The sequence below is a fragment of the Pseudomonas sp. YuFO8 genome, assembly GCF_035065025.1.
GTDB classification, from domain to species: Bacteria; Pseudomonadota; Gammaproteobacteria; order Pseudomonadales; family Pseudomonadaceae; genus Aquipseudomonas; species Aquipseudomonas putida_AE.
In genome coordinates this window covers 1-57,671 of the sequence record NZ_JAXDEQ010000001.1, presented here as the reverse complement: position 1 = coordinate 57,671, position 57,671 = coordinate 1, and the positions used below count along the sequence as shown (strand labels likewise).

The following is a 57,671-nucleotide window of genomic DNA, read 5'->3' as shown; positions in this document are numbered from 1 at the left end:
AGGTCCAGGCTGATCTTGCAGGCTTTCTCGCCCAACGGCTTGAACACCCACACACCATGCAACTGAGTGAACGGCCCCTCTTCGAGATTCATCTCGATCGATTGGCCGGGCACCAGGGTGTTGCGCGTCACGAAATGCTGGCTGAGCCCGCCCTTGGCCACGCCAACGCTGGCTCGCATATGCTCGGCGGAGCTTTCCAGGACTTCGGCCGTTGAACACCAGGGCAGGAATTCCGGATACCGCGCCACGTCGTTGACCAGGTCATACAGCGCTTGCGCGGGGTACGGCAGCAAGGCCGAACGTGAAATGTGTGTCGTCATGTCAGCGTCACTTCCAGAGCTGGGCGGCAAACACTACGAGAATGCCGATGGGCGCCACATAGCGCATCAAGAACAAGGACAGGGCAAACAACATCGGGTTACGCATCGACAGTTCATCACGCACTGCGTCACGCCCCATTACCCAGCCTGCAAATACCACGAAACACAATCCACCCAGCGGCAGCATGATTCGCGAGGTGAAGAAATCGATCACGCCGAAGAAATCCAGTCCGCCCGCCGCACCCCATTGATAGAGGTGAAACAGCCCGCCTTCGTTCACGAAAAACTTGGCCTCCTTCCAGATATTGAAGGAAAACACGGTGCCCAGACCGACAAACCAGCAGGTAAACGCCAGCCAGAAGGTGACCCAGGCGCGACTGATCTTCGAGCGCTCGACCAAATAAGCCACCATGGGCTCGAGCAAGGATATGGCCGAACTCCAGGCTGCAATCGCGACCAGCACGAAGAACACTACGCCCATCAACTGGCCAAACGCTACGTTACCAAAGGCAAATGGCAGGCTGACAAACATCAGGCCAGGGCCTTCGCTCGGGTTCAGGCCGCCAGCAAACACAATCGGAAACAATGCCAGGCCGGCCACCAGGGACACGAAGGTATCCAGCAGCGCCACACCCACGACCGTCCCGGAAATCGACGAATGCTTGGGCATGTAGGCGCCGTAGATCATGATCGAACCGACCCCGACACTCAGGGAAAAGAACGCGTGCCCCATGGCCGGCAGCAAGCCGTCGAGGACTTTTTCCGGGTGGAAGTCGAACATGAAATGTACGCCCTCCATGAAATGCCCGGTGGTCATGCTGTAGCCCAGCAACACGAGGATCATCACGAACAGCAGCGGCATCATGATCCGCAGGCTGCGCTCAAGCCCCGCCACCACGCCCTTGGCGATGACTATCGCCGATAGCAGCATGAAAATCGTGTGCCAAAGTGTCAGGCGCCATGGATCGGCGATCACGTTGCCAAAGTACGCCCCCACCTGATCGGCCGTCGCGCCCTGGAAGTCGCCACGCCCCATGTCGATGATGTAGTCCAGCGACCAGCCGCCGACCACACTATAGAAAGACAGGATCAGCAACGCCGTGATCATTCCGGCAAACGCGCCCCAGGACCACTTGCCCGAATGCCCCGCTTCCAGCGCCAGCACCTTCAAGGCGTTGGCCGGGCTCTGCCGGGCGCGCCGGCCGATCAGGGTTTCGGCGAGCATGACCGGCACACCGATCAATGCGATACAGGCCAGGAACATCAGCACGAAGGCCCCGCCGCCATAGACCCCGACCATGTAGGGGAATTTCCAGATACTACCCAGGCCCACGGCCGAACCGGTCGCGGCGAGTATGAAGACCCAGCGGCTAGCCCAACTGCCGTGGACAGAAACCTTGTCTGTCGACATCGTTATTACGACCAAGCGTTCAAAAAAGAGGCCGCATTGTCCGGGATTCAATCAACCTGCTCAAGCACGCAGCAATCCCGTAGCCGACTCGCGCGCAACTCCCTATAATGCCGCCCCTATGGCTAAACAGAAGAAACACCCAACAGGGACCATCGCGCAAAATAAAAAGGCGCGACACGATTACTTCATCGAACATCGGTTCGAGGCTGGTCTGGTCCTGGCCGGCTGGGAAGTAAAAAGTCTGCGGGCAAGCAAGTTGCAACTGGTTGACAGTTACGTACTGCTCAAGGATGGCGAAGCCTGGCTGCTCGGCAGTCATATCACGCCTCTGACGACCGCCAGCACCCACGTCATCGCCGATCCGGTGCGCACGCGAAAATTGCTGCTCAACCGGCGGGAGCTGGAAAAGCTTGCCGCCGCCGTGCAGCAAAAAGGCTACGCCTGCGTGTGCCTGTCCTGGTACTGGAGCAAGCACATGGTCAAGTGCGAGATCGCTCTGGGCAAGGGCAAGAAGGAATACGACAAGCGCGATACCGAGCGCGAACGCGACGCCGGGCGCGAATTGCAGCGTGCGGTGCGCAACAAGGGCAAGGAAGATTAGTCTTTGCCCTAAGACCGCTTTCGCGAGCAAGCCCGCTCCCACAATGGATTTGTGAACGACACAAAACAAATGTGGGAGCGGGCTTGCTCGCGAATGCAATCGCAAAAACGACACAAAACCGTCTGACTACATCCCCTTGCGCCGCTCCGCCCGAGCCACGCGCTGTACTTCCTGACGCACCTCCTCCAGCACCTCCTGCACATACAGGATGTGTCGACTGGAGACTTCCCGCGCCTGTTCCGCCCTGCCTTCGATAATCGCCTGATACAACTCCCGGTGCTGGGTAATCAGCATGTCGCGGGTTTCGGTGCGCTGCTTGTACATGCCGCCGATGTTCGTCACTACGTTACGCTTGAGCAGATCGAACAGGCCACGAATGGTGTGCAGCAACACCGCGTTATGACTGGCTTCGGCAATCGCCAGATGAAAACTGGCATCGGCCGCGCCCTCTTCCGCCCGACTAACTTCATCGTGGCGCGAATAGCAGTCCTGCAATTGATTGAACGCCGCGGTCAGTCGCTCGCGATCAACGTCGGTGGCGCGCAACGCCGCGTAATAGGCGCAGGACGCTTCCAGCGTGTGGCGAAACTCCAGCAGGTCGCGCTGGGCTTCGGGGTTGCTTTCCAGCAGATGCAACAGCGGATCACTGAAGGTCGTGCCCAGGGATTCGACCACGTAATTGCCGCCGCCCTGACGACTGACCAACAGGCCCTTGGCGGTCAGCTTCTGAATGGCTTCGCGTAACGATGGACGAGAAACGCCAAATTGCTCGGCCAACGCGCGTTCGGCCGGCAAGCGCTCACCCGCCTTCAGCGTGCCCTCGAGGATCATCCCCTCGAGCTGCTCGACAATATCGTCAGACAAACGGCGCTGCCGAATCTGATCAAACGCCATAACTCATTTTCTCCAACAACCCGACGGTGCGCCGGGGCTCTATTCTGGCCTATCCATACGGCGCAGGCACCTGCCACGCGAGCATTTCCCGAACAGGCCAGATCCTGCGCAAAACCCTGCCTACGACAAAAGTTTTAGGGCGGCAAATTGACACACCGCCTACAAGGCTTTTACCCTAGCCAACAGCGATTGTAAATTGGTATTACCAATTAACCAAGAACGCTGATCAGTGCCTGACCAACAACAATTAGGGGCCACCCCATATGCAAACCTGGCAACAGCTCTACAGCCCGCTCGGCAGCCTCGGCCTGTCCGCACTCGCAGCCGTCATTCCCATCGTGTTTTTCTTCCTGGCCCTGGCCGTGTTCCGTCTCAAAGGACACGTGGCCGGCAGCATCACCCTGGCCTTGTCAATCCTGGTGGCGATCCTTGCCTTCAAGATGCCCGTGGACATGGCGCTCGCCGCCGCCGGGTATGGCTTTGCCTATGGCCTGTGGCCGATCGCCTGGATCATCGTGGCGGCGGTATTCCTCTACAAACTGACGGTCAAGAGTGGCCAGTTCGAAGTGATCCGCAGCTCTGTGCTGTCGATCACCGACGACCAGCGCCTGCAAGTGCTGCTGATCGGCTTCTGCTTCGGTGCGTTCCTCGAAGGCGCGGCCGGTTTCGGCGCACCGGTGGCGATCACCGCGGCGCTGCTGGTAGGGCTGGGCTTCAACCCGCTGTACGCCGCGGGCCTGTGCCTGATCGCAAACACCGCGCCAGTGGCCTTCGGTGCCCTCGGTATTCCGATCATCGTCGCCGGGCAAGTGACCGGCATCGACGCCTTCAAGATCGGCGCCATGACCGGTCGCCAGCTGCCGCTGCTGTCGCTGTTCGTGCCGTTCTGGCTGGTGTTCATGATGGATGGCCTGCGTGGCGTCCGTGAAACCTGGCCGGCAGCGCTAGTCGCAGGTTTGAGCTTCGCCGTGACCCAATACTTCACCTCCAACTTCATCGGCCCGGAACTGCCGGACATCACGTCGGCCCTGGCCAGCCTGATTTCCCTGACCCTGTTCCTCAAGGTCTGGCAGCCCAAACGCGCCGCCGGCCAGCACATCGTCGGTGCCGTGTCGGCTTCCGTGGTCAGCGCCAGCGCCGGTGGCTTCGGCCAGAAACGCACTACCGTAGCTTCGCCTTACAGCCTGGGGGAAATTTTCAAAGCCTGGTCGCCGTTCCTGATCCTGACCGTGCTGGTGACCATCTGGACCCTCAAGCCGTTCAAGGCGATGTTTGCCGCTGGTGGCTCGATGTACAGCTTCGTGTTCAACTTCGCCATTCCGCACCTGGATCAGCTGGTGATCAAGGTCGCGCCGATCGTGGCCGCGCCGACCGCCCTCCCGGCCGTGTTCAAGCTTGACCCGATTTCCGCCACCGGCACCGCGATCTTCTTCTCGGCGCTGATCTCGATGCTGGTCCTGAAGATCAACCTCAAAACTGGTCTGACCACTTTGAAAGAGACCTTCTACGAACTGCGCTGGCCGATCCTGTCCATCGGCATGGTGCTGGCCTTTGCGTTCGTCACCAACTACTCGGGCATGTCGTCGACCATGGCCCTGGTCCTCGCCGGCACGGGCGCCGCCTTCCCGTTCTTCTCGCCGTTCCTCGGCTGGCTGGGCGTGTTCCTGACCGGCTCCGATACCTCGTCCAACGCGCTGTTCAGTTCGTTGCAGGCAACCACCGCCCACCAGATCGGCGTCAACGACACCTTGCTGGTGGCAGCGAACACCAGCGGCGGCGTGACCGGCAAGATGATCTCGCCACAATCGATCGCCGTGGCCTGCGCCGCGACTGGCCTGGTAGGCAAGGAATCGGACCTGTTCCGCTTCACCCTCAAGCACAGCCTGTTCTTTGCAACGATTGTCGGCCTGATCACCCTGGCCCAGGCCTACTGGTTCACCGGCATGCTGGTGCACTGAGTCCTACAGGCGACAAGGAAAAAACCGACGCCGGGCCGAAACCCCGGCGTCAGCTATTCACCACCCGGTCTGCAAGGCTGCTGAAAGAATCTCTGTCTATATTCAGCGGCCTCAGCGGACGGATAACCGGGCCCACCCGGAGACACGCCTGATGAGCGAGCTTTTTTACAACGCTGTGCCGAATGCGACCCGCGTCGCCCCGCCACTGCCCGAGCCTCGGCAATACCCCAGCGAAAAACCGCAACGGGTGTACCTGTTCGGCACCTGCGTAGTGGATCTGTTCTACCCGCAAGCCGGAATGGACGCGATCCACTTGCTGGAACGCGAGGGCATCCGTGTCGAGTACCCGCAAGGGCAAAGCTGCTGCGGGCAACCGGCCTACACCTCGGGTTACACCGAGCAGGCCAGGACCGTCGCACGCTCGCAACTGGCGCTGTTCGCCGGGGATTATCCGGTGGTGGTGCCTTCGGGTTCCTGCGCGGGCATGTTGCGCGAACACTATGCCGACTTGTTCAAGGATGAGCCGGAGACGTTGAAACAGGTCCAGGGCCTGGCTGCCAGGACTTATGAGCTGGCGGAGTTCCTGTTATTTGTCTGCAAAGTGCAGTTCAAGGACAGTGGCACGCCGGTGAAAGTAGCGCTGCACACCTCGTGTTCGGCCCGCCGGGAAATGAACACCCACCTGCACGGCCGCGAACTGTTGGCGCAACTGGGCAACGTGGAACGAGTCGAGCACAGTCACGAAAGCGAATGCTGTGGCTTCGGTGGGACTTTCAGCGTCCGAATGCCAGACATTTCCGGGGCGATGGTGGCCGACAAGACCCGCTCGCTGAAGGAATCCGGCGCGCACCAGGTACTCAGTGCCGATTGCGGTTGCCTGATGAATATCAACGGCTCGCTGGAGAAACAGAAAGAAGCGTTGCGCGGCCAACACCTGGCCAGTTTCCTCTGGCAGCGTACCGGGGGTGCCCAATGAGCGCCGCCGAGATTATTCCTACGGTCGCCGTAGAAGAAGACTTCCGCAGCCGGGCTCACGAGGCCTTGGGTGATGCGCAGTTGCGCGGCAACTTCCGCAAGGCGATGGATTCACTGATGATCAAACGGGCCGCGGCGTTTAGCGATGCCCATGAAAGAGAACATTTGCGCGCGCTGGGCAATGCTGTCCGCGCCCGAGCTTTATCGAAGTTGCCCGACCTGCTCGAGCAACTTGAACGAAACCTGACCCGCAACGGTGTGACAGTGCACTGGGCGGAAACGGTGGACGAAGCCAATGGCATCGTCCTCTCGATCATCCGCGCTCACGAGGGGCGGCAAGTGATCAAGGGCAAATCGATGGTCAGCGAAGAAATGGAGATGAACCACGTCCTCGCTGAACAGGGCATTGAATGCCTGGAATCGGACATGGGCGAGTACATCGTCCAGCTCGACCACGAGAAGCCTTCACACATAATCATGCCGGCGATCCACAAGAATGCCGGTCAGGTCGCGTCCTTGTTCCACGACAAACTTGGCGTGGAATACACCAAGGACGTTGACCAACTCATTCAGATCGGCCGCAGGGTCCTGCGGCAGAAATTCTTCGAAGCGGACATCGGCGTCTCCGGCGTCAACTTCGCCGTGGCCGAGACCGGCACCCTGCTGCTGGTGGAAAACGAAGGCAACGGTCGCATGACCACCACGGTGCCACCGGTACATATCGCCGTCACCGGCATCGAAAAAGTCGTGGAGAACCTGCGCGACGTAGTGCCGCTGCTGTCGTTGCTGACCCGCTCGGCCCTGGGCATCCCGATCACCACCTACGTCAACATGATCTCCGGCCCACGCAAGGCGCATGAACTCGACGGCCCTCAGGAAGTGCACCTGGTACTGCTCGACAATGGTCGCAGCCAGGCCTTTGCCGACAGCGAACTGCGCCAGACCCTGAACTGCATCCGTTGCGGCGCCTGCATGAATCATTGCCCGGTCTACACTCGAATCGGCGGCCATGCCTACGGCGAGGTCTACCCCGGCCCTATCGGAAAAATCATCACCCCGCACATGGTTGGCCTGGCGAAAGTCCCGGACCACCCCAGTGCCTCTTCGTTGTGCGGTGCCTGCGGTGAGGTGTGCCCGGTAAAGATTCCGATTCCTTCACTGCTGCGTCGCCTGCGGGAAGAAAACGTCAAGGCGCCCGACAGCCCTCATCAAGTGATGCGCGGCCAGGGCAGCAAGTACTCGCGCAAGGAGCGGTTCATCTGGAACGCCTGGGCCAGGCTCAACAGCTCGCCGACGCTGTATCGCCTGTTCGTCCTGGCGGCGACTCGCCTGCGCGCCCTGACGCCAAGGAATGTCGGCCCGTGGACGCAAAACCACAGCGCGCCAAAACCCGCTGCCCGCTCACTGCATGACATGGCCCGCGAGCATCTGGCCAAACAGGGAGACCGTTGATGAGCGCCAAGCAAAACATCCTCGCCAAATTGCGTAAAAGTCTGACAGGCACCACGCCAGTGGCGGACGACTTCGATGTCGATCTGGTGACACAGCCCTACACTTACACCCCGGAACAACGCATCCCACAGCTGCGCAAATTGATGGAAGCGGTACACACGGAAATCCATCTGACGTCCGGCGAAGACTGGCCGGCGTTGTTGGCGAAACTGCTGCAGGAGCGCCAACTGCCCAGCCTGTTGATCGCCCCGACTACGCCGCATGGGCAACGCGTCACTCAACACTGGGCGACAAATCCCGGGCTGCCGGCGCTCAAGGCCTACAACCGTCCGGTTGAAGAATGGAAAGCCGAACTGTTCAACGATACCCCGGCGAGCCTGACCACCACCCTTGGCGCAATCGCCGCCACGGGCAGCCTGATTATCTGGCCGACGCGGGAGGAACCGCGCCTGATGAGCCTGGCGCCCCCGGTGCATTTCGCCCTGCTCAAGGCCAGTGAAATCCGCGACAATTTCTATCAGGTACAACAGGAATTCGAATGGGCCCAGGGCATGCCGACCAATGCCTTGCTCGTGTCCGGCCCGTCGAAAACCGCTGACATCGAGCAAGTCCTGGCCTACGGCGCCCACGGTCCGAAAGACCTGGTGGTGCTGATCCTGGAGGACCAATGAGTCTACCGGCCGCTTTCCTGCGCGATGCGCAGCAACTGATTCCCCAGGAACGACGTTTCGACGATCCGCTGTCGACGCTGGCCTTCGGCACCGATGCCAGCTTCTATCGCCTGATTCCACAACTGGTGATTCGCGTCGAGTCCGAAGAGGAAGTGGTGGCGCTGCTCAAACTGGCGCAACGCGATCGGGTGCCGGTGACCTTCCGCGCCGCCGGCACCAGCCTGTCCGGACAAGCCATCAGCGATTCGGTGTTGATCGTGCTGGGGGATAACTGGAACGGTCGCGAGATCCGTGGCCAAGGCACACAAATCCGCCTGCAACCGGGGGTGATCGGCGCGCAGGCCAATGCCTGGCTGGCACCGTTCGGGCGCAAGATCGGCCCGGACCCGGCCTCGATCAACGCCTGTAAAATCGGCGGCATCGTTGCCAACAATGCCAGCGGCATGTGCTGCGGCACGGCACAAAACACCTATCACACCCTGGCCGGCATTCGCCTGGTACTGGCCGACGGCAGCCGTCTCGATACCGAAGATGCTGCGAGTGTCGCGGCGTTTCGCGCCAGTCATGGCGACCTGCTGGAGCGTCTCGCGACCTTGGGCCGCGAGACCCGCGCCAATGCCGATCTGGCTGCGAAAATTCGCCACAAATACCGTCTGAAAAATACCACCGGCCTGTCACTCAACGCCCTGGTGGATTACGACGAGCCTGTGGATATCTTGAGCCACTTGCTGGTGGGCTCCGAAGGCACCCTCGGCTTTATCAGCGCAGTGACCTACGACACGGTGATCGATCATCCGAACAAGGCCTCGGCGCTGATCGTATTCCCCGATGTGGAAACCTGCTGCAACGCCGTCACCGTGCTTAAAAGCCAACCGGTGTCAGCGGTAGAGCTGCTGGACCGGCGCAGCCTGCGTTCGGTGCAGAACAAGCCGGGCATGCCCGCTTTCGTACAACAGCTGTCGAACAATGCCTGCGCCCTGCTGATCGAATCCCGCGCCGCATCGTCCTCGTTGCTGCAGGAACAACTGGCGCAGATCATGGCGTCGCTGTCCTCGTTCCCGGTAGAGAAACAAGTCGACTTCACCGAAGACCCGCTGGAAAACGCCCGGCTCTGGGCGATCCGCAAGGACACCTTCCCCGCCGTCGGCGCGGTGCGCAAAACCGGAACCACGGTGATTATCGAGGACGTGACCTTCCCGGTGGAACAACTGGCCATCGGCGTGAACCGACTGATCGAGTTGTTCGACAAACATCACTACGACGAAGCGATCCTTTTCGGACATGCACTGGAAGGCAATCTGCACTTCGTCTTCACCCAAGGCTTCAACAACCCGGAAGAAGTCGCACGCTATCAGGCGTTCATGGACGACGTGGCGCAACTGGTGGCGGTCGAGTTCGGCGGTTCACTGAAGGCCGAGCACGGCACCGGGCGCAACATGGCACCCTTCGTCGAACTGGAATGGGGCAGCGACGCCTATCAGTTGATGTGGCAGCTCAAGCGCCTGCTCGATCCCAACGGCATTCTCAATCCGGACGTGGTTCTCAGCGAAGACCCGCAGATCCACCTCAAGCACTTGAAACCCTTACCCGCCGCCGACGAGATTGTGGATAAGTGCATCGAATGCGGCTTCTGCGAACCGGTCTGCCCGTCCAAAGGCCTGACCTTGAGCCCGCGCCAGCGCATCGTCATCTGGCGGGACATCCAGGCGAAGAAACGCGCCGGCGTCGATACCCGCGAACTTGAAGCGGCCTTCGAATACCAGGGCATCGATACCTGCGCGGCCACCGGTCTTTGTGCGCAACGCTGTCCTGTAGGAATCAATACCGGCGAGCTGGTGAAAAAACTTCGCGGCCTACACGCATCTCATACGAAAACCGCCAACTGGCTTGAAGGCAATTTCGCCACGGCGCTGCAAGGTGCGCGTTTCACCCTGCACGTGGCCAATGGCGCACGGATGTTGCTGGGGGCGCCCCGCCTGGCAAAGTTGTCGGCGACCTTGACGCGCTTGTCCAAAGGTCAGGTCCCGCAATGGACCAACGCCATGCCGCAGCCGGAAAAAGCCATTCGCTTCAGCCCGACGGTGACCGACGAACGCCCGCGCGTGGTGTACCTGGCCGCATGCGTCTCACGCGCGATGGGGCCGGCGGCGGGCGACAAGGAACAGATGTCGCTGTACGACAAGACCCGCGGCCTGCTGGAAAAAGCCGGTTACCAGGTGGTCTTCCCGGACAACCTGGACAACCTCTGCTGCGGCCAGCCGTTCGCCTCCAAGGGTTATGCCGAACAGGCCGAACACAAACGCCAGGAACTGATCGGCGCTTTGCTCCACGCCAGCCGTGGCGGACTCGACCCGATCTACTGCGACACCAGCCCCTGCACGCTGCGCCTGACCCAGGACCTGGGCGATGTGCGCCTGGACCTCTACGACCCGGTGCGCTTCATTCGTACGCACCTGATGGATCGACTGGACTTCACGCCGCAGGAAGCGCCCATCGCGGTGCATGTCACCTGCAGCACCCAGCACCTTGGCGAAAGCCAGGCGCTGATCGATCTGGCGCGCAAATGCAGCAACCACGTGGTCATCCCCGAAGGCATTCACTGCTGCGGATTCGCCGGCGACAAGGGCTTCACCACCCCCGAGCTGAACGCCCATTCGCTGCGCACGTTGAAGGATGCCGTGCAGTATTGCAGCGAAGGCATCTCCACCAGCCGCACCTGCGAAATCGGCTTGAGCCAGCATGGCGGAATCGATTATCACAGCCTGGTGTATCTGGTAGACCGCGTAACCCAAGCGCGCCCCACCCTGTAGGAGCAAGCTTGCTCGCGATGGACGTCAACGATAACGCGTGCTGTCTGGATAAACTCGTTACCCCAAGATCCATCGCGAGCTCGCTCCTACAAATTCTTACCCCCACGCAATCGCAAAAAAAAACCGAATTCCTGCGCGCGGCTATAGTCATTTAGCTAGGCCCTCTAATCGGGCTTATAACCACCTCGGCTGGCAGCCCGATCTACCGGCAGCACCGAGCCCTCATGCGCAAGGAGATACCCATGAAGCACTCTGCAATGGCTGGATTGTTCATTTCTGCTGCACTGTTGGCATCGCCGGTGTTCGCAGCGGACGAAAATCTTTGTGACGGGAACATTGCCAAACTGAAAAACGCCATCACCACCGCGCCTGCCGTATCCGAGAGCTCCATGGATAACGCAAAAACTGCGCTGGAGGATGCGGAAAAGGCCAAGGCAGCCGGTAACGAGAAGGACTGCATCGAGATCTCCAGTCAGATGCTTGAGAAAATTCAGCAGCGCAGCCCTACGAAAAAGTGATCACAGACAAGGCCAACCTTCGGGTTGGCCTTCCGTGCCACATTGGCGTAGACTACACAGGCTTGTTGCTCATCGGATTCACGAGCAATGAGTTCGGGGCCGTTTAGGATTCGACGCCGGTTGCGAAACTTTAGGTGCATGCCGAGTTGGTAACAGAACTCGTAAATCCACTGTTGCAACTACTTATAGTTGCCAATGACGAAAACTACGGCCAGGAATTCGCTCTCGCTGCGTAAGCAGCCTTAGCCCTGAGCTTCTGGTACCTTCGGGTCCAGCAATCACCAGGGGATGTCTGTAAACCCAAAGTGATTGTCATATAGAACAGAATCGCCGTGCAGTACGTTGTGGACGAAGCGGCTAAAACTTACACAACTCGCCCAAAGCACCCTGCCCGTCGGGTCGCTGAGGGTTAACTTAATAGACACGGCTACGCATGTAGTACCGACAGCGGAGTACTGGCGGACGGGGGTTCAAATCCCCCCGGCTCCACCAAATACGAAACAAGCCAAAACCCGCCCAGTGCGGGTTTTGTTGCATCTGGGGTTCGGTAATCCAAAGCTGATACGCCCCCCTGTAGGAGCGGGCTTGCCCGCGAAGAGGCCAACCAAACCACCGCAAAAACGGCGGCATGCACTTCACGCAGAGCCTGCGGGAAGGGAGTCAGCATGAATAATGTTCTGTTGATCAATGCCAGCCCCAATGGCCAGGTTTCCCATGCGAACCAGTTGGCACTGGAGTTGGTGCAATCCCTGCGCCAGCGCTATCCGCGGCTCGAACTGGTCGAACGTGACCTGGGCGCGCATCCACTGCCACCGCTCGGTATGGACTACGCCCGTGCCCGCCTGTCACTGGAGCCGCTGTTCAGCAACCTCGTTCGCAGCTCATCAGTAGAACTCGTCCAGCAAACAGTAAAACGCTATCCGTTGCTGATCGGGTTCCACACCATAGGCGTGGAAAAATGGCGCTACCCATGCCTGTCCAAGGTTGCGCTCTATGCTTCGGGCAGCCAGCGCAAGATCCTGGTAAATGTCACTGATGCCTAGTCGGCCGCAGTCGATGTAGCCGGTAAAACGGGTTCCTTCGACCATGAAATTCGGCAGGCAGGCATCCCCGTGGGTGACCGCAAGATCATAGGTTTCAGGGAGCGTCGACAGCAGCTCTGCGAAAACATCCTCAGCGGTTTGACCCAGCCGCTCATCGTCAAAGTCTGCCTCGTCAACGAGCCCGGCACTCACTCGACTCCGGGCGGCGGCTATGCGCTGCTCCAACGGGTGATCAAAGGGACATGCCTCGATTGGCACCTGGTGCAGAGTACGAAGTGCCACTGCCAGGATGCTGATGACTTGGGGTGGAGACAGATCGTTGGCACTGGCCAGATCCTGTCCGGGGACGGCACTCATGAGTAACCAATGGCGATTGTTTTCTGTCGTGGCATCAAGAACGGTTGGCGCAGGCAGGTCGAGCCGGTTCATCCAGCGAAGACGCTCAATCTCTTGCGGCAGCTCGCTATGGACGCCAACGGGTTCGGACTTCACAAACAGGTGTTCGCCGCTGATGCAGCGAATGCGAGAAACCTCGGCACCTGACTCGCCGATGGTTTGTCGTTCAATGGGTGCACCACTGGATGTTTGGGACCATTGGGTGGGAATGTACATACTGTTACTTACCCTGTTCCGGCAGATAATTATGAGAGGCCTCATGATCCGCGACTTTCGAAACCTGGACCTGGAACCCGTATTGGACATCTGGCTACGGGCGTCAATCCAGGCGCATCACTTCATCGCTCCCGAATTCTGGCGCAACCAGCTTGATGCCATGCGTGAGGTCTACCTGCCCGGCGCCATGTCCAGAGTATTTGAGGCCGATGGGGTCGTCGCAGGATTTTGCTCTGTGTATGGCGACACGCTTGCGGCGCTTTTCGTATCGCCTGAGCATCAGGGGCACGGCATAGGTACGCAGCTTCTCGCGGACGCCAAGGCCTCCAGGTCAACGCTACAGCTGACTGTATATTCAGCGAATGCGCCCAGCATCCATTTCTATGAGCACCAGGGCTTTGTGGTTCTCAATGAACAACGGGATGAGCACACTGGCCACCTTGAGAAGGTGATGCGCTGGGGTGACCTGGTTCAGGACTAGGCACCACTTTTGCCCTTCAACTCAAACGAAAGTCGCTCAGGTCAATCGACACCATCACCCTCTCGCGCAGGGGTTGCCTGTCCTCGCCCCGCAGGTAGGCTCTGCGCCGGGAGGGAAAGCGAAAGCCCTGGGCTTCAACGTACTCGCCCACGTATTGGGCGGCTGCGAAGCCGCCGGCCACGTCGACGTGATAGTCGTGTCGACGCAACAGGCCGTCGTCAGCGAAGTAAAAATCCTGGACACGGCTGTGGCTGGCGATGTGTTCCGGGAACTCGACCCGCAGACCGCGCCAGGTCTCAGGGCCTTCCTGCCAGGGGGTGATTTCAGTGACGTTGAAATCCGCCATCGCCATGAAAAAAGGCGTCGTCAGGTAGGTCCACATGGCGTACCCGCTGAAGTACGCACGGTGCAGCGGGTCCCAGGGGGTATCCATGTCGTGCCCGGCGAATGACTCTCGCGGGTTCGCGCGCTCGCGCACGATTTCGCCCTCGGTGGTTTCGATGGCGATGTAGTCGGCCCGGAATGCCGTGCGCCAGTGCGGGTTGCCGAACGGCGTCACGCTGGCGCTTTGCTGGTGCAGGCTGACGGTCATCTCGCGGGGCATCGTGTCTTGCGCCACGCCCTTCATTGCCCATAATTCTCCGCCCGTGACGATGGTGGCGTTGAGCGTGGTGAACCTGCTCCAGCGCTCCAGGCCGCCATGGGCGTCGAGTACTTTTTTCAGCAAATCGTTCATGGGTCTTGTCCCTTTCGATGCTGGGCGGAATCAAAAGAATAGGTCACTGGCAGGTCGTGGGCGGATCTATGCTGATGACTTCCCTACAGGCTCGGGCCTCCACTGAACAGATGCATTCAGGAATGCAAAACATGAGTATGCGGATTCTGGCCCTCCTGGCAGCGATGGTTTGCCTACCAGCACACGCCGCCAGCGAAGTCGACGCCTTCGATGCCGGCAATGGCAGCCGGCCTTTCGACCTGTCGCTGGAACTGCAGGGCATTGTCTTTCATGTGACGGATGAGTCGGTCGATGGCGGCCGGGCAATGCGCATCGCTCCCCAAGGGCTGGAAATCGATAATTCGGCCATGACTCACCCACTGAATGGCGACATCGCCCGGGCGGAGGTCGCGGACCTCGATCGGGATGGCTCTCCTGAAATTTACGTGTTCGTCAGGTCACAAGGGCGCGGATTGCCCGGCGAGCTCGTCGCCTACGCCGCCAACCGTAAAAAATCCCTCAGTGCGATCTATCTGCCACCGGTCAGCGAAGACCCGAAGGTCGCCGAGGGGTATCGGGGCGAGGACGAGTTTGCCGTGGTGGAAAACACCTTGGTGCAGCGGTTTGCGCTGTATGACAGTGCCGACGCTTCGGCGGGCCGGACCGGGAAAATGCGCGAGATTCAGTATCGGTTGATGCCTGGGGAGGCGGGGTGGATTTTGCAGAGGCAGAAGGTGATGGAGTATTGAGCTTTTCCCCTTTCACCCTCGGGCAACACATGAACTTTTCTTCACCCCGGGTTCAGGCAACTCCCTGTACATTTGCCCTTGCTCATTCAAGAAACTACGGTTTGCCCGCCCTCCCGCGGGCTTTTTTTTGTCTTGCGAAATGTCCTACTTTGAAACAACTCGCGAAGAAAAATCCCACAGGTCTTTCAGGTTGTCGGTCGGAAGGGGGCTTATTAATCTTTTGTCGTCACTGACCACTCAGTGATCGGGTGTGAGAACCCGGCAAGTAATAGCCATGCACTACCAGTATCCGCATAATTGCCGGCAGCTTGTCCGCTGCCTGTAGATGCGTAATGGCGGCTGTGTGCGGGCAGACTTTTGTCTGACCGGGTGGCTATGACCGGATTCTCACCTCGCACATAGCTGCCACCTCTTTGCTGTGTGAGAACGGCAAGTACTGGCACCCACGCAAGAGGTCAATCATCTTGGATAAGCTAACCCCCGATCCCCCCTTCGAAACCACCAAACCCTACCGCCCCAGCCCCTTCTTCACGATCCTCCCCGACATCAAATCCGAAAACCTCCTCGCCCACGCTTGCGAATCACTGGCTTCAGCCAGCGTCATGCTCAATGACTTTGCCACTTACCTTAATGGCCCCCAGCGCAACACCGCGCTTGGGATTGCGCAGATCGTCATGCTGGCGGAGCTGGCTGTGAACAGGGCGCTGGATAATGTCGATCCGCAGGGCTAGGAAAGTAGACCGCGTTATCGTTCTTCGCGAGCAAGCCCGCTCCCACATTTAGTCTGCGGCGTATGCAAATTCTGCGGCCACCGAAAGACTATTGTGGGAGCGGGCTTGCTCGCGAAAGCAATTTGCCAGGCAACAAAAAAACAGAACATCTCACTCAAACTGCGGGCTACGCTCAACCCGCAATTTGCGACAATCCTTTTGCAGCACCGGCATCTCCAACCGCGCTCTTCCGTAAAACGCCAGCGCCGTCAGCAAACACGCCAGCCACACGAAGATCCCGGCCCAGAAGGTGTGGGACATGTAGTGCCAGCCCTGCACCACCCGCGTCGTGCCATAGACGAACCCCAGGGCCAGCGAGCCGTACATGATTGCCTTGCAATAGCGCCAGCGGTAACGACGGGCAACAAAGTACAGTGCAAGCATGGTGAAACCACCGGAGGCATGCCCGCCCGGCCAGCAACGACCGTCACCGGCGACTTTCAACAAATCGAAATTCTCGTACCACTCCTTGTGCTCGATCTTCCCGCCGTACTGGGTGGTCTCGATCGGGCAATACACACTGGTATGGCCCTTGAGGTAGTGGATGACGCCGGTGCTGATGGAGAACGCAAACACCACGTAGAGGAAATCCCGCCGATGTTTGCTGGCAAAGCGCAGTACCGGCGCGACCTTGATCTTTTCCAGGACGGCGATGATCTTCGCGTGTTTTTCCGCCTTCAGGCGCGGCCAGAGAAACGACAGCAAGGCACCGATGATGGCGATCTCGCCGGTCCAGTTCGGAATGATCCGCGCCCATTTATGGGTGATCTTTTCGAACAGGTGCACATGGTCCAGCGGGAATGTTTGCGTCACCGGGTCATAAAACAGATCGTTGAAGGCGATGTCGATCCGGGTCAGGTCGAACATCAGGAACACCACGACCGCGCAGGCCAGTGGGATACCGAAGTTCACCCAGTAAAAACGCGAGCGGGAAGCCGTCAGCATGGTGTGTCCTGGTGACAGAGTGAATTCATTCGGTGGTCATCGAGTGCCAGTCCGAGGCCTCGATGAACCCGAGTATGTGGGGCGCTTGTTGCGCTTGGGCGCTAACGAAAAGCGAGGCGCCGTAACCAAGGGTCGAGATGGGCAACTTGAGATCCTTTTGCAGTTGCGCCATGCATTCGCTATGGGTCACCAGGATCAGGTTGCGCCCGGGGACCTTGTGCGTCAGGGCGTCGCGCAGCATCGTGCCCTTGCAGTTGATCAGCCAGTCGTCGCCAGCGCCGACCGTGTTGAACATGTACCCGCTGGTCTGCGCCGTACGCACCATCGGGCTGTTGTAGATGTCGGCCTTCCCCAGCCCAAGCTGCTCGAACTGCGCACCGACCGCCACCGCAACGCTGCGCGAACGATCGGTAATGCCATCGTCGCCACTCAGGCAGGGCGCGCTGGAGTGATCGCAACGCTCGACATGGCGCACCAGCACGATCATGTCGCCCCTGGCCCAACCCGCCAACAGCGCCCGCACGCCCTCCACGTTGCCATGCGCCAGGTCCGGCACGGCGTCAGGCCGTAACAGCAATACCGTCATGGCCAGCGCCAGCATCGCCGTGGCCAGCACCACGAGCGGATTGCGATAACGGGTAAAACGGCTCAGGTCGATCGAGCGGTGTATTCCGAACAGACTCAGTCTCAATTCCACAACAAGCCGCCTCGCAGCCCTTCATCAGGTGCCGTGAGAGTAAAGAGGCGGGCGTCGGCTGCCAGTGAAACCGATGTGAAAAAAAGCTTAAGCCCCTAGCAAAAGCTTGTTACAGCATCCGTCCGACAAAATCCTTTCAGCTCTCGCGATTGCTGCCGATACAGACCTGCAACCCACCTTGCTGGCGCCTAAGAACAACAATCTTCCAGCCAACCGACGATCAAGAAACACCACGTTCCTGGAGGAATTTTGATGAATAGCTGGTTCGGCAACATCAGCGTGAACCTGAAACTCGGCCTGGGCTTTGGCCTGGTCCTGGCCCTGACCTGCGTCCTCGCGCTGACCGGCTGGACCAGCCTGGGCAGCCTGATTGACCGCAGCAACTGGATGAGCGACATCACCCAGCTCAACGCCGGCCTGACCAAACTGCGCGTGGTGCGCCTGCAGTACATGCTGACCAACGGCGACGAAGCCACCGCGCAGAACGTACAGACCACCCTTCAGGCCTTTTCCGATCAGCAGCAGGCGCTGCTGGCGAAGTTCAAGAGCCCGGAAAACCTCAAGCTGCTCAAAGAACAAGGCAGCGTCATCGACGCCTACAAGACGTCCCTGGCCAAGATGCGCGACGCCTACCGTACCGGCAACAGCGCGCGCGACGTCATGGGCAGCAACGCCGAAACGGCCAGCACGCTGATCGACGACCTGAACAGCCGCGTGCAACGACTGCCACCGAGTGATCAGCGCTTCGAACAGTTCCAGGCCATCACCGCCGCCAAGCAAGCGTTCCTGCTGGCCCGCTACGAAGTGCGTGGCTACACCGCCACCACCAATGCCGAGACCGAGCAAAAAGCCGTGGCGCAACTGGACGCCGCGATTGCCAGCCTGCAACAGCTCAACGTGCATTTCAGCGACATCCATCCCCAGGCCCTGCGCCAACTGGAGACCGCGCTGGGCAACTACCGCAGCGCCTTGCAGGCCTATAAAGCGGCGAACAGCGAGGCTGTGCAGGCGCGCAAGGAAATGACCGACGAGGGCGCGGCCATCGTCAGCCTGAGCGAGCAGCTGTATCAGATCCAGCTCGACCGTCGTGACGCTGAAAGCGCCCAGGCGCGTACCCTGCAACTGATCAGCACCCTGCTGGCATTGCTGGTGGGCATTATTGCCGCCGTTGTCATTACCCGGCAGATCACCGGTCCGTTGCGCGAAACCCTGGCCGTGGTCGATCGCATCGCCAGCGGCGACCTGTCCCAGGACGTCAGGGTCACGCGTCGCGATGAGCTGGGTGTCTTGCAACAAGGCATTGCGCGCATGGGCGTGACCTTGCGCGACCTGATCAGCGGTATCCGCGACGGCGTCACCCAGATCGCCAGCGCGGCCGAAGAACTGTCGGCCGTGACCGAGCAGACCAGCGCCGGGGTCAACAGCCAGAAAGTCGAGACCGACCAGGTCGCCACCGCCATGCACGAGATGACCGCCACTGTGCAGGAGGTCGCGCGCAATGCCGCGCAAGCCTCCCAGGCCGCCGCCGCGGCGGATGGCGAAGCACGCGCAGGGGACAAGGTTGTCGCTGAAGCCATCACCCAGATCGAACGCCTGGCCAGCGAGGTGGTGCGTTCCACCGAAGCCATGGGCCTGCTGCAACAGGAAAGCGACAAGATCGGCAGTGTCATGGACGTGATCAAGGCCGTGGCCGAACAAACCAACCTGCTTGCACTCAACGCCGCCATTGAAGCGGCACGCGCTGGTGAAGCCGGACGTGGTTTTGCCGTGGTGGCCGACGAAGTGCGGGGCCTGGCCCAACGCACACAGAAATCCACCGAGGAAATCGAAGGCCTGGTGGCCGCCCTGCAGAACGGCACCCAGCAAGTGGCGACCGTGATGAACAACAGCCGCACCCTGACCGACAGCAGCGTGGCCCTGACCCGCAAGGCCGGCGCCTCACTGGAAAACATCACCCGCACGGTGTCCAACATCCAGTCGATGAACCAGCAGATCGCGGCCGCGGCCGAACAGCAAAGCGCGGTGGCCGAAGAGATCAGCCGCAGCATCGTCAACGTGCGTGATGTGTCGGAACAGACCGCCGCGGCGAGTGATGAGACGGCGGCGTCCAGTGTTGAGTTGGCGCGGTTGGGGAATCAGTTGCAGATGATGGTCAGCCACTTCCGCGTCTGACGTTCAAGATCAAAAGATCGCAGCCTTCGGCAGCTCCTACAGGGGATCGTAGTTCCATGTAGGAGCTGCCGCAGGCTGCGATCTTTTAGCGGTGCTTGAACCCCGCACGCAAATCCCCTTCCCGCGCCAGGAACCGCCCTTCCCTGCGCCCGTTCGCCTGGCCGTCCTGGTAGCTCAATACCCCGTTGACCCACACGCCATCGATGCCTTCGGCCGCCCGTTGCGGATCGTTGAAGTCGGCCACATCGCGAATGGTCGCCGGGTCGAACAGCACCAGGTCGGCCCAGTGGCCTTCGCGGATCTCGCCCCTTTGCTTCAAGCCGAATCGCGCCGCCGACAAGCCGGTCATCTTGTGCACGGCGGTGTGCAGTGGAAAAAGGCCGACGTCACGGCTGAAATGGCCGAGCACCCGTGGGAAAGCGCCCCACAGGCGTGGATGGGGAAACGGGTCTTCGGGCAGGCCGTCGGAGCCGACCATTGACAGCGGGTGCGCGAGAATCCGTCGTACATCGTTCTCGTCCATCCCGTAGTACACCGCGCCAGCCGGTTGCAGCTGGCGGGCGGCATCGAGCAGGGACAGGTTCCACTCGGCGGCGATGTCCATCAGGTCGCGCCCGCCCATCTGCGGGTGCGGCGTCGACCAGGTGATGGTAATGCGATGGGCATCAGTGACCTGCTTGAGGTCCAGGGTCGAGGAGCTGGCGGCGTACGGGTAGCAATCGCAGCCCACCGGGTGGGTCTTCGCCGCCTGTTCCAGGGACGCCAGCAGTTGCGGGCTGCGCCCCCAGTTACCGGCACCGGCACATTTGAGGTGGGAAATGATCACCGGGGATTTTGCATGACGACCGATCTGGAACGCCTCGTCCATGGCCTCCAGCACCGGTTCGAATTCACTGCGCAAATGGGTGGTGTAGACCGCGCCAAACGCGGTCAGCTCTTCGGTCAGTTGCATGACTTCGTCGGTGGAAGCCGAGAACGCACTGGCGTAGGCAAGACCGGTGGACAAGCCCAGCGCGCCGGCCTCGAGACTGTCGCGCAGTTGCTCGCGCATCGCGGCAATTTCATCCGGCGTGGCGGTGCGGAACAGGTCGTCGAGGTGGTTGCTGCGCAACGCGGTGTGGCCCACCAGCGCGGCGACGTTGAGCGTGGTGTTCGCCGCCTCGACCGCCGCGCGGTAATCGCTGAACTTCGGATAAACAAAGGCCGCCGCGCTGCCGAGCAGGTTCATCGGATCCGGTGGATCGCCGCGCAGGCTCACCGGCGACGCGCTGATCCCGCAATTGCCGACGATCACCGTGGTCACGCCCTGGCTGAGCTTGGGCAGCATCTGCGGCTGACGGATCACTACCGTGTCGTCGTGGGTGTGCACATCGATGAAGCCGGGCGCCAGCACGCGGCCGGCGGCGTCGATCTCATCGCTGGCACGGGCATCCTGCAAGTCGCCGATGCGCTCGATACGTCCGTTCAGGATCGCCACGTCGGCCAGGTAGCCAGGACTGTTGCTGCCGTCGATGACCAGGGCATTGCGAATCAGCGTGTCGTACATCATGTCAGTCTCCCAGCGGCAGGTGATCGTCGCCGCCGCGGTAATCGTCCAGGGCGAGTTTGATCCGCCGCAGGCGTTCTTGATTGTCTTGAGGATTGGCCAGTGCCAGCTCGGTGGCAAGCACATCGATGGCGAGCAACATGCCGTAGCGTGCCGCCGTCGGTTTGTAGATGAACGAGGTCTCGGCGCTTTGCAGCGGCAGCACGATGTCGGCCAGTTGCGCCAGCGGCGAATCTCCTCGGGTGATGGCCAGGATGCGCGCACCGTAGTTGCGGGCCAGTTCCACGGTTTCCAGCAGTTCGGGGGTGATGCCCGTCAGTGAGCAGACGATGACCACCTGATCAGGACTGAGGCTGGCCGCCGTGATGCGCATCATCACCACGTCGTGGCAGACCGCGATCGGGTAGCCAAGGCGCACCAGGCGCACCTGCAACTCATCGCTGCACAAGGTCGAGCAGCCACCCATGCCGAAAGCGTGAATCATCCGCGCCTTGCCCAGCAGTTTCACTGCATCGGCGAACCGCGATTCATCGAAGGCCGACAGGTGCTGGCGCAGGGTCGACTCGATGTCGCCGACGATCTGCCCGTAGAACGCCGACTGCTCCGGCGTGCCCGCCGGGTCGAGGAAACGGCTGCCGACGCCGCTGGCCTGGGCCAGTTGCAAGCGCAGGTCGCGCAAATCCTTGCAGCCGACCGTGCGGGCGAAACGCGAGAGCGTGGCGGTGCTGACTTCTGCGCGCAGCGCCAGCTCATCGAGGCTGGCGGAGGCGGCAAAGCCCACATCATCGAGCATCAGGCGGGCGATGCGTCCTTCGCCGGCGCTGAAGGAATCCTGGCGGGCGCGGATCTGGTAGAGGATGTCCATGGCAGGCGGCTCCGGCTAAATCAGGTAGGAAAGGCCCACGGTCAGGCCGAAGGCGACGAGCGAGATCAGGGTCTCCAGCACCGTCCAGGTCTTGAAGGTCTGGGTGACCGTCATATTGAAGTATTCCTTGATCAGCCAGAAGCCGCCGTCGTTGACGTGGGAAAAAATCACCGACCCCGCCCCCGTCGCCAGCACCAGCAACTCCGGATGCGGATAACCCATGGCGATGGCGACGGGTGCGACCACGCCCGAGGCGGTGGTCATGGCCACGGTGGCAGAACCGGTGGCGATGCGCATCAACGCCGCGAACAACCAACCCATCAGCAACGGCGACAGGTGAAATTCGTGGGCCAGGCCGACGATCTGGTCGGTCACGCCGGCGTCCACCAGGATCCGGTTCAGACCGCCGCCGGCGCCCACCAGCAAGGTGATGCTGGCGGTCGGCGCCAGGCATTCGTTGGTGAACTTGAGGATCGACTCGCGATTGAAACCCTGGGCCAGGCCGAGGGTCCAGAAGCTCAGCAAGGTCGCCAGCAGCAGCGCGATGACCGAGTTGCCGATGAACAGCAGGAACTGGTTGAGGCCGCTGCCCGGGGTGGAAATCAGGTTGGCCCAGCCGCCGATCAGCATCAGCATCACCGGCAACAGGATGGTCGCCATGGTCAGGCCGAAACTCGGCAGGCTGTCGCGCGGCTCACGCTCGAGGAACTGCCGTTCCAGCGGGTTTTCCGCCGGCAGCTGGATGCGCGGTACGATGAATTTGGCATACAGGGGGCCGGCGATGATCGCGGTCGGAATGCCGATCGCAATCGCATAGAGCAAGGTCTGCCCCACCGACGCCTGGTACACCTGCACCGCCAGCATCGCCGCCGGGTGCGGTGGCACCAGCGCATGCACCACCGACAGGCCGGCGACCATCGGCAGGCCGACCATCAGGATCGACACGCCGACCCGCCGCGCCACGGTGAAGGCAATCGGCACCAGCAGCACGAAACCGACCTCGAAGAACAACGGCAGCCCCACCAGGAAGGCGATGCAGACCATCGCCCAATGTGCGTTCTTCTCGCCGAAACGGTCAATCAGGGTGCGCGCCACCTGCTCGGCGCCGCCGGACTCGGCCATCATCTTGCCGAGCATGGTGCCCAGCGCCACCACCAGCGCGATATGCCCCAGGGTCTTGCCGACACCCGCCTCATAGGCCCCGACCACGCCGGACGGCGGCATGCCCGCCACCAGCGCCAGGCCGATGGAAATCAGGGTGATGACAATGAACGGATTGAGCCGGTAGCGGGCGATCAGCACGATCAGCGCGATGATGGCGACAGCGGCATACACCAGCAGCCAATAGCCGAAGGACGGGGTCATGCGGTACTCCTCGAGAGGGTCACGTCGAAAGTTTTGTGAAACTCTTAAAACATTTCGAGGAGTAACTTTCAAACGAGGTGAAAGTAATTTTCGTGCAGAGGTAAGGAATGTCGCTCAGAGATATGCCGTGTCGCAAATAATGAAAATCAGGCAGGCGGATTTTCGTCACGCCTACGCTGGTCGGTCTCAGTCGTGTTGCACCCGGGCACGTTTGAGCAGTTTCTTGCAGCGCTCGGACAGGCCCAGCACCCGCAGGTGTTTGCCCGCCTTGCTGTAGCGCTCGCGCAGGGTGTCGAGCGCGGCAATGGCCGAGTAATCGACGAAGCTCAAGTGGCGGCAATCGAGGGTCACTTGCGCCGGGTCGTTGGCCGGATCGAATTGATTGAGGAAAGGGGTGGTCGAGGCGAAAAACAGCGTGCCATGGACGCGGTAAAGCTTGCTGCCATCGTTTTCCAGGTGACTGTCGGCGTACAGCTGCCGCGCCTGCTGCCAGGCGAAATTGAGCGCCGCGATGATGATGCCGCACAACACCGCCGTGGCCAGGTCGGTGAACACCGTGATCACTGTCACCGCGATAATCACCAGTACATCGTTCATCGGCACCTTGTTCAGCACCCGCAGCGATGCCCAGGCGAAGGTCTGTTGCGAGACCACGAACATCACCCCGACCAACGCCGCCAACGGAATACGCTCGATCAGCGGCGACAGGAACAGGATGAACAGCAGAATCGATACTCCGGCGACTACACCGGACAGCCGGCCGCGGCCCCCGGAGCTCAGGTTGATCACGGTCTGGCCGATCATCGCGCAACCGCCCATGCCGCCGAACAGACCGGACACCACGTTGGCCGCGCCCAGCGCCACGCATTCGCGATCGGGGTAGCCGCGACTCTCGGTAATTTCGTCGGTGAGGTTCAGGGTCAGCAAGGTTTCCAGCAGGCCGACCATCGCCATCAGGATCGCGTAGGGCGCAATGATGCGCAGGGTTTCCAGGTTCCAGGGAATGTCTGGCAAAGCGAATGTCGGCAAGCCACCGGCGATGTGTGCCATGTCACCCAGGGTGCGGGTTGGCAGGCCGAGGAAGTAGACAGCCAGTCCTACCCCGAGGATCGCCACCAACGCGGGCGGCACTGCGCGGGTCAGGCGTGGCAGCACATAGACAATCGCCATCGTCACCGCCACCAGGCCGATCATGAAGTACAACGGCGTACCGCTCAGCCAGGTCTCGCCACTCTTGAAGTGCTCCAGTTGCGCAAGGGCAATGATGATCGCCAGGCCGTTGACGAAACCGAGCATCACCGGATGCGGCACCATGCGCACCAGCTTGCCCAGCCGCAGCAGGCCGAACGCCGCCATGATCAAACCGCCCAGCAGCACCGTCGCCAGCAGGTACTGCACACCGTGCTGCACCACCAGCGCGACGATCACCACCGCCATCGACCCGGCAGCACCGGAGACCATGCCTGGCCGGCCACCGAACAGCGCGGTCAGGGTGCAAATGATGAACGCACCATACAGGCCCATCAGCGGATTGAGATGCGCCACCAGCGCGAAGGCAATGCATTCGGGCAACAGGGCGAAAGACGTCGTGAGCCCGGCCAGGGCATCGGCGCGTAGATGTTTTGGTTTCATGGGGGACCGCATGCAGGGAGTAGCAAGAAAGAGTGTGCGGATGTTACGGAATCGAGGGCGTTCCGGCCAGTTTATGCAACTTCAGAAACGCCTTCGCGAGCAAGCCCGCTCCCACATTAGACCGCGTCCGCCTGGACAATGCGGTCAAGTGTGGGAGCGGGCTTGCTCGCGAAAGCAGCAACTCGGTCTAAAGCGAACTCACACCATCTCGTTACGAATCCACTCCAGCACCGACGTACGCTTCGGCACCCAGCCCAATATCTCCCGCGCACGGGTACCGCGCACCCGGCTATTGGAGCCCAGGCCATAATTGGCCATTTCATAACCCCACTCGGCTTCGGCGTCCTTCAGTGGCCAGTCTTGCGGCTGGCCCAGGTTCAACGCCTCGGCGATCGCCGTGGTCATGTCGATGAACGACGCTTCGCCGCTTTCGACAAAGTAGAAGGTGCCTGGGACGTTTTTGCTCAGCGCCAGCAGGTACAGCGCCACCACGTCTTCAATGTGCACGTTGGACCAGATGTTCTGCCCGGTGCCGACATGGTGGACCACGCCGCTTTTGCGCGCCTGTTTCAGCAAGCGCGGCAGCTGCACGCTGTCGCGATTGACGCCGAGGCTGTGGCCGTAGATCAGGGTGTTGCAGATGACGGCCGAGTTCACGCCATCCTTGGCCGCGGCGAGGATCAGGTTGTCGATGGCCACCCGTGCGGCCTTGTCCACAGTGGGTTCCGGCAAGTTGTCTTCACGGTAGATGACGTCGCTGGACTTGCCGCCCGAGGCGTCGCCGACGATGCTCGAACCGCTGGTGTGCAGGAACACTTTGTTGGAGCCGCGCAAGGCATCGAGCAAGGCTTCGACTGCACCGCGATGGTCGCTGCTGGCGGCGTTGATCACAGCGTCGGCGGCCCGGGCCTGTTCGGCCAACAGTGCGCTGTCATCCAGCGTACCGATGACTGGCATGATGCCCAGCGCTTTGAGCTCATCCGCCTGTTCGGCGTTGCGCACCAGGCCGGTAACCTTGTGACCGGCCTTGATCAGGCCGGTGGCGATGGAGCCGCCGATAAAACCGGCAGCGCCGGTAACGAATACGTTCATGGAGAAACTCCCTGCGTGGATAAGTGATGCAACGAGTATCCAGCAGCGATCCCTGGCGAAAAATCCCCGCTGACCCAATTCACTCTTGCGCTGCAATCACGAATCAGCCGCTGAAATCCGTGGACGCGTACACCGCCAGTTTGCTCTGGATGAAGTCGAGGAAACACTGGATGCGCAAGGCCAACTGCGAGTTGCGGTAGTACACCGCGTTGATCGGCTGGCGATAGCCGCTGTTGAATTCGGCCAGCAACACCTTCAACCGTCCGGCACGAATGTCTTCGATGGTCATGTAGTGCGACAGGCTGGCGATGCCCTGGCCTTCCAGCGCCAGGTGGCGGAGGGTTTCGCCGCTGGAAGCGCTGAGCGACGCCTGGATCGGCCAGCGATCGCCGTGCACGTAGCGCAGCGGCCATTGGTTGAGGCCTTCGTTCTGGGTGAAGCCCAGCAGGGTGTGTTCGGCCAGATCCGCCACGGCGGTCGGGGTGCCGTGTTTTTCCAGATACGCCGGGCTGGCGACGATGTGTATCGGACTGCATCCCAGGGAGCGTGCGTGCAGGGTCGAGTCGGCCAGGGTGCCGATGCGGATGGCGATGTCGGTGCTTTGTTCAAGCAGGTCGATGATCAGGTCGTTGCTGTTGAGCTCGAGCTGGATGTCCGGATAGAGCCGGCGGAATTCATCGAGGTAGGGCACGATGGCGTGCAGCATGAATGGCGACGCGGCGTTGATGCGCAAGCGCCCGGACGGGGTTTGCTGGCGTGAGGACAAGCGCTCCTCGAGTTCGTCCATCTGATCGAGAATCAGCTTGGCGTGTTCGAAGAAGTACTTGCCCTCCTCGGTCAGGTCCATGCGTCGCGTGGTGCGGTTGATCAGCGTGGTATCGAGCTTGGCCTCGAGCCGCGACAGCGTGCGGCTGACCGCCGACGGCGTTTGCCCGACCTGCTCGGCCGCCGCGGAAATCGACCCGCACTCGATCACGCAGACGAAAATCTGCAATTCATCGGATCTGGCTTTCACGAGTGTCCTCTTTGACGAAAATCGCTAAAAGATCGCAGCCTTCGGCAGCTCCTACAAGGTATTGCGTACACCTGTAGGAGCTGCCGAAGGCTGCGATCTTTTAGCCGCTGAGACCGATAGTAGCCGAGCGTTACGCCTTCAGGCCAAACACCTCTTTCAAATGCTGCTCATAACGCGCCACATCGGCTTCGATGTTCGGACGTTTCATCACGTCCACGCAGAGGAAGGTCGGCAAAGCGGTCATGCCGAGGAATTCGTTGGCCTTGTGGAACGGGAAGTACACCGCGTCCACGCCCTTGGCCTCGAAGAAGTCGGTCGGGTCGTCGAAGGCTTGCTGCGGCGCGTTCCAGGTCAGCGACAGCATGTACTGCTTGCCGTGGATCAGGCCGCCACTGCCGTATTTCTGCGAGGCGTCGGAACGGGTGCGGCCGTCGCTGGCGTAGAGGCTGCCATGACCTTCGGTGAAGACTTCGTCGATGTACTTCTTGACGGTCCATGGCGCGCCCATCCACCAGCCGGGCATCTGGTAGATGATCACGTCGGCCCAGAGGAATTTGGCGACTTCTTCGGCGACGTCGTAACCCTCGTCGATAAATGTGGCTTTGACATCTACCCCACCGCGATCCAGCACGCTCAGCGCGGCTTCATGCAAGGTGGTGTTGTAGCGGCCATCGGAGTGGGCGAATTGTTTGCCGCCATTGAGCAACAGGACTTTTTTCATGGGAGGTCTCGGGAAGGGTCAGGAATCGGATGGCGGCAGAATAAAGACCTGGCTCGCGCGGAGTAAGCGGCCATTGTGCAAAATTCATTTGACCCACACGCACGAATCAATCGGTGATTGTTGCCTTAGACTAGGGCCGATTCTGAAATGAGGAGTGTTTTCTGATGAGTGAAATGCAAGGTTTCATCCTGCACGCCAAGACCCGCCCGGAAAAATCCGACGCCTTCGAAGCGTTTTTCAGCGGCTATGTGGAAGCCAGTCGCGCCGAACCCGGCTGCATCGAGTACCACATGCTGCGCGACAAGCAGGACCCGACCCTGTTTATCTTCTACGAGATCTGGCAGTCCCAGGCACACCTCGACGTGCACTCGAACCTGCCGCACATGAAACAGTTTCTCGAACAGCGCGATGAATACCTGGAGCGGGATTTCGAGATCCGCGCCATTGACATGCTCAGCCCGTCATCCGCTAGCCGCTGATCAACAAATGGCCGCCAAGCAAGCCGAGGCCAATGAAGAACACGCGTTTGAACAACACGGCGCTGATCCGCTGGCGCAGCCACTGCCCCAGCCACATGCCGAGCACCGCCGGGATCAGCGCCAACAACGATGCACTCAACTCGCCACCGCCGAGAGCGCCGCGCCATAGCAGGCCGCCGGCCAGGGCCAGGGTCGAGACGGTGAACGACAGGCCCAGCGCCTGCACCAGTTCATCCTTGCTCAAGCCCAGCGCCTGCAGGTACGGCACCGCCGGAATCACGAACACGCCGGTGGCCGACGTGATGACGCCCGTCAGTACGCCGCACAGCGGACCTAGCCAGCGCTCATTGCGAGCCCCTACTCGCAAGGTCGGCAGGCACAAACCGCTCAACGCATAGAGCAGCAACGCCGCCCCCAATCCGCGCACCACCCAGTGGCCGCCAGCCATGCCGATCCACAGCGTGCCCGCGCCGGTGCCGATGAAAATGGCCAGCAGCATCGGCCACAGCCGCTTGATCAAGCCGTGCAGATGGCCGCCGAAGGCCAGTTGCCAGACGTTGGTCAGGGTCGCGGGAATGATCAACAGCGCGGCAGCCTGTGATGGGGCCATAGCCAGACCGAGCAAGCCCATGGCGATGGTTGGCAGGCCGAGGCCGATGACGCCCTTGATCATGCCGGCCAGCAGGAAGGTGGCGATGACCAGCAATGACAGGGTAAATCCGAGATTTTGGTAGAACGAGGCGAGTGTGTTCATGGGGCTATCCTGAGCCTGGATTGGCCGGATGAAAATCTGCCATATACTGAGGGTGCCTCTTGTTTTGACAGAGGCTGGAGCATTTTTTGTGGCTAATGACGCCTTCGCGGGCAAGCCCCGCTCCTACAGGTTTCACGCATGCCCTTGTAGGAGCGGGCTTGCCCGCGAAGGGGCCCTTCCAGACGACACATATCAAAAGGCTGACGATGCACTTCGACCTGACCGACCTGCGCCTCTACCTGAACATCCTCGACAGCGGCAACATCACCGCCGGCGCCGCGTGCAGCCATCTGTCCCTGGCCGCCGCGAGCGCACGAATCCGCGCGATGGAAGCATCACTCGGTACTGAGTTCCTGGAGCGCGGCCGTCGTGGCGTAACCCCTACGCCTGCCGGCAAAGCCCTCGCCCAGCACGCCCGTGTCCTGCTGCAACAGGCTGAACGCATGCAGCAGGACCTGGCCGAATACGCCAAGGGCGTCAAAGGCCAGGTGCGCTTGTTGTGCAACACCACGGCGATCACCGAATACCTGCCGGAGCTGCTCGCCGACTTCCTGCGCGAGCACCCCAACCTCGACATCGACCTGCAGGAATTGCCCAGCACGCGCATCACCCACGCCTTGCGCCAGGGTGCGGCCGACCTGGGCATCGTCTCCGACGCGGTAGACACCCACTCGCTCGAAACCCTGCCCTTTCGCAACGATCCGCTGGTGCTGATCATGCCGCCCGGGCATCCCTTGGCAGGCGGCGAACCGCCGAGTTTCAGCGATACCTTACAGCACGACTACGTGGGGCTGACCGCCAACAGCGCACTCGCGGTGTACCTCGAAGAACAGGCGCTGCACGCGGGTATGCGCATGCAGATCCGCATCCGTGCGGAAGGCTTCGACGGGGTGATTCGCATGGTCGCTCACGGTGCCGGGCTGGCCATCGTGCCGCTGGCGGCGATCCAGCGCCGTGCACTGGATCAACCGCTCAAAAGCTTCGCGCTGAAGGAAGATTGGGCACAGCGAAAATTACTGCTGTGCGCGCGCTCATTCACTGGCCTGCCCGGTTATGCCAGAGCGTTGCTCGAGGCCTTGCGCAGCGAGTGAGGCCAGTTTTGGCTTCCTGAAAAACACGCCATAGACCACCGTCAGCAGCACCAGGAACGGCACACCGAACACCAGGGTCATCTTGAAGGCCTCGGTGAAGTAGGTGGTGATCATCACCGCCCCCATCAGCACCAATCCCAACAACGTGCTGTAGGGGAACAGGCGCATGCGAAACGACAATTTTCGCTCGCCGTGGCGCTGGTGATAACGACGGAAACAATAGTGGGTCAGGAAGATCATGAACCAGGTGAAGATGGCGCCGAACATCGAGATCGCCATCATCAAGGTGAACGAACTTTCCGGGTACAGGATGTTGAGCAACGTCGCCAGGGCAATGCCCGAGCTCGACAGCAACAGGGCGTTCAGCGGAATCCCGGTCTTGCTCAGTTTGCCCATGGACTTGGGTGCGTAGCCGCCACGGGACAGGCTGAACATCATGCGCGTGGTGATGTACAACTGACTGTTCATCGCCGACAGCGCGGCGATCAGGATCACGAAATTCATCACCCCGGTGGCGCCGGGAATGCCGATGGCCTGCATCACCGTGACGAACGGGCTCTGGGCATGACCGGCCTGGACCCACGGCACGATCGCCAGCATCAGGGCGAGGGTCAGGAGGTAGAACACCACCAGGCGCACGATAGTCGCGCGAAAGGCTTTCTTCACCGCTTGCTCCGGGTCCTGCGCCTCACCGGCAGCCACCGCGATCATCTCAACGCTCAGGTAGCTGAAGATCGACACGATCACCGCGACCCACATGCCTTGCAGGCCATTGGGGAAAAAGCCGCCGTGGGCGGTGTAGTTGTGCACGCCGTATTCCGGGTTGCCGGAACCGAACACCACGTACACCGCGAGGATGATGAAGCCGACAATCGCGCCGATCTTGATGGTCGAGAACCAGTACTCGAAGGTACCGAATGTCTTCACGCTGATGGCGTTGAGCACGATCAGCACACTGGAGAACGAGACGATCCACACCCACTCCGGCACGTTGGCAAACCAGTACTTCATGTACATCGCCACCGCCGTCACTTCCGTGCCGACCGCCAGCACGATCGCCGCCCAATAGGCATAGCGCACCAGGAACCCGGCCAGCGGGCTGACATAGAATTCGGCGTAGGCGCCGAACGAGCCGGAGGTCGAATGGGCCACGGTCATTTCCGCCAGGCAGCCCATCAACAGCAGCGTGATGATCGCGCCGATGGCGTAGCTGAGCAGCACGCTCGGCCCGGCATACCCGATCGCGTAGGCACTGCCCATGAACAATCCGGTGCCGATCGCACCGCCAATGGCGATCATGCTCATCTGCCCGGACGTCAGCTGACGCCGCAGGCCCTGTTCACGGTTGGATATCGTTTCAAAACCGGTGTTATCGGTCATTTTTATGTCCTCTGAATATTGTCTTTCTTGAAGAGCACGTCTTGGTTTTTACCGGTGGGGATCAGCCACGCACAGCAGGACAGGGATCAGAAAATACTCAGTGGATATTCGATGATGATGCGCACTTCGTTGTTGTCCGTGGTATCGGCCCTCGCCACTTGCGCAGTCGAGCGCACACTGGCCTGGCGCACCCGCAGCGACAGGTCCCTGGCCTTGCCCGACTGCACGACGTAGCGCGCTTCGATGTCGCGCTCCCAGCGCTTGCCGTCATCGCCGTAGCGTCCATAAGCGCCGTTGGGGCCACCGTCGTAATGGCTGTCGTCGATATGATCGCCACTGACGTAACGCGACATGAAGCTCAGGCCAGGCACGCCAAACGGCGCCATGTCCAGGTCATAACGCAGTTGCCATGAGCGTTCGTTGGGGGCGTTGAAATCGAGCACCTGCACCGAGTTGGAGAGGAAAATCGAAGTGCCCGGCTGCTGGTCGAAACCCAGGTAATCGAACGGCTCATTGCCATCGACCTGTTGATACGCCAGGGTCAATCGATGGGCGCCGAACTTGTACCCGCTGGCCAGCGACCAGGTGGTGTTGTCGATCCTGCCGGCCAGGCTCTGGCCGTCGTCGTTGGTGCGATAAATATTGAAATCCAGGTTCAGCGACTGGCCTTCACCCAGGGCAAAGGTGTAGTTGCCGTTGGCGTAGTACTGCCGCCAGATGTCGGTGAATTGCGAACCGTACAGGCTGACGCTCAGTTGATCGCTCAGGGCGTAGCTGCCGCCCAGATAATCGACGCTGCGGGTTTCCACGCCAGCGTACAGCGCTTTCAGCGCGCCATCGGCGTTGGTCGAATTGCTGTCGTTGCCGGCGGTGAAATGACCGATGTCCAGTTGCAGGGCCTTGAGCTCATTGCTGGTCAGCTGGAAGCCGGTGGCCACGCTGGTGAACAGTCGCGCATTGCCGGTGCCGAACACCGGGTTGAACGGTGTCAGGTTGCCGTACTTGAGTTCGGTGCGGGATATCCGCGCCTTCACCGCGCCACCCGCTTCGGAGTACTCATCCTCGGGATGGCCATTGGAATCGACCGGCAGCAAACCCGTGCCCGTGCGTCCCTTGCCACTGTCGAGCTTGATGCCCAGTTGCGCGTAGGCATCGACCCCGAACCCCACCGTGCCCTGGGTGTAGCCGGAGCGGTAATCGAGCATGATCCCGTGGGCCCATTCATCCCGGTAATTCTGCCCGCCTGGGTTGTTGAGGTTGTTGCGGTAGAAATAGAAGTTACGGTTGGTCAGGGTCAGGCTGCTGTCTTCGACGAATCCATTGTCGGCGGCGGCGTAGGCCATTTGCCCGAGGCAACTGCCGATGGCGAGCGACAAGGCGGGCCAGGGGGAGAGTCTCATTCTGCGTGTTCCTTGTTATTGTGATTGCACAGAACTGTTTATCGAGGACGACCGAAGCCCTGCTGCCAGGAAACCCGGCAACAGGGGTGAATATCGGCGGTATCAGGTGACGCTGTGGCGAACCTGGAATTGCGCTTGTGCCCAGGTTTTTTGATCGAGAATTTCGCCGAGGATCTGCACCGCGTCCCAGACCTCGGTGAAGGTCGTGTACAGCGGGGTGAAACCGAAGCGCATGATGCGCGGCTCGCGGTAATCACCAATGACGCCCCGCTCGATCAGGGCCTGGATCACCGCATAACCTTCAGGGTGTTCGAAGCTGACGTGACTGCCGCGCTTGGCGTGATCACGGGGCGTGATCAGGGTCAGCTCATGAGCGGCGCAACGCTGCTCGACCAGTTCGATGAACAGGTCCGTCAGGGCCAGGGATTTGCGACGCAGGCTGGCCATGTCGGTCTGGGCGAACACGTCCAGGCCGCACTCGACCATCGCCAACGAAGTGATCGGCTGGGTGCCGCACAGGTAGCGGGCGATGCCGCTGCTCGGCTCGTAGCGCGACTCCATGGCGAACTGCCGCGAATGACCGAACCAACCCGACAGCGGCTGCGCCACCAGATCGCACAACTGTGGATTGACCCAGACAAACGCTTGCGAACCCGGACCGCCATTGAGGTACTTGTAGGTGCAGCCGATGGCGTAGTCGGCGCCCGCCTGATGCAGGTCGACCGGTACGGCGCCGGCGGAATGCGCCAGGTCCCAGATGGCCAGCGCCCCACACTCGTGGGCCAGCGTGGTCAGGGCCTGCATGTCGTGCATGTAGCCGGTCTTGTAATTGACGTGGGTGAGCATCACCACCGCCGTATCCTGGTCGATCGCTTGCGGCAGCTCTTCAGGGCTGTCGACCAGGCGCAGGGTGTAACCCTGCTGCAGCATGTCGGCCAGGCCTTCGGCGATGTACAGGTCGGTGGGGAAGTTACTGCTTTCGGTGACAATCACCCGCCGCGTCGGCGACCTTGTGGCCTGCACACGCAGCGCGGCGCTGAGCACCTTGAACAGGTTGATCGAGGTTGTGTCGGTCACCACCACTTCACCGTCACCGGCGCCGATCAGCCCGGCCAATCGGTTGCCCAGATGCTCGGAAAGGTCGCGCCAACCGGCACTGTTCCAGCTGCGGATCAGGCCATTGCCCCACTCCTGGGCAATCACCTCCTGAGCCCGCGCCAATGCCGCGACCGGCCGTGCGCCCAGGGAATTGCCGTCGAGATAAATCACACCGTCGGGTAGCGCAAACTGCTGGCGAAGCGGCGCGAGAGTGTCCTGGGCATCGAGCGTCAGGCAATCGTTTCTTGTTGTCATCGGGTGTCCTGTTCTTTTGAAGGTCGTCGCGTTTTTCCGGGCGTTGTCTGGCCCTTTTCTGTGGAGAGATAATGAACGATGCTTTGCAGAATTTTCGTGCAAAGTAAGCGGCCATAGGGTAGTTGTTTCGCATAAAATTCGAATACAACTCCTATAAACGCGGATTTACACCAGCCATGAATCTCGACTCGACAGACCTGCGAATCCTCCATCAACTGCAACAGGATGGCCGTATCAGCAACCAGGAACTGGCAGAGAAAGTCGCCCTGTCGCCGTCGGCCTGCCTGCGCCGGTTGCGCCTGCTGGAAAGCGAGGGAGTCATCAGCGGTTATCGCGCCGTGCTGAATGCCGAGCGGCTGGGGATCGAACTGGAAGCCATCGTCCATGTGTCGTTGCGACAGGACGTCGAGGACTGGCACGAGACCTTTATCAAGAAGGTCCAGTCGTGGCCGGAAGTGGTCACCGCGTACGTGATCACGGGCGCGAGCAACTATGTGCTGCGGGTCCAGGCGCGCAACCTCAAGCACTTCTCCGATTTCATCGTCAACCACTTGAACCGCACCGCGGGGGTCACCGATATCCGCTCGGAAATCGTCCTGCAGAAAATCAAGGAGCGCGAAGCGTTGCTGGACCTGGTGGTGCGCAAGTAAGGGAGCAACGCACTGCTAAACCTGTGGGGGCGGGCTTGCTCGCGAAGAGGGAGTGTCAGTTGACCAATGTTCACTGGACCACCGCATTCGCGAGCAAGCCCGCTCCCACAGGGTTCGCTCAGAAACCGCGCATGCGCCGGGCTTCATTGCGCTGCAAGGTCATGCTCGGGGATTCGTCGAACAGCTTGCGGTACTCGGCGGAAAAACGCCCCAGGTGGGTGAACCCCCAGCCCATGGCGATCGCGGAAATATTGCGCGCCGAGCCGTGCTCGAGAATCTCCTGGCGCACGCCGTTCAGCCGGTATTTCTTCAGGTAGACCATCGGCGACAGCGCGAAGTACTTCTTGAACGCCTCGAACAGCTTGAAGCGCGAAACCCCGGCGGCGAGCTCGATGTCCTCCAGGTGCAGGGCCTCGCGAGCATTGTCGTGAATGTATTGCCGCGCCCGGATCAGGTAGTGCGGCAACTTCACGCCCAGCACCTCGCGCAACTCTTCCGAGTAGTTGTTCGGCTGGGCGAGGATCAGGCCTTTGATCAGCGAGCTCTCAATGTCCCGGGTAAAGGCCACCTGCTCGTAGAGTTCGCTGCTGCGCTCCAGCTCGGCGATGAAATAGCGCGCCATGCGCCACCACGAAGCCGACGCGCCGTCGACCGCATCCATCACCGGTTCGAAGCGCAAGGGTTCATCCAGCGGTCGCTGCAGCAAGCCCTGCAGGGATTCACTCATGGCAACGCGGGTGATCACCACCTGGACCTTGCGGCAATCGCCGGAGATCGCCAGCAGCTGGTTTTCATTCGGCGAAATGATCACACCCTGGTCGCGGTCGGACTTCACCACGCTGCCGTTCTTGCTCAACTCCTGCTCGCCCACCAGGGGCAGGCTCAGGCTGTAACTGCTGAAGTGCTCGGCGTCTTCGATATCGATGGTGACATCGGTACCGTATTCGATGGTGCCCAGGGTCGTGGCCATCGACTTGAACATGTTGGCGCTGTGGTGGAAGCGGATCCGCTCGGGCGTCGTGCTCACGAGTCGATGTGGCCCGCAAATACCGGACATCCAGTTTCTCGCGGCCTCGAGATCATCGCTGTCGACACGAATGTCGCGACACTGCGGATCGTTTTTGCTGTTCATCACGGTGCACCCACGGGCTATTTTTCAGCGCGCTCTGACGGCGCGTCTCAGGCGTGGAGAAGGCAAGTTCCAAGCCACAAAACCCCGGTGCCAACTTAGTGGATAGCAATCCTCGACTAGGCGGATAACGCAGCCGGTGATCGCTCCCCAACAGGCACTCGAGGTTGTGCAAAACAGTACCTGATTGCTGCAGACAGGGGCAGCCGTTCATCGTTTGGCGCGCGGTTTGGGTAGTCGCTGCACAGCTTGATACCCCGCGCGTGTTACCCCACAAATTATACGGACTGCCTTCGCCGACAAACCGGATAGACCCCCACCCGCCCCGTTCCCTCTAATGCGCACACCGATTAGCCCCAATAAAAAACAGGTGCACACCCATGAGTGGCGAAAAAAACGTCGAGCAGTGGAAAGCGTTTATCCAGGGTTGCCTGGACTTCCGTCCGGCAGAAGGCGTGTTCCGCATCGCCCGGGACATTTTCACCGAGCCGCAGTTGTTCGATCTGGAAATGGAACTGATCTTCGAGAAGAACTGGATCTACGCCTGCCACGAAAGCGAGCTGGCCAATAACCACGATTTCGTCACGATGCGCGCCGGCCGCCAGCCGATGATCATTACCCGCGACGGCAACGGGCAGCTCAACGCCCTGATCAACGCCTGCCAGCATCGCGGCACGACCCTGACCCGGGTCGGCAAGGGTAACCAGTCGACCTTCACCTGCCCGTTCCATGCCTGGTGCTACAAGAGCGACGGGCGCCTGGTGAAGGTCAAGGCGCCTGGCGAGTATCCGGAAGGCTTCGACAAGGCCACCCGTGGCCTGAAAAAGGCGCGCATCGAGAGCTACAAGGGTTTCGTGTTCATCAGCCTCGATGTTCACGCCGACAACAGCCTGGAAGACTTCCTCGGCGACGCCAGGGTGTTCTTCGACATGATGGTCGCCCAGTCACCCACCGGTGAGCTGGAAGTGCTGCCCGGCAAGTCGGCCTACACCTACGACGGTAACTGGAAACTGCAGAACGAAAACGGCCTCGACGGCTATCACGTGAGCACCGTGCACTATAACTACGTTGCCACGGTGCAGCATCGCCAGCAGGTCAACAGCGAGAACGGCAGCGGCAACGGCAGCACCCTGGACTACAGCAAGCTCGGTGCGGGCGATGCCAATACCGATGACGGCTGGTTCGCATTCAACAACGGCCACAGCGTGTTGTTCAGCGACATGCCGAACCCGACGGTACGCTCGGGCTACGCCACCATCATGCCGCGCCTGGTCGAAGAACATGGCCAGGAAAAGGCCGAATGGATGATGCATCGCCTGCGTAACCTGAATGTCTACCCGAGCCTGTTTTTCCTCGATCAGATCAGCTCGCAACTGCGCATCATCCGCCCGGTGGCCTGGAACAAGACCGAGATCATCAGCCAGTGCATCGGGGTGAAAAACGAGTCGGATGCCGACCGCGAAAACCGCATTCGCCAGTTCGAGGACTTCTTCAACGTGTCGGGCCTCGGCACGCCGGACGACCTGGTGGAATTCCGTGAAGCCCAGCGCGGTTTCCAGGCACGCCTGGAGCGCTGGAGCGACATTTCCCGTGGCAGTCATCGCTGGGCCACCGGCGCCACGCCCAACAGCGAGGCGATCGGCATCGCCCCGGCCATGACCGGCACCGAATTCACCCACGAAGGGCTCTACGTCAACCAGCACAGCAACTGGCAGAAATTCCTGCTCGATGGCCTGGACGCGAAATCCCTGAAACTCCGTGAGGTGCAATGATGAATGCGCAATTGCAGTACCAGATCGAACAGTTTTTCTACCGCAAATCCGAACTGTGCGACGCCCAGGACTGGGACGCCTACCTCCAGCTGTTCGCCGAGCAGAGTGAATTCCACCTGCCGCAATGGGATTCGGAACACGTCTACACCCGCGACCCCAAGCGCGAAATGTCGCTGATCTACTACCCCAACCGTTCCGGCCTGGAAGATCGCGTGTTCCGCCTGCGCACCGGCAAGTCCGCATCCTCGACACCGATGCCGCGCACCCTGCATCTGATCAACAACGTGCGCATCGACGAACTCGAGGGCGGTGAACTGGAGGTGCGCCTGAACTGGCACACGCTGTTCTATCGCCTGGCCACGTCGGAGCAGTTCTATGGCCGCGCCACCTACCGGCTCAAGCCCCACGCCGACAGCTGGCTGATCAGCCGCAAGCATGTGCTGCTGCTCAACGACACCATCAACTCGGTACTCGACTTCTACCACCTCTGAATCCCTGGAGACCGAGGCATGAATCACAAAGTAGCGTTCAGCTTTGCCGACGGCAAAACCCTGTTCTTTCCCGTACAACCCAACGAGATCCTGCTCGACGCCGCCCTGCGCAACGGCATCAACATTCCCCTGGATTGCCGCGAAGGCGTCTGCGGCACCTGCCAGGGGCGCTGTGAATCCGGCGACTACAGCCAGGATTACGTGGACGAGGAAGCGCTCTCGAGCCTGGACCTGCAACAGCGCAAGATGCTCACCTGCCAGACGCGGGTCAAATCCGACGCGGCGTTCTATTTCGACTTCGCCTCCACCCTGTGCAACGCCTCGGGTCCAGATCAACTCAGCGCAACGGTGACCGACGTCAGGCAGATTTCTGCCAGCACCGCGATCCTGCACCTGGCCCTGGATACGACAACCCCGCTGGATTTTCTCCCGGGGCAATACGCCCGGTTGTCGATTCCGGGCACCGAGAGCAAGCGTTCCTACTCGTTTGCCAATCGGCCGAGCGAGCACAATCAACTGCAATTTTTGATTCGCCTGTTGCCCGACGGGGTGATGAGCAACTACATCCGTGAACGCTGCCAGGTGGGCGACGAAATCATGCTCGAGGCACCGCTGGGCGCGTTCTATCTGCGGCAGGTGGCCAAACCGCTGACCCTGGTGGCGGGTGGCACCGGGCTGTCGGCGCTGCTGGGCATGCTCGACGACCTCGCCGAACGCGGTTGCGTGCAGCCGGTGCATCTGTACTACGGCGTGCGCGACGCTGCCGACCTGTGCGAACGCGCACGGATCGAGGCCTATGCCGAGCGCCTTCCGGGGTTTCGCTACACCGAAGTGGTCAGCGATCCATCGCCTCAGTGGACGGGCAAGCGCGGCTACATTGCCGAGCATTTCGACCTCAGTGAATTGCGCGACGCGCCGGTCGACATGTACGTCTGCGGCCCACCGCCGATGGTCGAGTCGATCAAGGACTGGTTACAAAGCCAGGCGCTGGACAGCGTTCACCTGTATTACGAAAAGTTCACCGAGAGTAATATCTGATCTTTCAAATCAGGCCTGACAACAATAACCAGAAGGGAACGAGATGGCGGATGAAATCTTGCAACAGGGCTCGCTCAAGCGGGGGTTGAAGAACCGGCACATTCAATTGATCGCCCTGGGCGGGGCGATTGGCACCGGGCTGTTCCTGGGCTCGGCGGGTGTGCTCAAGTCGGCCGGGCCGTCGATGATCCTCGGTTATGCGATTGCCGGGTTCATCGCTTTCCTGATCATGCGCCAGCTGGGCGAGATGATCGTCGAGGAGCCGGTGGCCGGTTCCTTCAGTCATTTCGCCCACAAGTACTGGAGCGGTTATGCCGGCTTCCTGTCCGGCTGGAACTACTGGGTGCTGTACGTGCTGGTGGGCATGGCCGAGCTCACGGCCGTGGGCAAGTACGTGCAGTTCTGGTGGCCGGAGATCCCGACCTGGGTCAGCGCCGCGGTGTTCTTCGTCCTGGTCAACCTGATCAACACGATGAACGTCAAAGTCTTCGGCGAGATGGAGTTCTGGTTCGCGATCATCAAGGTCGTGGCGATCATCGGCATGATCGTCCTGGGCTGCTACATGCTGTTCAGCGGCACTGGCGGCCCGCAGGCGTCGGTCAGCAACCTGTGGAGCCACGGCGGTTTCTTCCCCAACGGCACCACCGGCTTGCTGATGTCGATGGCGTTCATCATGTTCTCCTTCGGTGGCCTGGAACTGGTTGGCATCACGGCCGCTGAAGCCAGCGAACCGAGGAAGGTGATCCCCAAGGCGATCAACCAGGTGGTTTATCGCGTGCTGATCTTCTACGTCGGCGCCCTCACCGTGCTGCTGTCGCTGTACCCTTGGGATCAACTGCTGCAGACCCTCGGCGCGTCCGGCGATGCCTACAGCGGCAGCCCGTTCGTACAGATCTTCTCGCTGATCGGCAGCGACACCGCCGCGCACATCCTCAACTTCGTGGTGCTCACCGCGGCACTCTCGGTCTACAACAGCGGCGTCTACTGCAACAGCCGCATGCTCTACGGCCTGGCCGAACAGGGCGACGCACCCAAATCACTGATGAAACTGAACAAACAGGGCGTGCCTCTGCGGGCGCTGGGCATCTCGGCACTGATCACGATGCTGTCGGTGCTGGTCAACTACCTGGCGCCCCATGAAGCGCTGGAGTTGCTGTTCGCCCTGGTGGTCGCCTCGTTGATGATCAACTGGACGCTGATCAGCCTGACCCACCTGAAATTTCGCAAGATCATGGGCCAGCAAGGCATAGTGCCCGGCTTCAAGTCGTTCTGGTTTCCCTACAGCAACTACCTGTGCCTGGCCTTCATGGCCATGATCATCTGCGTGATGTGGATGATTCCGGGCATCCGCGCGTCGGTCATCGCCATCCCGGTGTGGGTGGCGATCATCTACCTGTTCTACCGGGTGCGCGTGGCGCGCGATCGCAGTTTGCCAGTCGCTCAATAATTTAGCGCGCAGCAAAAAGCCCCGGCATTCAATGAATGCCGGGGCTTTTTAATGCCTGTCAGGTCAAAGGGTCGAACGCACCCGCCACAATTCCGGGAACAGCACGGTATCGAGCATCTTGCGCAGGTAACCCACTCCTTCAGTGCCACCCGTGCCAGGCTGGAAGCCGATGATCCGCTCGACCGTGGTGACATGGCGGAAGCGCCACTGGCGGAACGAATCTTCGAGGTCGATGAATTTCTCGGCCAGTTGATAGAGGTCCCAATAACGCGTCGGATCCTTGTAGACCACCCGCCAGGCCGCTTCGACCGAGGCGTCATGCTGCGTCGGGGCGCTCGGGTCACGCTCGAAACGCTGCGGGTCGATCGCCAGCCCGGCGTTGGCCATCAAGCGAATGGCTTCGTCATACAGCGAAGGGGTGGCGATGGCTTTTTCCAGCTCCTGCAACAGCTCCGGCCGATGGGCGTGGGGGCGCAACAGCGTCGCGCTCTTGTTACCGAGGATGAACTCGATTTCACGGTACTGGAACGACTGGAAGCCCGACGATTGCCCCAGGAAAGGCCTGATGGAGTGGTACTCGGTAGGCGTCATGGTAGCCAGCACCGTCCACGCATGTACCAACTGATCAAAGATCCGCGAGACCCGCGCCAGCATCTTGAAGGCCGGCGCCAGCTCACCCAGCCGAACGTGTTCGCGGGCGGCCTTGAGCTCGTGCAGCATCAGCTTCATCCACAGCTCGGAGGTCTGATGCTGGATGATGAACAGCATCTCGTTATGGTCCGGCGACAACGGGTGCTGGGCACTGAGAATACGCCCCAGGTCCAGGTAGTCGCCGTAGCTCATGGAGTCGGAAAAATTCAGCTCGGCGTTATGCCACTCCGCTGTCTGATTGGCAGGCGAATACGGACATTGGCTCATTGAACAGGCTCCTGATGTAGCGATGAATTCAGTGGACGCAAGATCGCCCTGACCGGGCTGGCGTCGAGGTTGGCAAATCGCAGTGGCAGCGCGATCAACTCGTAGTCCCCTTCCGGGACGTCATCGAGCACGATGCCTTCGAGAATGGCCATGCCGTGACGCGCCACGGCGTTGTGCGCGTCCATGGTCTTGGATTGCTGCGGGTCCAGCGACGGCGTGTCGATACCGATCAGGCGCACGCCGAGACTGGCGAGCAGGTCGACGGTGTCTTTGCTGACCGCGGTGAATTCGGGGTCCCAGGTGGTCTGCGGCGCCTGTTGATAAGTACGCAGCAGCACGCGTTCGGGCAGGTTGGCCAAGCGACCTTGCAGTTGCCCGGGTCGCACCAGCGCGTCGCTGCCCAGGCAATGCAGCACCCGGCAAGGCCCGATATAGACGTCGAGCGGCACATCGCCGATGGCCGCGCCGTCCTTGCTGTAGTGCAGCGGCGCGTCGACATGGGCGCCGGTGTGCGGCGACAACGTGATGCGCCCGACATTCACCGGGCATTCAGGCCCCAGGGTCCAGACGCGCTCTTCCTGAAACGGCGTATCGCCCGGCCAGGTCGGTGTTGCGGTGCTCAAGGGCGGGCTGATGTCCCACCACGACATTGTTTTTTTCATAACACAGCTCTCGGCCTTTTCCGAAGTGAATGATACGAGCGATACCTGTGCATGTTCTTGCAAAAAACTTCGAAAAAGCCTGGGGCTTTCGCACAAACTGCCAGATATCGGCGGTTTATGGCGTGGAAATTTCAATGGCGCCACAGTCGCTGGCAGGCGTCGAGCCGCTGCGTTTCTGGATACCTCGATGTCGAGCACAGACAACTGGCGCCCGGGCAGGCCCTATAGGGTGCGACTTCAGTTCTCCCCAACGCCGGAGTCATCATGACCGCACCGATCACCGTTCTTCGCGACACCCACCCGCTGCCCGTACTCGATGCCTGCAAATGGGAAAAACTCGAAGGCGACCCGCACACCGTCAACCTCAACGCCTACACCAGCGAAGACGGCAGCAAGATCATGGGCACCTGGATCTGCACGCCGGGCAAGTGGTACGTGGAATACGTGAAGTGGGAATACTGCGATTTCCGCGAGGGCTACTGCATCATCACCCCTGAGGGAAAAGAGCCGATCCACCTGCGCGCCGGTGACATTTTTGTCGTTGAGCCGGGGATGAAAGGCACTTGGGAAGTGGTGGAAACCGTGCGCAAGTATTTCGTGTTTGCCTGATGCAAAAAAACCGGGAGATCACGCAATGTGATTTCCCGGTAAATGTCGATGCGCTTCTCTGTAGGAGCGAGCTTGCTCGCGAAAAACCTGAGAGCACCGCGGGGTGCCAGGCTTCCAGCGTTATCGTTGACGACCATCGCGAGCAAGCTCGCTCCTACAGGTTTTCAGCATGATTATTGCGGCTTGCGATAGCTGTTGATGATCGCCGAGAAGTCACTGCCACCTTCCCCACGCAAACTCATCGCCTGATACAACTGTTGCGCCACCGCGCCCATTACCACCGGCTGGTGCGCCGAACGCGCTGCTTCAGTGGCCAGCCCCAGGTCCTTGAGCATCAGCTCGGCGCCAAAGCCCCCGGTATAGCCGCGCGAGGCCGGGGCCGTTTCGACGATGCCCGGCCACGGGTTGTACATCTCCGAACTCCAGCAACGCCCGGTGGAGCTGTTGATGATGCCCGCCAGCACCTTGGTGTCGATACCCAACGCATCACCCAACGCCATGGCTTCGCTGACCCCGACCATGGAAATGCCCAGCAGCAGGTTGTTGCAGATCTTGGCGATTTGACCGGTGCCGACTTCGCCGCAATGAACGATGTTACGGCCCATCTGCGCGAGCACCGGTTGCAGGGTCGCGAACAGTTCCGGGGTCGCGCCGACCATGAAGGTCAAGGTCCCTGCCGCGGCGCCACCGGTGCCACCGGAAACCGGCGCATCGGCCATGGCCACGCCCTGTTTGGCAGCGGCGGCGGCCACGTCACGGGCGGTCTGCGGATCGATGGTGCTGCAATCCACGGCTGGCACACCCTTGCCGATACCGGCGAGCACACCGTCTTCGCCCAGCCAGACGCTGCGCACATGCACGGCAGCCGGCAGCATGGTGATCACCAGTTCCGCGCCTTCTGCCGCCTCACGTGCCGAAGCGCTGATGCTGCCGCCCAGTTGCTCAAGCTCCGCCAGCACGGTTTTGTTCAGGTCGACCAGGCGCAGTGCATGGCCGGCCTTGATCAGGTTGCGCGCCATCGGCGCGCCCATGTTGCCGAGACCGATAAAAGCGATGTTCATGTCCGGCTCCTTAACGCAAGTTGATGGTGGTGTTCACACCGTCGTTGACGCTGTCGTCATCGAACCAGCGGCTGGTGACGGTCTTGGTCTGAGTGTAGAACTGCACCACTTGCTTGCCATACGGGCCGAGGTCGCCGAGCTTGGAACCACGGGAACCGGTGAAGCTGAAGAACGGCACCGGCACCGGAATCGGGATGTTGATGCCGACCTGGCCGACGTCGATTTCGTTCTGGAACTTGCGCGCCGCCGCACCGGATTGGGTGAACAGGCCGGTGCCGTTGCCGAACGGGTTGGCGTTGACCAGGGCGATGGCCTCGTCGAGGGTATTCACTTCCAGCACCACCAGCACCGGACCGAAGATTTCCTGGGTGTAGATCTGCATGTCGGTGGTCACGCCGGAGAACAGGGTCGGGCCGACAAAGTTGCCCTTCTCGTAACCGGGAACCGTGATTTCGCGACCATCGAGCTCGAGTTTCGCGCCTTCCTTGATGCCGCTTTCGATCAGATCAAGAATTCGCTGTTTGGCTTTTTTGGAGATCACCGGGCCGACGTCGGTGCCCGGCTCGCTGCCGGCATTCACCGTCAGTTTCTGCGCCAGCGCCTTCAGGTCAGGCAGCCATTGCTTGGCCGCGCCCACCAGCACGACCACCGAGGTGGCCATGCAGCGTTGACCGGCTGCGCCAAAACCGGCGCCCACCAGGGCATTCAGCGCCTGTTCGCGATTGGCATCGGGCAGCACCACGGCGTGGTTCTTCGCGCCCATCATCGATTGCACGCGTTTGCCGTGCTTGCCGGCCAGGTCGTAGACGTGGGTGCCGACCGCCGTCGAACCGACGAAGGAAACGGCCTTGATGTCCTTGTGGGTGCAGAGCGCATCCACCACGTCCTTGCCACCGTGCACGACGTTGAGCACGCCGGCCGGAACGCCGGCCTCGATGGCCAGCTCCACCAGCAGCATGGTCGACATCGGGTCCTGCTCGGACGGTTTGAGCACGAAGGTGTTGCCGCAGGCGATGGCCATCGGGAACATCCACAGCGGAATCATCGCCGGGAAGTTGAACGGGGTAATGCCGGCGCACACGCCGATCGGCTGGCGCAGGGTGTAGGTATCGACACCGCCTGCGACGTTTTCAGCGAATTCGCCCATTTGCAGGCTGCCGATGGAGCAGGCGTGCTCGACCACTTCCAGGCCACGGAAAATGTCGCCCTCAGCGTCGGCAATGGTTTTGCCCTGCTCGGCGCTCAGGACCACGGCGATGCGCTTGGAGTGTTCACGGATCAACGCCTGGAGCTTGAGCATGATGCGCATCCGCGCGCCGATCGGCGTCAGCTTCCAGGTCTGGAAGGCGCGATGGGCTGCACTGATGGCCGCGTCGACTTCTTGAGCGGTGGCAAACGGCACCTTGGCCAGCACCTGTTGGGTGGCCGGGTTGATGATGTCGTGCCATTCGGTGGTCTGGGATTCGACCCACTCGCCGTCAATCAACAGCTTGACCTTTTGTACGGTAGTTTCGTTGGGCGTGAGCGAAGCGTTCATGTGGGTCTCCGGATGCTTGTTTTTATCTTGGGAGCCAAGGCGAGAAAGTCGCCTTGAGATGAGGCGTATGCCGCGAATTGGTGATCGGACTGTTTTTGGAGTATAGATGTGCAAACTTCTAATAAGAACGCACATAAAAGCCGGTCCAACATGCAAAAAAACATCACCTCTCTAGGCTCGCTGAACTGGGATGACCTCAAGTTTTTCCTCGAAGTCGCCCGCACCCGCAAGGCCAGCACCGCGGCCAAGCGCCTGGCCGTCGACTACACCACCGTGTCGCGGCGCATCAGTTCACTGGAAGCTTCGCTGGGCACCTTGCTGTTCGAGAAATCCCGGACCAGCGGTTTTGTCCTGACCGCCGAAGGCCAGCGTTTGCTTGGGTACGCCGAGTCGATCGAAAGCACGCTGCACATGGCCTGCGAACAGGTGTCGGGGTCCGGGGTGGCGTTGTCCGGCCACGTGCGCATGGGCTGCACCGAGGGGTTCGGCAGCTTTTTCATCACTCCGCAACTGAGTCATTTCGTCGACGCCTATCCGGCGATCTCGGTGGATATCCTGCCGCTGCCGCACTTCATCAGCCTGTCCAAGCGCGAGGCCGACATCGTCATCGCCCTGGAACGCCCCGAACACGGGCCTTACGTATGCTGCAAACTGACCGACTACCGCCTGCAGCTGTACGCGACCCAGGAATACCTCGACAAACACCCGGCCATCCGCCGCCCGGCCGACCTGGGCAAACATTCGTTCATCAGTTATGTCGACGACCTGGCGTTCAGCTCCGAGCTGCTGTACCTGGCCAACGTGCTCCCCGGCGCCAGCGCCAATCTGCGCAGCACCAGCGTGATCGCGCAGTTCGTGGCGGCGCAGCAAGGGCGATCACTGGCCATCCTGCCGTGCTTCCTCGCCGCCCAGGACCCACGGTTGCTGGCGGTGTTGCCGCAGGAGATCAACATCACCCGACAATTCTGGATGTACTGCCGCGAGGACCTGCGCAAGCTCAAGCGGATCACACTGCTGTGGGATTACATCCGCACGGTGACCGAGCAGAACCAGGCGCTGTTGATGGGGGACAGTCGGCAAATGCTGTTTGCCGACTGAGCTTCTTCAAGGAATCAGGTAGCGCCAACCTTCAAGTTGGAACGGGTTGGCCAGCGACTTTCCTGGACAGTGTCTTACCAAAAGCAATCCACCACTTTTCATAATAGAAAGTCGAGATATGCGCGGTCATGAAAATGGCGGCGAACAACAACGGACGCTTCAAATATTTTATGACGGTATCTCCGCTACCCAGCCAGGTATGTGCCAGCAGTGGATGAACAACGTAGAGCGCGTAGGAAATGGTGGCGATATAAAACAGAACGCGATTATTCAGAACCTGGGCAACAATGCGTGTCTGGCCATTGACTAACGTGCTCCCCACCATGGCGGCGGCAATATAGGGGCGCAGGTAGTTCATGAAGCCGCCGTCAGGATGACTGGAAACAACAAAAAGGAGGAACAAAACTATTTGCACAACCCATATTGGTTGCGGAAGTTTCACAAAGGTGCCGCCCACTCTTTTGTGGTATATCAGTGCAAGTAAACAGCCAGAAAGTATTTCATCAATGCGGTAATAGGTGTTGATCACGACATGGGCATCGTTCATGACTCGGTAGGTCGTGACGGCGATGGCGAATACAGGAATCATCACCATCCACTTTTTCCGCATCATGACGACCAGCAAAGCGATGGCAACATAAAACTGGACCTCCATGCACAAACTCCATAGATGCCCGTTTACATTGCCAAGCCACATGGGCGGCCAGTTGGCATAGAACAGAAAGTTTGCGAGGTAGTAATCCGGAGGGCTGCTCATGATCGGCAAGACAATTGCCATGTACAACCAGGCAAGAGGCACAATCCGAAAGAACCTGCGAATCAAGAAATCAATGACGCTGTCGTTCTTGAGCAGGAAACTTGTTATCAGGAAACCCGACAGGGTAAAAAATATAGCCATGCCCATAACACCTGCAGCGGAATTCAATTGCAGGATCTTTGGGCCGAGTGGTAGCAGGTGACACGCCAGGACAAGCAATATACTTATGCCGCGCCATCCATCAAGTACATTTAATCGAGAGTGTGCTACGGAACCATCACTCATATTGGCATTCGCTCTTTGGATATGAAAACCCAATAGTCGCAGCGCTGAAAATCTCATGAAGCCAGACCATTCAAGCCTGTAGTCTAGGTCAGCTTTTGCACTTTACACTTCACACCATGATAAAATTTTGTCGCGAGCAATTGGTTAAATCACTGTTTTTTTGACGGTACTTTCATGGCGTGAAGTGAATCGTCCACTTTTTGGCAGATGCGCTGCGAGCGCTATCAGTCGATCCCCTCCTTGAGCTCCAGCATCAACCCACTCAAGCGTTTGACCCGGCGTCGCACCGCCTCTTCGAAGACGCCGGCCCGAGGTTCGATCAAGGTGAACCAGTCCTTGGCCCGGGTGATGCCGGTGTAGATCAGCTCCTTGGTGAGCACCGGGTTCAGGGCATCGGGCAGGATCAAGGCGGTGTGGGCGAATTCCGAGCCCTGGGATTTGTGCACGGTCATGGCGTACACGGTTTCGACATCATTGAGACGACTGGGCAGTACAAATCGCACGCCGCCCTGGCCGTCGTTCCTCGGGAACGCGACCCGCAGCACAAGCTTCCCGGCCTCGGGGCCCTCGCGTTCGGGAAGCTTGAGGGCGATGCCGATGTCGCCATTCATCAGGCCCAGGCCGTAATCGTTGCGGGTCATCAGCACCGGCCGGCCTTCGTACCACTGCTGGTCGCTGTCGATCAGCCGCGCCTTGAGCAAGGCGTCGGTCACCCGCTGGTTCAGGCCTTCCACGCCCCACGGCCCTTTGCGCACGGCGCATAACAACTGGAACGCGTCGAACGCCTGCAGGACCTGCCGCGCCCAATCAATCCAGCGCCCATCCTCCAAGGGACAATCGAGCGGTGGGCGCTGATTGCGCAGCAGGCTCAAGTAATACCGGTATCCTTGCGGCCCCTCACCATGACCTTCGAGCAACAGGCGCTCCAGCGCCCGATCCTGTTCATTTTTGAGCGACAGGCAGAACACATCGTCGTGGCTGCGCGCCGCCAGCAATTTTCGGGCTTGGGCGGGCTGTTGCTGGTTGACCCAACGGGCCAGCTGACCAATGCCGCTGCCTTCGCCGAAGCGCCGCGAGTGGCGCAACATCACCACTTGCTGGGCGAGCGGATGGGAACCCTGGGTGTCTTCCTGCAACCCACTCGCTTCGAGGCTCTCGCCACTGACGGCCTGCAGCCATTGGCGAGTCTGCGGGCTGTACCAACCCGCCTCGGCGTCGCGACACAGGTCGCCCAGCACGGCACCGGCCTCCACCGATGCCAACTGGTCCTTGTCACCCAGCAGCACCAGGCGGGCATGGGCCGGCAGCGCATCGAGCAGGTTGGCCATCATTTCCAGGTCGATCATCGACGCTTCGTCCACCACCAGCACATCCAGCGGCAAGTGATTGCCGGCGTGGTGACGGAAATGTCGGGTCCCCGGGCGGCTGCCGAGCAGGCGGTGCACGGTGGTGACATCGGAGGGGATTTTTTCGCGGATGGCTTCCGTGACTTTCAGCGTCCGCACTTGCGCACTGATGGATTCGGTCAGCCGCGCCGCGGCCTTGCCGGTTGGCGCGGCCAGGCGAATGCGCAGCGGCTTGCCCGCCTCTACCGCCGGCGCCTGGAGCAACGCGAGCAAGCGCACCACCGTGGTGGTCTTGCCGGTGCCCGGACCGCCGGTGACGATACTGAACGCGCTGCGAGTGGCGAGGGCGCAGGCCAGTTTCTGCCAGTCGATGACCTCACCGGACCTGGCCGGGCCAAACAGACCGGTCAGGCGTTGCAACAGATTCTGGGGGGCGTCTTCCTGCCCCGCCAGACGCTCACGCAACGCATCGTCGATGCGGCGCTCGTAGGCCCAGTAGCGCCGCAGGTACAGGCGCTTGCCGGCCAACACCAGGGGCCGCTGCTGCACGTTGTCGCGCTCGTCCGCGGCCAGGGCAACCAGGCTGCTGGATGCCAGCACCTTGCACCAATGGGCGCCATCCAGGGTTTCCAGCAGCTGCGACGGCAGCAACATCGCGCCACCTTGCAGGTCGCCTTCCGGAGGCAGCGACAGGGCGAAGTCCGGCTCCTTGAGGGTCTCGAACAGGTCCAGGCAGACATGCCCGTGCCCCAACTGGTGACTGGTCAATGCCGCCGCCAGCAGCACCAGCGGGTCATCGGCCGGTGCCAGCTCGTGAAGAAAGCCGACGAAGGCCTTGTCCAGTGCGCGCAACCAGCCACGCTCGACCCAGCGCGAGAGCAGCAGCAACAGGTCTTCGGCACGACTCAATGGGCTGAGTTGCGCCAGGCTCTCGGCAGTCAGCGGCGTCGCCAGCACATCGGCGAAGGTACGGTTCATAGCAGTACTCCCTGTTCCCAGGCGGGTTCGACCCTGGGCTGCGGTTTGCCTTGGAACAGGCGGTCCAGTTGCTCGATCAGCGCCCGGGGCGGACGGGCGAAATACACGCCCTGGCTCGGCGCACGCGTGCCCCGCAGGAACAGGTACAGCGCACCGCCGACATGCCGGTCGTAATCGTAATCGGCCAGCCGCGCCTTGAGCTGGCGATGCAGGGCCAGCAGGTACAGCACGTATTGCAGGTCGTAGCGGTTGTCGAGGATCGACTGCTCCATGGCCTGTTCGGTATAGGCCGCGTCGTCAACTCCGAGCCAGTTGGATTTGTAGTCGGCGACGTAGTAGCGGCCATCATGCTCGAACGTCAGGTCGATGAAGCCCTTGAACATGCCATTGAGCAAGACAGGTTCCGCGGCCACCCGCGGCACACCGTTGTGGGTGTATTGGCACACCAGGGCATCGAGCTTGAGCACATCGACCTTGTGGCTGGCGAACCAGAATTCCATCTCGACCTGGTACTGGGTCAACTGCGCGAAAATCACCGGTGCCTGGTCGCTAGCCACAGGCAACGGCGACTTGAGCAGGTGCTGCAACCATTCACTCAGCGTGGTGATCCAGCCTTCCCAGCCTCGGCAATTGCAGCGCCGGCCAATCGCATCCTCCACCGCCTGCGGGGTGGCGGCAAACCCTTCGCCACCGGCCCATTCGAGCAAGCCATGGAGAAAGGTGCCCGGGTTCGGGCCACGGGGGAATCGATGGATATCGGCACCGCCAGCCACCATCTCGCGGGGGGCGTGTGGGTCGAGACGTTCGTCGTCGAAGAGTTTCTGTGCCTGCGGACTTTCCGGCGCCTGATCACTGCCGATGCTCAGGCTGTCGCCAATACGCAAGGCGCTGTAGGAGGCAATCCACCAGTTTTCACTGGCCTTGCGTTGCACCGTCAACGGCGCCAGCAACGCCGCGGTGTTCTGCGGGGGATGGTAAGACTCGAGGGTGGCCTCGGGCATTTCGCCGTAGCCGATCGCCGGACAGCCCTGTTGCAGGTCCCGTAACCAGGCCTGCAAACCCACCGACTCGTTCAGGCAGGCACCGCCGCCCAACAGATACCCCAGCGCCGACAGGTGCAGCACCGAGCTGTTGTTGTTGCCGCGCTTGAGATCCGCCACGCCCAACCAGCAGGCGTGTTGCGCCCGGGTCAGGGCCACGTACAGCAGGCGCAGGTCTTCGGCCAGACGCTCGTCATCGGCCTGGGCAATCAGTTCGGGCGTGGGGCTCAGGGTTACCTGGGCCTTGCCCGTGGCGTCGTGGTAATGCAATGGCAGGCGGCTGCCATCCACCGGTTTCGCCGAGCAAATGAACGGCAGGAATACCAACGGGTACTCAAGCCCCTTGGACTTGTGGATGGTCACGACCTTGACCAGTTGCTCGTCGCTTTCCAGGCGCAGGATCTGCTCTTCACCGGCCTGGCCCGACAACGCCAGGTGCTCGGACAAATGCCGGATCAAGGCCTGCTCGCCGTCCAGTTCGGCGGCTGCCTGTTGCAGCAACTCGGACAGGTGCAACAGGTTGGTCAGCACTCGCTCACCATCGCTGCGCGCCATCAATGCCTGGGGCAGCTTGAAGTCATGCAGCAAGCGTCGCAGCATCGGCAACACGCCCTGCTTGCGCCACAGCTCGCGATAACGGCGGAACTGCATGACCCGGGATTCCCAGGCCAGTTCGTCCTGGTTCAACTGCTCCAGTTCGGACAATGACAGGTTCAGCGTGATGCTGGCCAATGCCGCCCGCAGCGGCCGCTCGACGTCCGGCTCGGCGCAGGCCTTGAGCCAGGTGAGTACATCGTGGGCTTCCTGCGCGGCGAACACCGAGTCCTTGTCCGACAGATAAACGCTGCGCACGCCGCGGGCAGAGAGCTCGGCACGCACCGCCTGGGCCTCCTTGCCGTCACGCACAAGGATGGCAATGTCCGCCGGCATCAGGCCTTTGAGCACCTGGTCGTCACGCACGAACCCCGCCAGGCCTTGTTGCCCGCCATTGAGCAAGGCAGTGATTTCACTGGCACAGGCGGCGGCCAGTTGTTGCCGATAGACCGCGCCGGACATCGGCTGCTCGGCCGCCAGGTGCCAGATGTTCAACGCCGGCACTGCCCGCTGATTGATGCGCAGGACTTCCTTGCGCCCCTGGGACTCGACGGGCAGGAACGGCACCGGGTTGTCGCCATTTTTTTCCCGGAACAGAAAGGCCCCACGCCCCGACTCGCGGGACTCGGCACAGTCGAATACATGGTTCACGGCACTGACCATGCCATGGCTCGAACGGAAGTTGGTGCCCAGGGTGTGCAGGCGGCCCGTGGTGGCCTGGCGGGCGCGCAGGTAGGTGTAGATGTCGGCGCCGCGGAAGGCGTAGATCGCCTGCTTCGGGTCGCCGATCAGGAACAGTCCGCTGTCGGGGCTGTTGTCTTCAATGCGGTAGATGCTCTCGAAGATCCGGTACTGCACCGGGTCGGTGTCCTGGAATTCGTCGATCAACGCCACCGGGAACTGCTCGCGGATCAAGGTCGCCAGGCGCTCGCCGCCCTCGCTTTGCAGCGCCGCGTCCAGGCGCAGCAACATGTCGTCGAAACCCATTTCAGCACGGCGGCGCTTTTCCTCTTCGAAGCGCGCGCCTACCCAGTGGGCAGCGTGCTGCAGCACAGCGGCATCGGGTGTCGGCAAACCATCGAGGCAGGCCTTTAGCCCGGGCATGGCGTCCAGGCCTGGATGGTCCGGCGCGGGGCCCTTCTTCCAGGCTTCTGCCATTCCGTCGGGGGTCAGGCGGGTGAAGCCGGTGCCGATGTCCAGTTGCTCGAGGGCCTCGTCTTCGGCCCAGGCTTTGATTTTCTCGAACCAGGGCTCGAAATACCGCGCCTGCATCTTGCGCCCGTCGACACTCTTGCTGGCGACACCTTCGTGACACAGGGCCAGCAGCTCGTCGGCCCACTGGCGCCACGGCATCTTGAGCTCAAGCAGGGCGACTCGGCGCTCCTGCAGACATTCGTTGATCAGTTGCGCCGGCTCAACACCGGCGAGAGTGTCACGCGCGCTGGCGAACAGCCCGCGGATCCGCGGCAACAAGGCCGCCGGTCCGCCCCAATTGCCGCGCACCCAGTTCAACGCATCGCCCTGCATCGGATAACAGAACAGCCGCCAGTAATCGCGCAGCACTTCACCGAGCAGATCGCTGTGGTCGGTTTCCAGGGTCTGGGTAAACAGGCTGCCACTGTCGAAGGCGTGCTCGCGCAACATGCGCTGACACCAACTGTGGATGGTCGACACCGCCGCCTCATCCATCCATTGCGCGGCGATGTCCAGGCGATTGGCGCAGCCGGGCCACTGTTCTGGTGCGTACTCTTCACGCAGCTCGTTGATCAGCGCGTCCGGCGCCGGCGTTTCCTCGCGGAAAAACCGCGCGGCTTCGGCCAGGCGCGTGCGAATGCGTTCGCGCAGCTCTTTGGTGGCGGCATCGGTAAAGGTCACCACGAGGATTTGCGGCGGCAGCAGTTCACGGCCGAAACCACAAGGCTCTCCACCGTGGCCAAGGACCAGGCGCAGGTACAGCGCGGAAATGGTGAAGGTCTTGCCGGTCCCGGCACTGGCCTCGATCAGTTGACTGCCACGCAGCGGGAACGCCAGGGCCAAGGGGGTCTGGGTGGTCATGGGCGGGGCTCCTCGCTGGACACTGAACGCCAAGGGGCCTCAAGCAGCGGTCGATACAGGGCGTCACACCAATCGGCGAACGTCTCGTCGGCGACCAGGGCGTCGTAATCGGTGAACTGACGCGCGAGCGCCACGCTTTCGCGGCGCTCGCCGTCGGTGGTCAAGCCATCACCTTCGTAGGCCTTGCGCGCGGCGGCCTGGGCTTTGAGCGGGTCGGTTTGACCGAGCCAGGCAAAGGCGGTCTTGACCGCGATTGGCAGGGGTTGGCGCATGCCCGCTTGCCATGCCTGCAACAGATCGCCCAGGGTTCGCAAAGCACGCTCCCGGGCAATCGGCTCGAGTATCAGGCTGTCGTCACTGGCCACCAGGGCCGTGGTCATCGCCATGCCGCTGGCGCACGCCACCAGGTGGTTGACCCACGGCCGCGTCAGCCGATGCCATTTGCGCGACTTGATCGAACCGATGCTGTTGGGGATCGTCGTGATCGAAAGCAAGCCGCCGTCGGCACGTTGGTGCAGGCCACTGAGCCAACCCTCGATGCGCAGGCCATCCACTTGCAAATTGACTGGCAGGGCGCTGGTCAGGGGCGTTGGCCATAAGGCCAGAAGCTGTTGATAACGCGCGAGCAGATCCGGCAAGGGTTCGATCAACTCCCGTTGCAGGCATTCGCCAAACCCCGCCATCGGCAGCAGCCCGCTGTTTTGCAGGCGACTGGCCTGCGCCTCCAGCACCCGTTCGGAGTTATCCAGGTCTGCCAGTGCGGCGCCGAGCAAACTGTCGCTCAGGCTATAGCGTTGCAAGGCATCGAGGACAAAGGGCTCTTCATCGGCCAAAGGCACTTCGGCCGCCTCGAAGAACACCTTCAGGCGCTGACTGAAGAAATGACGCACCGGGTTGCGCAGGAAATCCTGTAGTTGTCCCAGACTCAGCGGCTCCTCCTGGACGTGGGCATCCAGTAGCTCACTGACAGGCGCCTGCCCGCTGGCTTGATGGAGCACCTGCCACTCGCTGGCATAGCTGAACAAGGCATCGCCCTGGTGGAAGTAACGGGCGCTGAAGGGTTGCAGCGGGTGCTCCTGGGTCAGGGCTTCGAGTAGATCCTCCTCGGCATCGACCAATCGCCAACCGCTGGCCAGATGGTCCCGAAGCTGGCCGATGAGCACCGATGCCGGGCGCTCGCTGTTATCGCGGATGCTGCGACCGACCCAACTGACATAGAGCTGCTCGCGCGCCGACAGCAATGCTTCCAGCAGCAAATAGCGGTCATCCTCACGTCGTGAGCGATCGCCGGGGCGGTAGTCGCTGCCCATGAGGTCGAAATCCAGCGGCGGCTGTGCCCGCGGGTAGTCGCCATCGTTCATCCCCAGCAGGCACACCAGCTTGAACGGGATCGCGCGCATGGGCATCAAGGTGCAGAAGTTGACCGCACCGGCCAGAAAGCGCTGAGACAAGCGCCCCTGATCGAGACCGGCGAGCCAGGCTTCACGGACGACAGTCAGGGTCAGCTCGTCGTGCAAGCCAACTGACTCACAGTTTTCGAGCCAGGTTTCGCGCAAGGTTTCCAGCTGCGTCAGCAAATACTCGTCGTGCTCGTTGCTGGCCTGGAAGAACAGTGCCACCAATGCCTGTAAACGCAGGCTCCATTGCTGGGGCGATGCCGGTCGAGTGAGTTCGTGGTGGGCGATTTCCAAGGCATCCAGCAGTGCAACCAGCGGGCCGATGAGCGCGGCATCCAGACCACCGATCTCGTCGTAGGGTTCGATGCCGCCACAGGCGCCGGAACTGCCAACGGCGTAGCCGAGCAACATCCGCCGCAGGCCAAAACGCCAACTGTTCTGCTCCAGTGCCTCAGGCAGGCCCAGGCCGGCACGCTGCTCGGCATTCATCCCCCAGCGGATGCCTGCCCCTTCGATCCAGCGGTGCAGGGTTGGCAGGTCACGCTCCTCTACGCCGAAGCGCTCCCTTAGCGCGGGCACGTCGAGCAGGTCGAGAATCTCGCTCACCGGGAAACGGCTGTCTGGCAGCTTGAGCAGATGCTCGACCGCGATCAGCAACGGATCACGGCCGCGCTGGCCCTGGTCGGCGAGGGTGAAGGGTATGAAGCGCGGATCGTGGCGCTCCAGCTGGCCGAACACCGCGCGAATGTGCGGGGCATAGGCATCGATGTCCGGGACCATGACAATCACGTCCCGGGGCCGCAATAGCGGATCGGCGCTGAAGCGCGCGAGCAACTGATCGTGCAGGATCTCCACTTCGCGTTGAGCGCTGTGAGCAATGTGGAAGCGGATCGACGAGTCTTTCTTCAAGTCCACGGCCGGCCAGCATTCGCGGGTTTCGCCCAGCGGACGCAACTCAAGGATGTCGTCCTGCAACTGGTTGAGCATGTGCAGTGGCTGGCTGTCACTGAACAGGTCGATGCGACCGTCACGAAACGCCGAACGATAGCTGTTGGGATCGTCGTAGCTGTCGAGCAGGTTGATGTAGTCCCGCCCCTGCTTGCCCCATGCCGCGAGTAACGGATGGGCGTGTTGATGCAGGGTTTGCGGGTCGAGCACGCCGGGCATGCCGCTCTTGCGCGCCTGCCGTTTGTATTGATGGCGCAGCAGGTCCTTGTCGGCGACGATGTCCGCCCAATGGTGGCGACAGGGGTTGTGCACGCACAGCAACACCTGGCTGAATCTAGCCAGGCCGGCCAGGGCTTCCAGGGCTTGAGCGGGCAGGGAGGAAATGCCGAATACTATGACCCGTGACGGTAATCCGGTAGGAGCCACGTCGAGGCTGTTGATGCGTTCGATAAACCGCTGATGCACGCCGGCCCGGCTTTGCGCCATCCCTGCTTCACCGACATCCAGCAACAGTGCACGCCACAACTCCGCCTGCCAGGCATTGGCCGCGGTCAGCGGCTTGGCTTCGCCCCTGCCGTTGCGTAACTGGTGACGACCTTCGGCCCAGTCTTCGAGCCAATCGGCGCGGTACACCTGGTACTGGTCGAACAGATCCGCCAGGCGCTCAGCCAATTGATAGCGTTTGCGCAAATCGGTGTCATGGGTGAGAAAGCGCTGTAGCGGCTCGAAGTGCGGCTGATCGATCACCTGCGGCAGCAGGCGCATCAGGCGCCAGGTCAGGGGGGCTTTATCCAGCAGCGACTTGGCCGGAATGTCGTCGCGCCCCAGGACCATCCGATAGAGCTGCCACATGAAACTGCCAGGCAATTGCACGTCGATGGCGGCGGCGATCCCGCAGCCGCCCATGTCGTCATCCTCAGCGTCTTCGGCCAGAGCCAGCTTCAGCCACTGGGCAATGCCGTTGCTCTGCACCAGGGCGATTTCATTTTCCAGGGGAGCCAGCGGGTAGCGCCGCATCCAGCTCACTACCAGGCTGCGTAACTCGTCCAGGCGATTGCCATGAACCACCATAAAACCAGCACTGAGGGACGTTGCGTCCGGCATAAAGGCTTCCTTGGAAAGCGCAAATCGAGGGAGGACTTTAGCATTGAAGGCGACTTGCTTCATGGTAGGAGCGAGCTTGCTCCTACAGGAAAAGCGGGCACAAAAACAAAACCCCTACCTGCATACGCAGATAGGGGTTTCGGAATTTAATCTTGACGATGACCTACTCTCACATGGGGAAACCCCACACTACCATCGGCGATGCATCGTTTCACTTCTGAGTTCGGGATGGGATCAGGTGGTTCCAACGCTCTATGGTCGTCAAGAA

The 57,671-nt window shown here is 61.0% G+C and carries 47 protein-coding genes, 1 rRNA gene, 1 other RNA gene and 2 pseudogenes (1 of these 51 running past the window's edge); 23 read left to right on the top strand and 28 right to left on the bottom strand.

The window, feature by feature from the left end:
* Together SOP95_RS00250 and SOP95_RS00245 are read right to left on the bottom strand one after the other, a co-directional pair.
* Positions 1–320 carry the 5' portion of a type II toxin-antitoxin system RatA family toxin gene (locus SOP95_RS00250; protein ID WP_274074081.1) on the bottom strand. The gene continues 115 nt to the left of window position 1, outside the view, so 320 of the gene's 435 nt are visible here — the first part of the coding sequence; the start codon lies at positions 318–320; the stop codon falls past the left edge of the window.
* Between the two features lie 7 nt (positions 321–327).
* Positions 328–1,731, bottom strand: a complete 1,404-nt coding sequence (locus SOP95_RS00245; RefSeq protein ID WP_274074082.1) for a sodium-dependent transporter — start codon at positions 1,729–1,731, stop codon at positions 328–330.
* Positions 1,732–1,849: 118 nt separating this feature from the next.
* On the opposite strand from SOP95_RS00245, the gene smpB reads away from it, so the two are divergent.
* Positions 1,850–2,332, top strand: a complete 483-nt coding sequence (gene smpB / locus SOP95_RS00240) for an SsrA-binding protein SmpB (RefSeq protein WP_008057382.1) — start codon at positions 1,850–1,852, stop codon at positions 2,330–2,332.
* A 126-nt stretch (positions 2,333–2,458) separates the two neighbouring features.
* Here smpB and SOP95_RS00235 read toward each other — a convergent pair whose 3' ends face one another.
* Positions 2,459–3,226, bottom strand: a complete 768-nt coding sequence (locus tag SOP95_RS00235; protein ID WP_323605476.1) for an FCD domain-containing protein — start codon at positions 3,224–3,226, stop codon at positions 2,459–2,461.
* Between the two features lie 263 nt (positions 3,227–3,489).
* On the opposite strand from SOP95_RS00235, the gene SOP95_RS00230 reads away from it, so the two are divergent.
* The 8 genes and pseudogenes from SOP95_RS00230 to SOP95_RS00195 form a co-directional block, all read left to right on the top strand.
* The gene (locus SOP95_RS00230) at positions 3,490–5,184 is read left to right on the top strand and encodes a lactate permease LctP family transporter (protein WP_323605475.1); all 1,695 of its coding nucleotides are present in this window, start codon (positions 3,490–3,492) and stop codon (positions 5,182–5,184) included.
* 151 nt (positions 5,185–5,335) lie between these two features.
* Complete coding sequence (locus SOP95_RS00225; RefSeq protein ID WP_323605474.1) at positions 5,336–6,160, top strand: (Fe-S)-binding protein; 825 nt, start codon at positions 5,336–5,338, stop codon at positions 6,158–6,160.
* Positions 6,157–7,611 carry a LutB/LldF family L-lactate oxidation iron-sulfur protein gene (locus SOP95_RS00220; RefSeq protein ID WP_323605473.1) on the top strand — a complete coding sequence of 485 codons (1,455 nt, stop codon included), beginning with the start codon at positions 6,157–6,159 and terminating at the stop codon, positions 7,609–7,611. The genes SOP95_RS00225 and SOP95_RS00220 overlap by 4 nt, the downstream gene beginning before the upstream one ends.
* Positions 7,611–8,282 (top strand): LutC/YkgG family protein, encoded by a 672-nt coding sequence (locus SOP95_RS00215; protein WP_323605472.1) that lies wholly within the window; start codon positions 7,611–7,613, stop codon positions 8,280–8,282. Before SOP95_RS00220 ends, SOP95_RS00215 begins: the two co-directional genes overlap by 1 nt.
* A complete protein-coding gene (locus tag SOP95_RS00210) occupies positions 8,279–11,092 on the top strand; it encodes an FAD-binding and (Fe-S)-binding domain-containing protein (protein WP_323605471.1) in 2,814 nt (937 codons plus the stop codon). Before SOP95_RS00215 ends, SOP95_RS00210 begins: the two co-directional genes overlap by 4 nt.
* A gap of 242 nt (positions 11,093–11,334) precedes the next feature.
* Positions 11,335–11,610: a hypothetical protein gene (locus tag SOP95_RS00205; protein WP_274074089.1), complete on the top strand. Its 276-nt coding sequence runs from the start codon at positions 11,335–11,337 to the stop codon at positions 11,608–11,610.
* Between the two features lie 95 nt (positions 11,611–11,705).
* Positions 11,706–12,102: a transfer-messenger RNA gene (ssrA, locus tag SOP95_RS00200) on the top strand.
* A gap of 173 nt (positions 12,103–12,275) precedes the next feature.
* Positions 12,276–12,434 (top strand): annotated as a pseudogene (locus SOP95_RS00195) (NAD(P)H-dependent oxidoreductase); the annotation flags it as partial.
* Positions 12,435–12,494: 60 nt separating this feature from the next.
* Here the strand turns inward: SOP95_RS00195 and SOP95_RS00190 are convergent.
* The gene (locus SOP95_RS00190) at positions 12,495–13,265 is read right to left on the bottom strand and encodes an APH(3')-II family aminoglycoside O-phosphotransferase (RefSeq protein ID WP_323605469.1); all 771 of its coding nucleotides are present in this window, start codon (positions 13,263–13,265) and stop codon (positions 12,495–12,497) included.
* 43 nt (positions 13,266–13,308) lie between these two features.
* On the opposite strand from SOP95_RS00190, the gene SOP95_RS00185 reads away from it, so the two are divergent.
* Positions 13,309–13,746: an N-acetyltransferase gene (locus tag SOP95_RS00185; protein WP_323605467.1), complete on the top strand. Its 438-nt coding sequence runs from the start codon at positions 13,309–13,311 to the stop codon at positions 13,744–13,746.
* A 16-nt stretch (positions 13,747–13,762) separates the two neighbouring features.
* Here the strand turns inward: SOP95_RS00185 and SOP95_RS00180 are convergent, their stop codons facing one another.
* Entirely contained in the window at positions 13,763–14,482 is a 720-nt protein-coding gene (locus SOP95_RS00180) for a hypothetical protein (RefSeq protein ID WP_323605465.1), read from the bottom strand.
* Positions 14,483–14,556: 74 nt separating this feature from the next.
* Between SOP95_RS00180 and SOP95_RS00175 the strand changes: the two genes are divergently transcribed.
* Both SOP95_RS00175 and SOP95_RS00170 read left to right on the top strand, forming a co-directional pair.
* Positions 14,557–15,210 (top strand): hypothetical protein, encoded by a 654-nt coding sequence (locus SOP95_RS00175; RefSeq protein ID WP_323605464.1) that lies wholly within the window; start codon positions 14,557–14,559, stop codon positions 15,208–15,210.
* 464 nt (positions 15,211–15,674) lie between these two features.
* Entirely contained in the window at positions 15,675–15,941 is a 267-nt protein-coding gene (locus tag SOP95_RS00170; RefSeq protein WP_274074102.1) for a DUF6124 family protein, read from the top strand.
* Between the two features lie 150 nt (positions 15,942–16,091).
* On the opposite strand, the gene SOP95_RS00165 is transcribed toward SOP95_RS00170, so the two are convergent.
* Positions 16,092–16,925 carry a phosphatase PAP2 family protein gene (locus SOP95_RS00165; protein ID WP_323605462.1) on the bottom strand — a complete coding sequence of 278 codons (834 nt, stop codon included), beginning with the start codon at positions 16,923–16,925 and terminating at the stop codon, positions 16,092–16,094.
* A gap of 25 nt (positions 16,926–16,950) precedes the next feature.
* A complete protein-coding gene (locus tag SOP95_RS00160) occupies positions 16,951–17,622 on the bottom strand; it encodes a histidine phosphatase family protein (protein WP_323605461.1) in 672 nt (223 codons plus the stop codon).
* A 252-nt stretch (positions 17,623–17,874) separates the two neighbouring features.
* On the opposite strand from SOP95_RS00160, the pseudogene SOP95_RS32075 reads away from it, so the two are divergent.
* Positions 17,875–18,936: pseudogene (locus SOP95_RS32075) on the top strand (methyl-accepting chemotaxis protein); the annotation flags it as partial.
* Positions 18,931–19,794 carry a methyl-accepting chemotaxis protein gene (locus SOP95_RS32070; RefSeq protein ID WP_442967711.1) on the top strand — a complete coding sequence of 288 codons (864 nt, stop codon included), beginning with the start codon at positions 18,931–18,933 and terminating at the stop codon, positions 19,792–19,794. The pseudogene SOP95_RS32075 and the gene SOP95_RS32070, both read left to right, overlap by 6 nt.
* 85 nt (positions 19,795–19,879) lie before the next feature.
* On the opposite strand, the gene SOP95_RS00150 is transcribed toward SOP95_RS32070, so the two are convergent.
* The 7 genes from SOP95_RS00150 to SOP95_RS00120 form a co-directional block, all read right to left on the bottom strand.
* Positions 19,880–21,343, bottom strand: a complete 1,464-nt coding sequence (locus SOP95_RS00150) for an N-acyl-D-amino-acid deacylase family protein (RefSeq protein ID WP_274074106.1) — start codon at positions 21,341–21,343, stop codon at positions 19,880–19,882.
* A gap of 1 nt (position 21,344) precedes the next feature.
* Positions 21,345–22,205: a MurR/RpiR family transcriptional regulator gene (locus SOP95_RS00145; RefSeq protein ID WP_323605458.1), complete on the bottom strand. Its 861-nt coding sequence runs from the start codon at positions 22,203–22,205 to the stop codon at positions 21,345–21,347.
* Positions 22,206–22,220: 15 nt separating this feature from the next.
* Positions 22,221–23,570, bottom strand: coding sequence for a GntT/GntP/DsdX family permease (locus SOP95_RS00140; protein WP_323605457.1), 1,350 nt, complete (start codon positions 23,568–23,570; stop codon positions 22,221–22,223).
* Positions 23,571–23,756: 186 nt separating this feature from the next.
* The gene (locus SOP95_RS00135; protein ID WP_323605455.1) at positions 23,757–25,202 is read right to left on the bottom strand and encodes a SulP family inorganic anion transporter; all 1,446 of its coding nucleotides are present in this window, start codon (positions 25,200–25,202) and stop codon (positions 23,757–23,759) included.
* A gap of 198 nt (positions 25,203–25,400) precedes the next feature.
* Complete coding sequence (locus tag SOP95_RS00130; protein WP_323605454.1) at positions 25,401–26,294, bottom strand: NAD-dependent epimerase/dehydratase family protein; 894 nt, start codon at positions 26,292–26,294, stop codon at positions 25,401–25,403.
* A 103-nt stretch (positions 26,295–26,397) separates the two neighbouring features.
* Complete coding sequence (locus SOP95_RS00125; RefSeq protein WP_274074111.1) at positions 26,398–27,309, bottom strand: LysR family transcriptional regulator; 912 nt, start codon at positions 27,307–27,309, stop codon at positions 26,398–26,400.
* Between the two features lie 130 nt (positions 27,310–27,439).
* Positions 27,440–28,030: an NAD(P)H-dependent oxidoreductase gene (locus tag SOP95_RS00120; protein ID WP_274074112.1), complete on the bottom strand. Its 591-nt coding sequence runs from the start codon at positions 28,028–28,030 to the stop codon at positions 27,440–27,442.
* Positions 28,031–28,194: 164 nt separating this feature from the next.
* Here SOP95_RS00120 and SOP95_RS00115 point away from each other — a divergent pair, with 164 nt between their 5' ends.
* The gene (locus SOP95_RS00115) at positions 28,195–28,509 is read left to right on the top strand and encodes a putative quinol monooxygenase (RefSeq protein WP_274074113.1); all 315 of its coding nucleotides are present in this window, start codon (positions 28,195–28,197) and stop codon (positions 28,507–28,509) included.
* Here SOP95_RS00115 and SOP95_RS00110 read toward each other — a convergent pair.
* On the bottom strand, positions 28,499–29,263 hold the full coding sequence (locus tag SOP95_RS00110; RefSeq protein ID WP_323605452.1) for a sulfite exporter TauE/SafE family protein: 765 nt from the start codon (positions 29,261–29,263) through the stop codon (positions 28,499–28,501). The genes SOP95_RS00115 and SOP95_RS00110 overlap by 11 nt on opposite strands.
* A 206-nt stretch (positions 29,264–29,469) precedes the next feature.
* On the opposite strand from SOP95_RS00110, the gene SOP95_RS00105 reads away from it, so the two are divergent.
* On the top strand, positions 29,470–30,354 hold the full coding sequence (locus SOP95_RS00105; protein ID WP_323605450.1) for a LysR family transcriptional regulator: 885 nt from the start codon (positions 29,470–29,472) through the stop codon (positions 30,352–30,354).
* Here SOP95_RS00105 and SOP95_RS00100 read toward each other — a convergent pair.
* From SOP95_RS00100 to kynU, 3 genes are all read right to left on the bottom strand, one after another.
* On the bottom strand, positions 30,295–31,734 hold the full coding sequence (locus SOP95_RS00100) for an amino acid permease (protein WP_323605449.1): 1,440 nt from the start codon (positions 31,732–31,734) through the stop codon (positions 30,295–30,297). The genes SOP95_RS00105 and SOP95_RS00100 overlap by 60 nt on opposite strands.
* 86 nt (positions 31,735–31,820) lie before the next feature.
* Entirely contained in the window at positions 31,821–33,134 is a 1,314-nt protein-coding gene (locus tag SOP95_RS00095; RefSeq protein WP_323605448.1) for an OprD family porin, read from the bottom strand.
* Between the two features lie 102 nt (positions 33,135–33,236).
* Positions 33,237–34,487 (bottom strand): kynureninase, encoded by a 1,251-nt coding sequence (gene kynU, locus SOP95_RS00090; RefSeq protein WP_323605447.1) that lies wholly within the window; start codon positions 34,485–34,487, stop codon positions 33,237–33,239.
* Positions 34,488–34,663: 176 nt separating this feature from the next.
* Here kynU and SOP95_RS00085 point away from each other — a divergent pair, with 176 nt between their 5' ends.
* Positions 34,664–35,137: an Lrp/AsnC family transcriptional regulator gene (locus SOP95_RS00085; protein ID WP_046820664.1), complete on the top strand. Its 474-nt coding sequence runs from the start codon at positions 34,664–34,666 to the stop codon at positions 35,135–35,137.
* A gap of 118 nt (positions 35,138–35,255) precedes the next feature.
* Here SOP95_RS00085 and SOP95_RS00080 read toward each other — a convergent pair whose 3' ends face one another.
* Positions 35,256–36,269, bottom strand: coding sequence for an AraC family transcriptional regulator (locus SOP95_RS00080; protein WP_274074121.1), 1,014 nt, complete (start codon positions 36,267–36,269; stop codon positions 35,256–35,258).
* 377 nt (positions 36,270–36,646) lie between these two features.
* On the opposite strand from SOP95_RS00080, the gene antA reads away from it, so the two are divergent.
* From antA to SOP95_RS00060, 4 genes are read left to right on the top strand one after another with little or no spacing between them, the layout of a single operon-like run.
* The gene (antA, locus tag SOP95_RS00075) at positions 36,647–38,038 is read left to right on the top strand and encodes an anthranilate 1,2-dioxygenase large subunit (RefSeq protein ID WP_274074122.1); all 1,392 of its coding nucleotides are present in this window, start codon (positions 36,647–36,649) and stop codon (positions 38,036–38,038) included.
* Positions 38,038–38,529: an anthranilate 1,2-dioxygenase small subunit gene (antB, locus tag SOP95_RS00070; RefSeq protein WP_323605445.1), complete on the top strand. Its 492-nt coding sequence runs from the start codon at positions 38,038–38,040 to the stop codon at positions 38,527–38,529. The genes antA and antB overlap by 1 nt, the downstream gene beginning before the upstream one ends.
* An 18-nt stretch (positions 38,530–38,547) precedes the next feature.
* Positions 38,548–39,567: an anthranilate 1,2-dioxygenase electron transfer component AntC gene (gene antC, locus SOP95_RS00065; protein WP_323605444.1), complete on the top strand. Its 1,020-nt coding sequence runs from the start codon at positions 38,548–38,550 to the stop codon at positions 39,565–39,567.
* Positions 39,568–39,610: 43 nt separating this feature from the next.
* A complete protein-coding gene (locus SOP95_RS00060; RefSeq protein WP_323605443.1) occupies positions 39,611–41,014 on the top strand; it encodes an amino acid permease in 1,404 nt (467 codons plus the stop codon).
* Between the two features lie 63 nt (positions 41,015–41,077).
* Here SOP95_RS00060 and kynA read toward each other — a convergent pair whose 3' ends face one another.
* Positions 41,078–41,932, bottom strand: a complete 855-nt coding sequence (gene kynA, locus SOP95_RS00055) for a tryptophan 2,3-dioxygenase (protein WP_274074126.1) — start codon at positions 41,930–41,932, stop codon at positions 41,078–41,080.
* Positions 41,929–42,594, bottom strand: a complete 666-nt coding sequence (gene kynB / locus SOP95_RS00050; protein WP_323605441.1) for an arylformamidase — start codon at positions 42,592–42,594, stop codon at positions 41,929–41,931. The genes kynA and kynB overlap by 4 nt, the downstream gene beginning before the upstream one ends.
* 264 nt (positions 42,595–42,858) lie before the next feature.
* Here kynB and SOP95_RS00045 point away from each other — a divergent pair, with 264 nt between their 5' ends.
* Positions 42,859–43,203 (top strand): cupin domain-containing protein, encoded by a 345-nt coding sequence (locus tag SOP95_RS00045; protein ID WP_274074128.1) that lies wholly within the window; start codon positions 42,859–42,861, stop codon positions 43,201–43,203.
* A gap of 173 nt (positions 43,204–43,376) precedes the next feature.
* Here the strand turns inward: SOP95_RS00045 and mmsB are convergent, their stop codons facing one another.
* Positions 43,377–44,264 carry a 3-hydroxyisobutyrate dehydrogenase gene (gene mmsB, locus SOP95_RS00040; protein ID WP_323605437.1) on the bottom strand — a complete coding sequence of 296 codons (888 nt, stop codon included), beginning with the start codon at positions 44,262–44,264 and terminating at the stop codon, positions 43,377–43,379.
* A gap of 10 nt (positions 44,265–44,274) precedes the next feature.
* On the bottom strand, positions 44,275–45,801 hold the full coding sequence (locus SOP95_RS00035) for a CoA-acylating methylmalonate-semialdehyde dehydrogenase (protein WP_274074130.1): 1,527 nt from the start codon (positions 45,799–45,801) through the stop codon (positions 44,275–44,277).
* Positions 45,802–45,951: 150 nt separating this feature from the next.
* Here SOP95_RS00035 and SOP95_RS00030 point away from each other — a divergent pair, with 150 nt between their 5' ends.
* Positions 45,952–46,899 (top strand): LysR family transcriptional regulator, encoded by a 948-nt coding sequence (locus SOP95_RS00030; RefSeq protein WP_323605435.1) that lies wholly within the window; start codon positions 45,952–45,954, stop codon positions 46,897–46,899.
* A gap of 31 nt (positions 46,900–46,930) precedes the next feature.
* Here SOP95_RS00030 and SOP95_RS00025 read toward each other — a convergent pair whose 3' ends face one another.
* From SOP95_RS00025 to rrf, 5 genes are all read right to left on the bottom strand, one after another.
* Positions 46,931–47,941 (bottom strand): acyltransferase family protein, encoded by a 1,011-nt coding sequence (locus tag SOP95_RS00025; RefSeq protein ID WP_323605434.1) that lies wholly within the window; start codon positions 47,939–47,941, stop codon positions 46,931–46,933.
* Positions 47,942–48,165: 224 nt separating this feature from the next.
* A complete protein-coding gene (gene recD, locus SOP95_RS00020; protein ID WP_323605432.1) occupies positions 48,166–50,265 on the bottom strand; it encodes an exodeoxyribonuclease V subunit alpha in 2,100 nt (699 codons plus the stop codon).
* The gene (gene recB / locus SOP95_RS00015; RefSeq protein WP_323605430.1) at positions 50,262–53,954 is read right to left on the bottom strand and encodes an exodeoxyribonuclease V subunit beta; all 3,693 of its coding nucleotides are present in this window, start codon (positions 53,952–53,954) and stop codon (positions 50,262–50,264) included. Before recB ends, recD begins: the two co-directional genes overlap by 4 nt.
* The gene (recC, locus tag SOP95_RS00010) at positions 53,951–57,403 is read right to left on the bottom strand and encodes an exodeoxyribonuclease V subunit gamma (protein WP_323605429.1); all 3,453 of its coding nucleotides are present in this window, start codon (positions 57,401–57,403) and stop codon (positions 53,951–53,953) included. The genes recB and recC overlap by 4 nt, the downstream gene beginning before the upstream one ends.
* A gap of 150 nt (positions 57,404–57,553) precedes the next feature.
* Positions 57,554–57,669, bottom strand: a 5S ribosomal RNA gene (gene rrf, locus SOP95_RS00005).
* Positions 57,670–57,671: the final 2 nt, after the last annotated feature.

Excerpts from the sequence above, each read along its gene's own strand:
- SOP95_RS00245 (WP_274074082.1), bottom strand. The coding sequence starts at position 1,731 with ATGTCGACAGACAAGGTTTCTGTCCACGGCAGTTGGGCTAGCCGCTGG.
- smpB (WP_008057382.1), top strand. The coding sequence starts at position 1,850 with ATGGCTAAACAGAAGAAACACCCAACAGGGACCATCGCGCAAAATAAA.
- SOP95_RS00235 (WP_323605476.1), bottom strand. The coding sequence starts at position 3,226 with ATGGCGTTTGATCAGATTCGGCAGCGCCGTTTGTCTGACGATATTGTC.
- SOP95_RS00230 (WP_323605475.1), top strand. The coding sequence starts at position 3,490 with ATGCAAACCTGGCAACAGCTCTACAGCCCGCTCGGCAGCCTCGGCCTG.
- SOP95_RS00225 (WP_323605474.1), top strand. The coding sequence starts at position 5,336 with ATGAGCGAGCTTTTTTACAACGCTGTGCCGAATGCGACCCGCGTCGCC.
- SOP95_RS00220 (WP_323605473.1), top strand. The coding sequence starts at position 6,157 with ATGAGCGCCGCCGAGATTATTCCTACGGTCGCCGTAGAAGAAGACTTC.
- SOP95_RS00215 (WP_323605472.1), top strand. The coding sequence starts at position 7,611 with ATGAGCGCCAAGCAAAACATCCTCGCCAAATTGCGTAAAAGTCTGACA.
- SOP95_RS00210 (WP_323605471.1), top strand. The coding sequence starts at position 8,279 with ATGAGTCTACCGGCCGCTTTCCTGCGCGATGCGCAGCAACTGATTCCC.
- SOP95_RS00205 (WP_274074089.1), top strand. The coding sequence starts at position 11,335 with ATGAAGCACTCTGCAATGGCTGGATTGTTCATTTCTGCTGCACTGTTG.
- SOP95_RS00190 (WP_323605469.1), bottom strand. The coding sequence starts at position 13,265 with ATGTACATTCCCACCCAATGGTCCCAAACATCCAGTGGTGCACCCATT.
- SOP95_RS00185 (WP_323605467.1), top strand. The coding sequence starts at position 13,309 with ATGATCCGCGACTTTCGAAACCTGGACCTGGAACCCGTATTGGACATC.
- SOP95_RS00180 (WP_323605465.1), bottom strand. The coding sequence starts at position 14,482 with ATGAACGATTTGCTGAAAAAAGTACTCGACGCCCATGGCGGCCTGGAG.
- SOP95_RS00175 (WP_323605464.1), top strand. The coding sequence starts at position 14,557 with ATGACTTCCCTACAGGCTCGGGCCTCCACTGAACAGATGCATTCAGGA.
- SOP95_RS00165 (WP_323605462.1), bottom strand. The coding sequence starts at position 16,925 with ATGCTGACGGCTTCCCGCTCGCGTTTTTACTGGGTGAACTTCGGTATC.
- SOP95_RS32070 (WP_442967711.1), top strand. The coding sequence starts at position 18,931 with ATGGGCGTGACCTTGCGCGACCTGATCAGCGGTATCCGCGACGGCGTC.
- SOP95_RS00150 (WP_274074106.1), bottom strand. The coding sequence starts at position 21,343 with ATGATGTACGACACGCTGATTCGCAATGCCCTGGTCATCGACGGCAGC.
- SOP95_RS00145 (WP_323605458.1), bottom strand. The coding sequence starts at position 22,205 with ATGGACATCCTCTACCAGATCCGCGCCCGCCAGGATTCCTTCAGCGCC.
- SOP95_RS00140 (WP_323605457.1), bottom strand. The coding sequence starts at position 23,570 with ATGACCCCGTCCTTCGGCTATTGGCTGCTGGTGTATGCCGCTGTCGCC.
- SOP95_RS00135 (WP_323605455.1), bottom strand. The coding sequence starts at position 25,202 with ATGAAACCAAAACATCTACGCGCCGATGCCCTGGCCGGGCTCACGACG.
- SOP95_RS00130 (WP_323605454.1), bottom strand. The coding sequence starts at position 26,294 with ATGAACGTATTCGTTACCGGCGCTGCCGGTTTTATCGGCGGCTCCATC.
- SOP95_RS00120 (WP_274074112.1), bottom strand. The coding sequence starts at position 28,030 with ATGAAAAAAGTCCTGTTGCTCAATGGCGGCAAACAATTCGCCCACTCC.
- SOP95_RS00115 (WP_274074113.1), top strand. The coding sequence starts at position 28,195 with ATGAGTGAAATGCAAGGTTTCATCCTGCACGCCAAGACCCGCCCGGAA.
- SOP95_RS00110 (WP_323605452.1), bottom strand. The coding sequence starts at position 29,263 with ATGAACACACTCGCCTCGTTCTACCAAAATCTCGGATTTACCCTGTCA.
- SOP95_RS00105 (WP_323605450.1), top strand. The coding sequence starts at position 29,470 with ATGCACTTCGACCTGACCGACCTGCGCCTCTACCTGAACATCCTCGAC.
- SOP95_RS00100 (WP_323605449.1), bottom strand. The coding sequence starts at position 31,734 with ATGACCGATAACACCGGTTTTGAAACGATATCCAACCGTGAACAGGGC.
- SOP95_RS00095 (WP_323605448.1), bottom strand. The coding sequence starts at position 33,134 with ATGAGACTCTCCCCCTGGCCCGCCTTGTCGCTCGCCATCGGCAGTTGC.
- kynU (WP_323605447.1), bottom strand. The coding sequence starts at position 34,487 with ATGACAACAAGAAACGATTGCCTGACGCTCGATGCCCAGGACACTCTC.
- SOP95_RS00085 (WP_046820664.1), top strand. The coding sequence starts at position 34,664 with ATGAATCTCGACTCGACAGACCTGCGAATCCTCCATCAACTGCAACAG.
- SOP95_RS00080 (WP_274074121.1), bottom strand. The coding sequence starts at position 36,269 with ATGAACAGCAAAAACGATCCGCAGTGTCGCGACATTCGTGTCGACAGC.
- antA (WP_274074122.1), top strand. The coding sequence starts at position 36,647 with ATGAGTGGCGAAAAAAACGTCGAGCAGTGGAAAGCGTTTATCCAGGGT.
- antB (WP_323605445.1), top strand. The coding sequence starts at position 38,038 with ATGAATGCGCAATTGCAGTACCAGATCGAACAGTTTTTCTACCGCAAA.
- antC (WP_323605444.1), top strand. The coding sequence starts at position 38,548 with ATGAATCACAAAGTAGCGTTCAGCTTTGCCGACGGCAAAACCCTGTTC.
- SOP95_RS00060 (WP_323605443.1), top strand. The coding sequence starts at position 39,611 with ATGGCGGATGAAATCTTGCAACAGGGCTCGCTCAAGCGGGGGTTGAAG.
- kynA (WP_274074126.1), bottom strand. The coding sequence starts at position 41,932 with ATGAGCCAATGTCCGTATTCGCCTGCCAATCAGACAGCGGAGTGGCAT.
- kynB (WP_323605441.1), bottom strand. The coding sequence starts at position 42,594 with ATGAAAAAAACAATGTCGTGGTGGGACATCAGCCCGCCCTTGAGCACC.
- SOP95_RS00045 (WP_274074128.1), top strand. The coding sequence starts at position 42,859 with ATGACCGCACCGATCACCGTTCTTCGCGACACCCACCCGCTGCCCGTA.
- mmsB (WP_323605437.1), bottom strand. The coding sequence starts at position 44,264 with ATGAACATCGCTTTTATCGGTCTCGGCAACATGGGCGCGCCGATGGCG.
- SOP95_RS00035 (WP_274074130.1), bottom strand. The coding sequence starts at position 45,801 with ATGAACGCTTCGCTCACGCCCAACGAAACTACCGTACAAAAGGTCAAG.
- SOP95_RS00030 (WP_323605435.1), top strand. The coding sequence starts at position 45,952 with ATGCAAAAAAACATCACCTCTCTAGGCTCGCTGAACTGGGATGACCTC.
- SOP95_RS00025 (WP_323605434.1), bottom strand. The coding sequence starts at position 47,941 with ATGAGTGATGGTTCCGTAGCACACTCTCGATTAAATGTACTTGATGGA.
- recD (WP_323605432.1), bottom strand. The coding sequence starts at position 50,265 with ATGAACCGTACCTTCGCCGATGTGCTGGCGACGCCGCTGACTGCCGAG.
- recB (WP_323605430.1), bottom strand. The coding sequence starts at position 53,954 with ATGACCACCCAGACCCCCTTGGCCCTGGCGTTCCCGCTGCGTGGCAGT.
- recC (WP_323605429.1), bottom strand. The coding sequence starts at position 57,403 with ATGCCGGACGCAACGTCCCTCAGTGCTGGTTTTATGGTGGTTCATGGC.